We start from the raw sequence: 56,379 nt of genomic DNA on the forward strand, positions 1-56,379 counted from the left end.
CCGTGTGCGCAGGATTGCGCACACGGCAAGACCGGGGTTGGGCGTCCTGCCCAACCCGCCCGAGGCATGCCTCGGGCCCATGCGGCTCACGCCCCCGCAACCGGACCCACCCCGCCTTCTACAGAATTCTGCGATCTGCAGTAGATCCACGCCATGCGTGGATGCATTTCGATTTCAATTCGACCTATTCGATGTCAATGGACGTTCATCCACGCACGGCGTGGATCTACCCAATCGCGAAAATCTGTCAGAGGTGGGGCGGTGTGGGCTTGCAGGACCGTTGGCGCCATGGATGGCGCCATCGAGCCCCGATGGGTGAGGGCGCTTTGCTTGCGAAGCACTGCTTCGCAAGCGCCCGAACGCACAGCCGCCAGCGGCTGGGCCGGTCTGGGGGTTTACGGCGTGTCCTGCAAGCCCACACCGCCCTACCACCCACGGAATGCTCGCTGTTGCTGTTGCTTCGGCCTCTGCGGGTGCAGGGCCGCAGGCCCTGCCGAACCCCCCTCACTCCGCGACGTGCTCGACCTGCCGCGGTTCGGGCTTGGTGTCAGGCAGCTGCCAGAAGATCATCGTCGAGGTCAGGGTGATCGCGCCCACGCACAGGAATGTGGCATGCAGCGCGGCGGTCGCGCTGTTGCTGTCCAGGTGATTGCCGAACGCGGCCAGCAGGCTGCCGGCCGCCGCGGCGCCGAAACCGGCGGCCAGCATCATCACCATCGACAGCAGGCTGTTGCCGGAACTGGCGAATTCGCGGTCAAGGTCGCGCAGCGTCACGGTGTTCATCACGGTGAACTGCAGTGAATTGACCGCGCCGAAGAATGCAAGCTGCACCAGGCGCCAGGCCAGGTGCTGGCCGGGTGTCATCAGGATGAAGCTGGCCATTGCCAGCCCCACCAGCACGGTGTTGGTCATCAGCACGCGGCGGTAGCCGTAACGTTCGACCAGCTTCACTGCCAGTTTCTTTGAGACCATGCCGGCGGCCGCCACCGGTACCATCATCAGGCCGGCGTTCATCGGGCCCAGACCGAGGCCGACCTGCAGCAGCAGCGGGATCAGCATCGGCATGGCGCTGCTGCCGATGCGCGAGAACAGGTTGCCAAGGATTCCGATGCGGTAGCTGGGTACGCGGAACAGGGCCAGCGAGAACAAGGGCGCGGTGGAATTGGCTGCATGCAGCCAGTAGCCCACCAGCGCAGCCAGGCCCGCGACCGTCATCAGCATCACCAGCGCGTGCGGGGTGCCGAGTCCGGAGATGCCGTCCAATGCCAGCGACAGCACCACCATCGCAAAGGCCAGCATGATGTAGCCGCGCAGGTCGAAACGGGTGCGATGGCTGGCGTAGTGGTCGGGCATGATCTTCATCGCGGCGATGAAACCGATCACGCCGATCGGCAGGTTGATCAGGAACACCCAGTGCCATGAGGCGATCTCGACCAGCCAGCCGCCCAGCGTCGGGCCGATCAGCGGGCCGACCAGCGCGGGGATGGCGATGAAGCTCATCGCGCGCAGGAAATCCTCGCGCGGCACCGAGCGCATCACCGCCAGCCGGCCGACCGGCAGCAGCATCGCACCGCCGATGCCCTGCAGCACGCGCGCGCCAACCAGCTGGTGCAGGTGCTGGGCCAACGCGCAGGCCAGCGAGCCGAGGGTGAACAGGATGATCGCCACCAGGAAGGTGCGCCGGGTGCCATAGCGGTCGGCGATCCAGCCCGAGGCGGGAATGAAGGTGGCGACCGCCAGCGCATAGCTGAACACCACCGACTGCATCTGCAGCGGGCTCTCGCCCAGGCTGGCTGCCATCGCCGGCAACGCCGTGTTGACGATGGTCGAGTCCAGCATCTGCATGAAAATCGCCAGGGACACCAGCCACAGCAGGGGACGCTGGCGGTTGTAGGTCGATGGCGATGTGGGCATGGGGTGTGGCCGGTGCGGCGTGGGGGCCGCCATGATCGCGCACTGCGGGTCACGGCGCGATCAACATCGCGCCGTGATGGCATGCGGAATGCTCAGCGTTGGCTGTGCGCGTGCACCGCGTCGACCAGGACCTGCACGTGCGCCGGGTCCATGTCCGGCGACATGCCGTGGCCGAGGTTGAACACATGGCCTTCGCGCGAGCCGCCGTTGCCGGCGGCATAGGTGTCGAGCACGCGCGCTGCGGCCGTGGCGATCGCATCCGGCGAGGCGTACAGCGTGGTCGGGTCGAGGTTGCCCTGCAGGGCGACGCGACCACCGGTGCGGCGCATTGCTTCGTCCAGGTCCAGCGTCCAGTCCAGGCCAAGTGCATCGGCGCCGGTCTGCGACAGTGCTTCCAGGTGCAGGCCGGTACCCTTGCCGAACAGGATCAGCGGCGTGCGCTCGCTGCCTTCGCCGCGATCCAGGCCCTGTGCAATCCGCTGCAGGTAACGCAGCGAGAACTCGCGGTACATCGCCGGGGACAGCACGCCACCCCAGGTGTCGAACACCTGCAGCGCCTGCGCACCGGCCGCGCGTTGCGCACCGAGGTAGGCGATCACCGCTTCGGTGGTGACCTCCAGCAGGCGGTGCAGCGCCTGCGGATGGTTCAGCGCCATCGCCTTGATGCGTGCGAAATCCTTGCTGCCGCCGCCTTCCACCATGTAGCAGGCCAGCGTCCAGGGGCTGCCGGAGAAGCCGATCAGCGGCACCTGGCCGTCCAGCTCGCGGCGGATCAGGCGTACCGCATCCATCACGTAGCCCAGGTCCTGCTCCATGTCCGGCACCGCCAGCTTGGCGATGGCCGCTTCATCACGTACCGGGTGGCGGAACTTCGGGCCTTCGCCCTCGACGAAGTACAGCTCCAGGCCCATTGCATCGGGAATGGTGAGGATGTCCGAGAACAGGATGGCTGCGTCCAGCGGGAACCGGCGCAGCGGCTGCAGGGTGACTTCGCAGGCGATCTCCGGGGTCTTGGCCATGGCCAGGAAGCTACCGGCTTTGGCCCGGGTCGCGCGGTATTCCGGCAGGTAGCGGCCGGCCTGGCGCATCAGCCAGACGGGGGTGCAGTCCACCGGTTCGCGGCGCAGGGCGCGCAGCAGGCGATCGTTGCGGAGAGGGCTGGTCACGATGGGCATTCCTTGGACGGGAGGAGCAGCGGCGTCAGTCGCCGTGCGAAAGGATCTGGAAGCCGCGATGCAGTTCGGCATCGCGGGCCTTCTCGAAGGCGTGGCGGGCGTCGTCGGCCTGCAGGAACAGCTCGCGCCGCAGCTGCGAGCGGCTGCCGACGCGGCCGCTCTCGCGCAGCAGCTCCCAACCGCCGAACAGGTCCGGCTGCAGGCTCAGGCGCAGGAAACGCGGTGCCTGCGCACCGGCGTCGGGATGTTGCAGGTAGACGTGCATGGCGCCGATTGTAGCGGGGCAGGGGTGACCCCTGCCGCAACGTGGTAGTGCCGGCCGCTGGCCGGCAACTTCATGCGTGGACAAGTCGGCCAGCGGCCGGCTCTACCTGGCTGACAGCACCTTCAGCACCGCCGCTTCATCCACGTCCGGCACCACTTCGGCGCGGCCCATGCCGCGCCACAGCACCAGGCGCAGGCGGCCGGCCACATTCTTCTTGTCCAGGCGCATGCGGCCGAGCAGGGCCTGCGGGTCCAGCCCGGCCGGGATCGCCACCGGCAGGCCGAGGCGTTCCAACAGTGCCTGCAGGCGAGCGCGGTCGGCGTCGTCGGCCAGGCCCAGGTCGGTGGACAGCTTTGCCGCCAGCACCATGCCCACCGCCACGGCTTCGCCATGGTTCAGCGCATCGCGGCCAGGAGCCGAGTAGCCCTGCTCGGTCTCGATGGCATGGCCGAAGGTGTGGCCGAGATTGAGCAGGGCACGCTCGCCCTTCTCGAACGGATCGCGCTCGACGATGGCGGCCTTGTGCCGGCAGCTGCGCGCGATGGCTTCGGCCAGCGTGGCATCCTCGCCGGCCAGCAGCGCATCGGCATGCTGCTGCAGCCATTCGAAGAACACCGCATCGCCCAGCGCGCCGTACTTCACCACTTCGGCCAGGCCCGCGCGCAGTTCGCGCGGCGGCAGGGTAGCCAGCACGCGGGTATCAGCGATCACCGCACGCGGTGGATGGAACGCGCCGACCAGGTTCTTGCCGGCAGGGATGTCGACCGCGGTCTTGCCGCCCACCGACGAATCGACCATCGCCAACAGGGTGGTCGGCAGCTGCACGCAGTCCACGCCGCGCATCCAGCAGGCGGCGGCAAAGCCGGCAAGGTCACCGACCACGCCGCCGCCGAGGGCGAACACGCAGGCATCGCGGGTGGCGCCGAGCGTGGCCAGCGCTTCGATTGCGCGGCCGAATTCGGCCAGGGTCTTGGACGCTTCGCCCGCGGCCAGCACGTGCTCGCCGACGATCAGGTCGGGGCGTGCGGCGAGCAGCGTCTGCTTCACCGGCGCCAGATAGCGCGGGGCGACTTCGCTGTCGCTGAGCAGCAGCACATGGCGGCCGCGCACGTGTGAAACCAGTGCAGCGCCATCGGCCAGGGCACCGGCGCCGATGGTGATGGAGTAGGGGCGATCGCCGCCAACGGCGACCTGCAGCAGGGCGGGGGAAGTCATGCGGTCATGTCCTGGCGCTGCCATTGCATGGCCAGCTTGACCACCAGTTGGGCAGTCGCGTCGGCAGCGGTATACGGGTCGGTATCGAGGGTGAGGTCGGCCAGTTCTCGGTACAGCGGGTCGCGCTGTGCGGCCAGATCATGCAATACCTGCTCGCGGTCCGGGCGCTGCAGCAGCGGCCTGCCCTTGTCGCGGGCCAGGCGCTCCAGCTGCGCGGCCACGCCGACCCGCAGGTAGACCACGAAGCCGCGCCGGGCAATCAATGCGCGGTTGCCGGGGTCCAGCACCGCGCCGCCGCCGGTGGAGACCAATTGGCCGCGGCCTTCCAGCACGCGGGCCAGGGCCTGCCGCTCATGGCTGCGGAAGCCGGCTTCGCCGGTGTGCTCGAAAATGGTCGGGATGCTGGCGCCGGCGGCATCGACGATGGCCTGGTCGACGTCCACGAAGTCCAGCGTGAAGCGCTCGGCCAGGCGGCGGCCGATGCAGGTTTTGCCGGCGCCCATCGGGCCGATCAGGATCAGGTTCGGAGCAGGATTCATGCCCTGTGATGCTAACACCTCCGTGCCCTGGCCTTTACGTTCTTCACGTCAGGGTAGGTGTTCCTGCGGGGTCTCCCGCGCCAGCCGGAGTACAGGCCATGACGGTCGCCAAGGTCATCGAAATCACCGCCTCCTCGCCGAAAAGCGTGGAGGACGCCGTGCGCAGCGGGCTGAAGAAGGTCTCCGAGACGGTCAAGGGTATCCAGGGCGCCTGGGTGAACGAGACCAAGGTGGTCACCAATGGCAGCGGCGAGATCACCGAGTGGCGGGTCAACCTGCGGGTGACCTTCCTGGTGGAATAGGCGCGCTCAGCGCACGTCCTGCACCTGGCGCTGGCCGTCCAGTACCACCACGTGGTCGGCGAGGGCGGGCAGGGTGTGCAGTGCCTGCCGACTGACCCGCTCGTAGTACTGCACGAAGCGCTCCAGCTGTGGCCGGCTCATGCCGTGCCGGCCCGGCTGCGCGGCCTGCAGGTTCTGCTCCTGCTGCCAGCGCCAGCGCGGTACCACCGAGAAATCCGGCGGCTGAAGGAACCATAGCCGGTCGCAGCGCTGCCACAGCGCCGGGTAGTCGCGGGCCAGCGCCTGGTTGCACCAGCGCCGCCAGCGGCCATCGGCGTCGGCCTCGCGCTCCAGCGCGTTCAACGGGCTGTCCAGCGCGATGTCATCCTGCGCGGGCGTGCCCAGGAACCAGCCTTCGAACACCAGCAGGTCCAGCGGTTGTTGCAGGCGCGGCCATTGTGCTTCGGGAAGGCGTTCGTCGGCCAGCTTGTCGAAACGCGGCATCGCGAAGGGCTGCCGCGCGGCCACCGCATCCAGCACTGCATGGGCCAGCGCCAGGTCGTGGGTGCCGGGTGGGCCGCGGGTGATCAGCAGTGGGTGCACCTGGCGGGCCAGCCGTTGGCGCTGTGCGCGGGTCAGGTAGACGTCGTCGATCGACAGCGTGGCTGCGTTCAGGCCGCGTGCCTGGGCGCGGGCCACGACCTGCGCGGCCAGCGTCGATTTGCCGCTCCCCTGCAGGCCGCTGATCGCCAATACTGGAACCGCTGCGCCACTGCCCAGTGCATTGTCCAGCACCTGTTCGGCCAATGTTTCGGGGAATCCTTTCACCTGGGGCATATACGCAGCAGCAGCCATGCAGCCACAATAGCCCAATCCGTGTGAGAAGAACGCAATCATGAGCGACCTGTACGCCGAAGCCCTGTCCACGTTTGCCAGCCTGTTCGAAGAGGCCAGGCAGAGCCGCGAGGTCGAGCCGAACGCCATGACCGTGGCGACCGCCGATACGCACGGCCGTCCCTCGGCGCGCACCGTGCTGCTGAAGGCGTTCGATGAGCGTGGCTTCGTGTTCTACACCCACCTGGACAGCCACAAGGGCCGGGAGCTGCAGGCCAATCCGCAGGCTGCACTGCTGTTCCTGTGGCGCAGCCTGCGCGAGGCCGGCATCCAGGTGCGCATCGAAGGTCGTGTCGAGCAGGTGGCCGATGCAGAGGCCGATGCCTATTTTGCCAGCCGTCCGCGCATGAGCCAGATCGGTGCCTGGGCCTCGCAGCAGTCGAAGACGCTGGCCACGCGCGAGGAGTTCGACGCGCGCGTGGCCGAGGTCGAAGCCCGCTTCGAGGGCCAGGACGTTCCGCGCCCGGACGGCTGGAGCGGCCTGCGCGTGGTGCCTGACCGCATCGAGTTCTGGTACGGCGCGCAGTTCCGCCTGCACGAGCGCTGGTGCTATGAAGCCGGTGCTGAAGGGCGCTGGAGCAAGCGACTGCTGTATCCGTAAGGCTGACTGATGCAACGCCTGCCGCTGTACCGCGTGGTGGTGTTCGTACCGCCGCCAGCACTGGACGCAGTGAAGCAGGGCATCCTTGCGGTGGATGCCCTGGCAGGCGGGGGCTACGAGCACGGCATGTGGTGGTCGGCGCCGGGGTTCGAGCAGTTCCGCCCGCGCGTGGGTGCGTCGCCCGCGCAGGGTGAGGCGGGGCGCACCGAAGTGGTCGCCAGCGTGCGCCTGGAGTTCTGCCTGCCGCGTGACGCGCAGCGGCTGCAGCGCATGTTCGAACAGGGCATTGCACCGCATCACCCGTGGCAGGTGCCGGTAGTGCAGGTGGAGGAAGTCGAGCTGCTGCTGGCTGATGCACGCTTATTGTAGAGTCGAGCCATGCTCGACTGCGGTTGCTCTACCAAGGGTGGATTGTCGCATTCAGACCCATGCGCTTCATCTGCGGGCAACCAACCAACCGGCACACTCTGACGAATGCCCTTGATTTCCGGAGTCGCCATCCCCTCCTGGCGTTGCCTGTTTGCGGTGCCGCCGCCGCGTCGCGGCGTGGAAGCACTCCTGTTGCTGCTGGCCCGCATCATCGCTGGAGTGATGTTCTGCGTGTCCGGCTGGAACAAGGTGTTCACCGACGCGGGACGCGAGCGCATGGTGCATACGCTGGTCGATGCGGGTATCCCGTTTCCGGTGTTCAGTGCGCCAGTGCTCGGCGGCATTGAATGGATCGCAGGTGGACTGCTTGTACTGGGCGTCCTCAGCCGCCCATCGGCACTGCTGCTGGCGGGGATCTGCGCGGTGGCCGCGCTGACCGACGGCATCGCGCGCATTCCTGCCGGACTGAGCGTGCCCGATTGGCTGAGCTGGTTCTTCTATCTTAGCGAAGTGCCGCTGGGCGTGCTGTTGCTGTGGATCGCAGCGGTGGGCAGTGGCCGCTTCGCCTTCGACGCGCTGGGTTCGGTGCGTGGTCCTCGTCGGTAGATCTACGCCATGCGTGGATGCGGTGCTTGACCGAAGAGCAGTGCGAACCAAGGTTCGCCCCTGCCAGGCATCGGTTCGCGCCCACCAGGCAACGAGTGGTTACAACCCCTCCGCGCGTAGCCAGCGCCACAGCGTGGTGCGTGATACGCCCAGCGCCTGCGCCATGCCCTCGCGGTCATTGCGGTGTTCCTGCAGCAATGCTTCCAGCTGCGCACGCGGTGGACGCTTGCCGTTGCTTTCCACCGGCAGTGCCGTCGCGCCTTCGCTTGTCAGCTCGGGCGCAAGCTGCAGCAGGCGCGCCGCGTCGATCAGCCCTTCACCCGGCTGCCAGTGGATGCGCAGTCGATCGACCAGATTGCGCAGTTCGCGCACGTTGCCGGGCCACTCGGCGGTGGTCAACACTGCAGCCCCAATGCCCTCATGGCACTGCCTGGTCACCGTGCCCCTGACGCGCCGCGGTGTGGAGGGGCAATAGCGCGAACCGCTGCTGCATCCATGCTGTCGTCCGCATATGGACCGGCGTCCAACGTCGATCTGATCACGACAAAGCAGGATTGGATGTGAATGTTCTACTCCATTCCAGCTCTTGGTGCCGCGTGGGCCTTTCTTTGGTTGGCAGAGCCTACTGCGGGCCCCGTGCACGCGATGTTGGTCTCCACGGCATCTGTGGTGATACCAGACGCGTCCTTTAGGTGCGTCCGGACCTTGAAATGCTTGGGCCAATCAGGAGCGCTCGAGTCGCAACCCCATGTAAACGTCATCGGCGAGGGAATGTTCGCGGTGTAGCGCTTCGTGCCGCCCGTGCACGTCCACCCCACAGGGCAGGAAAGCACTTCCAGGGTTAGCTCGACGGGGAAGCGTGGATACCCCTTGAAATGGACATCGACCGGGATGGAGGGCGAAGGCCCAGAAACATCAGGAGCACCTTCGATCTCAAAAGGGATCGTCAATGTCGTTACTCCGAGAATGGAAAGCCGCTCGATCGGCATGAAATAAAGATGGTTGATGCGGTCGCCGGCGCCGCGCGCATGCACAATTCCGTAAGCGCTCCTATGTCCAGCCTCCCCGGAGAACACAGGGCCGCCACTATCACCATCTGCATTCATTTCAAGATCATCGGCATTCATTGCTCTGACATAGCTCGCCGGTTGGCCATTGTAGTCCTCGGTTGCGGCATTGATGTCGGCAACTTCGCCACAGGTGTATCCAGTGGTGGCGCCGCTCTTGCACACTGGCATGCCTACGGCAAGGTCAGCGGACGCTGTTTCACTGATGATCGTTTCCGGGCCGCCCTCGACAACTATTTCATTCCTCTGTTGCTTGGGGGTGCCGATGACTCGTTGCTTGTTCCACTGTACGTCGTAGTTGCCCGCATCGCTTTCATCCTGATAGAGCAATTGCAGGGTGGAGTTCAAGTACGTCAGATTGTTGTCGCAATGCCCGGCCGTTACGATCCCCAGTTCCCGCGTGTCGTGCTCCACGACGTTGAATCCCATGGTGCAGTGATTTCTGGGGCCGCTTACTTTGGTTCCGCCGATAAGTGCCGTTGGTTGGGGGAATCCCGTCGTTTCACGGATCCTGATGAAGTCTGTTGTAGCAAGAAGTTTTGCCAGCACCTCTCTCGCTCTTCTGCCATCCAATACCCGTAGTTCGACTTCCGACCTTCTGATGTCGATTCCGCTTTCGAAACGCACTCCCGATCTCGACAGCTGTTCGCCCGCTTCTTCTTGCGCCGCCAGTAACATCTCAAGGGAGCGTGGCGCGACTCTCGCGGAATACAGTCTGCTCTGCGTGTACTTGGCTAGATTTCGCTCTGGATCCTTGGTGAACAGCACGACGATCTGGAATTCGGGTGAGTGCTCGATGTAGAGGCCTGCGAACGTTTCCGGGTTCTCCGTCGCGATGCGTCGCTGCAGTCGACCGGCGTCTCTCGATGCGGCGAGTCGTTGTGTCGCCTCTTTGGTGGAAGTCCTGTAAGTGTCTGCGTACTTCTCAGCAACTATGTCCCTGTCCTGGGTCGCTGCGTTAAGATTGAATATCGCAGATGCTGCAAGCAGGGTGACGGTTGCAGTCAGGATGTTGCGTGATCCGGATGAGGGTTTCACTGAATATCCTTATCTAGTGTCAGGGGGGGGTATGACGTCCTCTCTTCGGGATTCGCGGAGTGATTTCTTGAACGTCATGGTTCTGATTGATATCGCGTGCTTGCGTAGTATGGTGTGAGCTGTTCGGCAGTTCGGGCTATTTGGGCGGATGCGCTAGCCCTGAGGGGCTGGAACTGTGCAGCGGCGTCGGTCGCATTCGTGTTTCTGGTGTTGGGATTTGTGGATGCGCCGCCGCGGGCGGGCCTTTTGCGTCACTACGTCGCTGGAAAATCACGCCAGTTCGCGGCTTCCATTAATGAGCAGGCTTCTGGAGCAGATCCAACCCTGAGGAGTGCTGGTAGATCTCCGCCGTGCAATGGCGCGGATGCGGGACTGTCGCAGATCCGGTACGACTTGGCTGATCAGTTTCCCTCCTAATCCCGGTAGACCTTCGTGGGTTGCAGGGGGGGGGCAGGGCAGGAGCCCGGGGCCGCCCTTGTAGAGTCGAGCTTGCTCGACTGCTCTTTTCAGTCGAACATGGCTCGACTCTACAAGCCCTCCGAGCGCAGCCAGCGCCATAGCGTGGTGCGTGACACGCCCAGTGCCTGCGCCATCCCCTCGCGGTCATTGCGGTGTTCCTGCAACAGCGTTTCCAACTGCGCACGCGGCGGGCGCTTGCCGTTGCTTTCCACCGGTAGCGCAGCGGCGCTCTCATTCACCAGTTCGGGTGCCAGCTGCAGCAGTCGCATGGCATCAATCAGCCCTTCACCGGGCTGCCAGTGGATGCGCAGCCGATCCACCAGATTACGCAGCTCACGCACGTTGCCTGGCCAACTGGCGGCGGTCAGCACCGCCAGCGCATCCTCATCCAGTGGCGCATCGATTCCACGCAGCTGGCGGAAGAAGTGCTGTGCCAGCAGCGGGATGTCACTGCGCCGCGCACGCAGCGGGGGCAGGGCGATGCGTAGTGCGGCCAGCCGGTAATACAGGTCGCGACGGAAGCCGCCGGTCGCCGCGCGCTGCTCCAGCGACTGCAGGGTGGCGGCCACCACGCGCAGGTCGACTGCGGTCGGTTCGGTAGCGCCGACACGCAGCACCTCGCGTTCTTCCAGCACGCGCAGCAGGCGGGTCTGCAACGGCAGCGGCAGTTCGCCGATTTCATCCAGGAACAACGTACCGCCATCGGCGGCCTCGACCAGGCCGACGCGACCACCGCGCCGTGCACCCGTGAAGGCGCCATCGCTGTAGCCGAACAGTTCCGCTTCCAGCAGTGATTCGCTGATGGCGCCGCAGTTCAGCGCCACGAAGCGTCCGCGACGGCCACTGGCTGCGTGCAGCTGCCGCGCCACCAGCTCCTTGCCGGTGCCGGTTTCGCCGGTCACCAGTACGGTGCTGTCATGCGGTGCATAGAGCGCGATCTGTGCGCGCACCTGGGCCATCGCTTGGCTGTCGCCGAGCAGTTCATGCGCATCGGCACGCGCTGCCGGGCGCCGGCGCGGGGCGGCGTGGTTGCCGCCGGAGCGGGCCAGGGCCTGGGTCAGCTCCAGCGCATGTTCGAACGCCTGCCGCACCGAGTCAGCCGAATAGAGCAGCACGCCGGGCAGGCCGGCCTGCTCGGCATGGTCAATGGCCATGCCGGTGCCGACGATCACCTCGATGCCATTGGCGCGCAGGTCGGCGATACAGTCGCGCGCGTCCTCACGGGTGACGAAGCGGCGATGCTCGATATCCAGGCCGAAACTCTGCTGGAAGTTGCTGAACACGGGTACGTCGCTGGCGTGGGTGACCAGGCCAATGCGGCTGGCGATGCGGCGGGCACGGGCCAGCGCTTCCATCAGGTCGAAGCCGTTGGCCTGGATCGGCACCAGTGGCAATTCCAGCCGGCCGCGCAGCCAGGCCGCGTTGGAGCCGCCGGCGATCACCACGTCGCAGTGCTGGCGGCGCAGCCGTTGGCCGATCACGTCCACCGCTTCCTCGAAGCCGAGGTTGATCTGCTCGATGCGCGCACGGCGGTCGAACTCGGGAATGACGTCGCCGAGCAGGCCGGTCAGGCGCGAAACGCTGACGGTCCAGATCACCGGGCGACCGAGGTCGGCGTCGGCGTGGCGCAGGAGGGAGCGGGGCAGGTACATGGCGGCGGGAGGTCGACGGGATGTTTCATGATACATACGTTTCAATGTTTCATATGTTTCACTATCGCGTGGCGGTCATCCCCGTGAAATCAACGGCTTGCAGCTTGGCATGGTGCTTGCGGCTACCTATCCGTTCTCCAACCTGGATTGCCGCATGACCGCTTCCGCCCCTTTCTCCGCCGGTGCCCGCTTCCGTGAGGCGCTGGCTGCCGAATCGCCGCTGCAGGTGATCGGCGCCATCAACGCCAACCACGCCCTGCTGGCCAAGCGCGCCGGCTTCCGCGCCATCTATCTGTCCGGCGGTGGTGTTGCCGCGGGCTCGCTGGGCCTGCCGGATCTGGGCATCAACACCCTGGAAGACGTGCTGGTGGACGTGCGCCGCATCACCGATGTCTGCGACCTGCCGCTGATGGTTGACATCGACACCGGCTTCGGTCCGAGCGCGTTCAACATCGCGCGCACCGTGAAGTCGCTGATCAAGGCCGGCGCGGCCGCCTGCCACATCGAAGACCAGGTCGGCGCCAAGCGCTGCGGTCACCGTCCGGGCAAGGAAATCGTCTCGCAGGGCGAAATGGTGGACCGTGTGAAGGCGGCTGCCGATGCCAGGACCGATCCGGACTTCTTCCTGATCGCGCGTACCGATGCCATCCAGGTGGACGGCGTGGACAAGGCCATCGAGCGCGCCATTGCCTGTGTCGAGGCCGGTGCCGACGGCATCTTCGCCGAGGCGGCCTACGACCTGGACACCTACCGTCGCTTCGTCGACGCGGTGAAGGTGCCGGTGCTGGCCAACATCACCGAATTCGGTGCCACCCCGCTGTTCAGTCGCGATGAACTGGCTTCGGCCGGTGTTGCGATCCAGCTGTTCCCGCTGTCGGCGTTCCGCGCGGCCAACAAGGCGGCCGAGAACGTCTACCAGGCGGTGCGCCGCGATGGCCACCAGCGCAACGTGGTGGAAACCATGCAGACCCGCGAAGAACTCTACGACCGCATCGGCTACCACGCCTTCGAGCAGCAGCTCGATGCGCTGTTCGCCGCCAAGAAATAAGCAGTACCCTGCACCATCAAGTTTCGGAGGGAAACATGAACGATACGACCGCAACCCCGACCTTCAAGCCGAAGAAGTCCGTCGCCCTGTCCGGCACCGCCGCCGGCAACACCGCGCTGTGCAGCGTGGGCCGCAGTGGCAACGACCTGCATTACCGTGGCTACGACATCCTGGACCTGGCCAACACCAGCGAGTTCGAGGAAATCGCCTACCTGCTGGTGCACGGCAAGCTGCCGACCCGCGCCGAGCTGGTTTCGTACAAGGCCAAGCTGAAGTCGCTGCGTGGCATCCCGGCCGCGGTGAAGGCCGCGCTGGAAGAGCTGCCGCCGTCGGCGCACCCGATGGACGTGATGCGCACCGGTGTGTCCGTGCTCGGCTGCGTGGCGCCAGAGAAAGACGACCACAACCATCCGGGCGCGCGCGACATTGCCGACAAGCTGATGGCCTGCCTCGGTTCGATGCTGCTGTACTGGTACCACTGGAGCCACAACGGCCGTGCCATCGACGTGGAAACCGACGATGACTCGATCGGTGGCCACTTCCTGCACCTGCTGCACGGCGAGAAGCCGCAGGACTCGTGGGTGAAGGCGATGCACACCTCGCTGATCCTGTACGCCGAGCACGAGTTCAACGCCTCGACCTTCACCTGTCGTGTCATCGCCGGTACCGGCAGCGACATGTACAGCGCGATCTGCGGTGGCATCGGTGCACTGCGTGGCCCGAAGCACGGCGGCGCCAATGAAGTGGCGTTCGAAGTGCAGAAGCGCTACGACAATCCGGATGAGGCCGAGGAAGACATCAAGGCCCGCGTCGAGCGCAAGGAAGTGGTGATCGGCTTCGGCCATCCGGTCTACACCGTGTCCGATCCGCGCAACAAGGTGATCAAGGATGTGGCCCGCGAGCTGTCCGAAGAACAGTCGAGCATGAAGATGTACGACATCGCCGAGCGCCTGGAATCGGTGATGTGGGACATCAAGAAGATGTTCCCGAACCTGGACTGGTTCAGCGCCGTCAGCTACCACATGATGGGCGTGCCGACCGCGATGTTCACTCCGCTGTTCGTGATCGCCCGCACCGCCGGCTGGAGCGCGCACATCATCGAGCAGCGCATCGACGGCAAGATCATCCGCCCGAGCGCCAACTACATCGGTCCGGAAGACCGCGACTTCGTCGCCATCGACAAGCGCGTCTGATCCACCTGCTGTCCCCATCCGGCCGGCCGCGTGCCGGCCGGATGCTTTCGCCGCCGCACCGCCGGCACCCGGCCCGCCCCAAGCATTCCGCCAGCCCATGAATACCGATTACCGCAAGAACCTCCCCGGCAGCGCGCTGGACTATTTCGACGCGCGCGCCGCCGTCGATGCAATCCAGCCCGGCGCCTACGCCACTCTGCCGTACACCTCGCGCGTGCTGGCCGAGAACCTGGTGCGCCGCTGCGATCCGGCCACGCTTGGCGACTCGCTGAAGCAGCTGATCGAGCGCCGCCGCGACCTCGATTTCCCATGGTTCCCCGCGCGTGTGGTCTGCCACGACATCCTCGGCCAGACCGCACTGGTTGACCTGGCCGGCCTGCGCGATGCGATCGCCGACAAGGGCGGTGACCCGGCCAAGGTCAATCCGGTGGTGCCGGTGCAGCTGATCGTCGACCACTCGCTGGCGGTGGAGTGCGGTGGTTTCGACCCGCAGGCGTTCGAGAAAAACCGTGCGATCGAGGATCGCCGCAACGAAGATCGTTTCCACTTCATTGACTGGACCAAGCAGGCGTTCCAGAACTTGGACGTGATTCCGCCGGGCAACGGCATCATGCACCAGATCAACCTGGAGAAGATGTCGCCGGTGGTCTACGTGCAGGACGGCGTGGCGTTCCCCGACACCTGCGTGGGCACCGACAGCCACACCCCGCACGTGGATGCGCTGGGCGTGATCGCGATCGGTGTGGGCGGCCTGGAAGCCGAGAACGTGATGCTCGGTCGTGCCTCGTGGATGCGGCTGCCGGACATCATCGGCGTCGAGCTGTCCGGCAGGCCGCAGCCGGGCATCACCGCCACCGACGTGGTGCTGGCGCTGACCGAATTCCTGCGCAAGGAGCGCGTGGTCGGCGCGTACCTTGAATTCTTCGGCGAGGGGGCGGCGGCACTGACCATCGGTGACCGCGCCACCATCTCCAACATGTGCCCCGAATACGGCGCGACCGCCGCGATGTTCTACATCGACGGGCAGACCATCGATTACCTGCGCCTGACCGGCCGCGAGGAATCGCAGGTGGCGCTGGTGGAGAACTACGCCCGCACCACTGGCCTGTGGGCTGACGACCTGGCCACCGCGCAGTACGAGCGCGTGCTGCGCTTCGACCTGTCCAGCGTGGTGCGCAACATGGCCGGCCCGTCCAACCCGCACAAGCGCGTGGCGACCGCCGAGCTGGCCGAGCGCGGCATCGCCGACGAGGCCAAGCTGGCAGCGGGCAAGGCCGAGCAGGCGCAGGGCCTGATGCCGGATGGCGCGGTGATCATCGCCGCCATCACCAGCTGCACCAACACCTCCAACCCGCGCAACGTGATCGCTGCCGGCCTGCTGGCACGCAAGGCCAACGAGCGCGGCCTGCTGCGCAAGCCGTGGGTGAAGTCATCGTTGGCGCCCGGCTCGAAGGCGGTGCAGCTGTACCTGGAAGAGGCCGGCCTGCTGCCGGACCTGGAAAAGCTGGGCTTCGGCATCGTCGCCTTCGCCTGCACCACCTGCAACGGCATGAGCGGCGCGCTCGATCCGGCCATCCAGCAGGAGATCATCGACCGTGACCTGTACGCCACGGCTGTGCTGTCGGGCAACCGCAACTTCGATGGCCGCATCCACCCGTATGCGAAGCAGGCCTTCCTGGCGTCGCCGCCGCTGGTGATCGCCTATGCCATCGCCGGCACCGTGCGCTTTGACATCGAGAAGGACGTGCTGGGCGTGGACGCCGACGGCAACGAGGTGCGCCTGAAGGACATCTGGCCGAGCGACGCCGAGATCGATGCCGTGGTCAAGGCCTCGGTGAAGCCGGAGCAGTTCCGCCGCGTCTACAACCCGATGTTCAATGTGCGCGTGGAGCACGGCGCGACGGTCAACCCGCTGTACGACTGGCGCCCGCAGAGCACCTATATCCGTCGCCCGCCGTACTGGGAGGGCGCACTGGCCGGTGAGCGCACGCTGTCGGGCATGCGCCCGCTGGCGGTGCTGCCGGACAACATCACCACCGACCACCTGTCGCCGTCCAACGCGATCCTGGCCTCCAGTGCCGCCGGTGAGTACCTGGCGAAGATGGGCCTGCCCGAAGAGGACTTCAATTCCTACGCGACCCACCGCGGCGACCACCTGACCGCGCAGCGCGCCACTTTCGCCAACCCGAAGCTGTTCAACGAGATGGTGCGCAACGACGACGGCAGCGTGAAGCAGGGTTCGCTGGCGCGCGTGGAGCCGGAAGGCAAGGTGATGCGCATGTGGGAAGCCATCGAGACCTACATGGAGCGCAAGCAGCCGCTGATCATCATTGCCGGTGCCGACTACGGCCAGGGCAGCTCGCGTGACTGGGCCGCCAAGGGCGTGCGCCTGGCTGGCGTGGAGGCGATCGTGGCCGAGGGCTTCGAGCGGATTCACCGTACCAACCTGATCGGCATGGGCGTGCTGCCGCTGGAGTTCAAGCCGGGCACCACCCGCCTGACCCTGGGCATCGATGGCACCGAGACCTTCGACGTGGTCGGCGAGCGCACCCCGCGCGCCGAGCTGACGCTGGTCATCCACCGCCGCGACGGCCAGGACGTGATCGTGCCGGTCACCTGCCGCCTGGACAGCGACGAGGAAGTGGCGATCTACGAGGCCGGTGGCGTGTTGCAGCGCTTCGCGCAGGACTTCCTGGAAGGCGCCAAGGTGGCGTGATACCGGCCTGAATGCCTGCCCCCGGAGGCCGGGGGCGGGCTTGTCCGACACCTGGGCAGGGCGCACACTGACTTGGCAAAAACTGCCAATGGAGAGTCTCATGGCCACCATGAACATTTCGCTGACTGATCCGCTCAAGCAGTTCGTGGACGAAGAAGTGCGCGAAGGCGGCTACTCCAGCACGTCGGACTATGTGCGCGACCTGATCCGCCAGCGCCAGCGCAGCAAGGCCGAAGCACTGCTCAAGCAGTTGATTGCCGAGGGGCTGTCTTCTGGTCCTTCGGCGCCTCTGGCGCCGGATCACTTCGACAAGCTCCGTGAGCGTGCTCGGAACCGCAAGTGAAACCTTCGCACTGGTCTCCTGCAGCGGTTCTAGATCTCGACCAGGCAGCAGCCTGGTATGCAGATCAGGGCGGAGAAGTGCTGGAAGTCGGCTTCATCGATGCGGTGGAGTCCGTCGTCAAGCTGATCGAGGCTCACCCGGGTGCTGGTTCCACATTGCATGCGGATCTGTTGCCCTCGCTGCCAGCGCCGTTGCGTTTTCATCCGGTTCGTCGCTTCGACGGCTACCTGGTCTACTACGTGGAGCTACCTGCGCACGTTTCCATCGTGCGCATCTGGAATGCTTCGCGGGGTATGGAAGCACTGCTCGAAGACGAGGAGCTCAACCCCGATATTGGTTCGTCGCACCCAGGATACTGATCCATGACTTTCCTCCCGCAACTCCGTATTCCCGCCACCTACATGCGCGGTGGCACCAGCAAGGGCGTGTTCTTCCGCCTGCAGGACCTGCCCGACGCCGCGCAGGTGCCCGGCGCCGCACGCGATGCGCTGCTGATGCGCGTGATCGGCTCGCCCGATCCGTATGGCAAGCAGACCGACGGCATGGGCGGCGCCACCTCCAGCACCAGTAAATGCGTGATCATTTCCACCGCGTCGGTGCCGGACCACGATGTGGACTACCTGTACGGCCAGGTCTCGATCGACACCGCCTTCGTCGACTGGAGCGGCAACTGCGGCAACCTCAGCACTGCGGTGGGTCCGTTCGCGATCGCCAACGGCCTGATCGATCCGTCCCGCGTGCCACGCGACGGCCTGTGCACCGTGCGCATCTGGCAGGCCAACATCGGCAAGACCATCATCGCCCACGTGCCGATGCGCGATGGCGAAGTGCAGGAGACCGGTGATTTCGAGCTGGATGGCGTGACCTTCCCGGCCGCCGAGATCCAGCTGGAGTTCATCGATCCGTCCGATGACGGCGATGCGGGCGCGATGTTCCCGACCGGCAACCTGGTCGACACCCTGGACGTGCCGGGCGTGGGCAGTTTCGAGGTGACCATGATCACCGCCGGCATTCCGACCATCTTCCTCAATGCGGCCGACCTGGGCTACACCGGCACCGAACTGCAGCCTGCGATCAACGAGGACAAGGGGGCGCTGGAGCGCTTCGAGAAGATCCGCGCCTACGGCGCCTTGCGCATGGGGCTGATCAAGAACCTGGAAGATGCGGCGACCCGCCAGCACACGCCGAAGGTGGCCTTCGTGGCACCGGCGCAGGACTACGTGTCGTCCAGTGGCAAGGTCATTCCGGCCTCGGCGATCGACCTGCATGCGCGTGCGTTGTCGATGGGAAAGCTGCACCACGCGATGATGGGTACCGCTGCCGTGGCGATCGGCACCGCGGCAGCGATTCCGGGCACGCTGGTCAATCGCGCTGCTGGAGGCGGCGAACGCGAAGCGGTGACCTTCGGCCATCCCTCCGGCACGTTGCGCGTGGGTGCGCAGGCCGGTCTCGTTGACGGCCAATGGACGGTGACCAAGGCCATCATGAGCCGCAGCGCCCGCGTGCTGATGGAAGGCAAGGTGCGGGTACCGGTCGAGTGATGCGTTGGTGAACGCCAACCAAGGTTGGCGACTACCGGGCCGCAGAGACAGATTGCTTTGGTAGATGCCAACCTTGGTTGGCATGGTGCACGGGCGACCGTGCACCGCAACGAGGAGATCGATAATGTCCGACAGCCACACCCCATCCAACGAGCGTGCAGCGTGGGATGCGTTGCTGGTGGGCATCGTCGACTACGTGCGCGACGCGCGCATCGACTCACCCCTGGCGTTCCAGACCGCGCACCACTGCCTGCTCGACACGCTGGGCTGCGGCCTGGAAGCGCTGTCGTTCCCGGCCTGCAGCAAACTGCTTGGTCCACTGGTGCCGGGCATCAGCGTGGTCAACGGCGCGCGCGTTCCGGGTACGCATTACGTGCTGGACCCGGTGCAGGCCGCCTTCAACATCGGCGCGATGGTGCGCTGGCTGGATTTCAACGATACCTGGCTGGCGGCCGAATGGGGGCACCCTTCGGACAACCTGGGTGGCATCCTTGCCGTCTGCGATTGGCTGGGGCGCAACGCGCAGGCTCTGCGGCGCCCACCGCCGACCGTGCGCGACGTGCTGCTGGCAATGATCAAGGCGCACGAGATCCAGGGCGTGCTGGCGCTGGAGAATTCCTTCAACCGGGTCGGGCTGGACCACGTGGTGCTGGTCAAAGTGGCCACCACCGCTGTGGTTGCGCAGCTGCTCGGCCTGGATCGCGAGCGCATGCTCAATGCGTTGTCGCTGGCCTGGGTCGATGGTCAGTCCCTGCGCACCTACCGGCACGCACCCAACACCGGCTCGCGCAAGAGCTGGGCAGCTGGCGATGCGACCAGCCGTGGCGTGCGCCTGGCGCTGATGGCGGCCAGTGGCGAGATGGGCTACCCCAGCGTGCTCAGCGCGCCGACCTGGGGCTTTGAAGCGGTGTCGATGCATGGCAAGGCACTGACGCTGGGGCGACCGCTGGGCAGCTACGTGATGGAGAACGTGCTGTTCAAGATCAGCTACCCGGCCGAGTTCCATGGCCAGACCGCAGTGGAGGCGGCCATCATGCTGCACCAGCAGTTGCGTGCGATGGGGCGACGGGTCGAGGACATCGCGCATATCGCGATCCGGACCCAGGAAGCCTGCATCCGCATCATCGACAAGCAGGGCCCGCTGCATAACCCGGCCGACCGCGACCATTGTGTGCAGTACATGGTCGCCATCGCGCTGCTGCACGGGCGGCTGGTGGCCGAGGATTACGAGGACGACGTTGCCGCTGATCCACGCATCGATGCCCTGCGGGCGAAGATGGCCTGCCATGAGGATCCGCAACTCAGCGCCGACTACCTGGACCCGGACAAGCGCAGCATTGCCAACGGCCTGGGCGTGCGCTTCAACGACGGTACTGAGCTGCCCGAGGTACTGGTGGAATACCCGCTCGGCCATGCCCGACGCCGGGAGGAAGGCATTCCGCTGCTGATGGACAAGTTCCGCCGGCACCTGGCCCACCGCTTCCCGACAGTCCAGCAGCAGCGCATCCTGGCGGCATCACTGGATCCGGTGGCGCTGGCGGCAATGCCGGTGACCGACTATGTGGACCTGTACCAGCCGGGGTGAGGCCGCTCTGGTAGATGCCAACCTTGGTTGGCATGTGGGGGGGCGCCAGCCAAGGTTGGCGGCTAGCGGGTCCCGGGCGGAACCGGGTTTCCGACCGCCGGGGCGCCAACGCCTTGACGCGGCCTGCCTATAATGGCCACCTCGATCAAGGAGTGACGACATGAGCGGTCCGGCACGGCGGAAGCGGTGGGGATGGGCGGCGGCGGTACTGGCAGGAGGCCTGTTGCTGGGCCTGGCCGGCTGCCGCAACGACAGCGGGCAGTTGCCCAAGGCCAGTGGCGAGGCGATCGCCACCAAGGCCGAGCAGGTGAAGGAATTCACCCTGCTGCGTGCCTACCCGGACCAGAAGAATGACGGCCTGTCGCTGGCGCTGGAGTTCTCGCGCCCGCTGGTCGGCACCCAGGATTTCGACACGCTGGTGCGCTTCGAGGAGAAGGTCGGCACCGAGGACAGCAGCTGGACGCTGTCCGATGACGGCCTGACCCTGCGCTACCCGTTCGTCGAGGCCGGCAAGGAGTTCAGCCTGGTGGTCTCGCCGGACCTGCTGGCCGCCGATGGCAGCCGCCTGGGCAAGGAACTGAAGCAGAAGGTGTTCAGCGGCGAGCTGAAGCCGGTGGTTGGCTTCGCCTCGCAGGGCAGCGTGCTGCCTGCCAAGGACAGCCGTGGCCTGCCGGTGGTCTCGGTGAACGTGCCGGAAGTCGACGTCGAATTCCTGCGCGTGCGCGAGAAGGATCTTCCGACCTTCTTCAGCCAGTACCAGCGCGGCGGCCGCCGTGGCAGCTGGGAGCTGAGCAGCGACTACGAGCGCAGCCCGATCAACAAGCTGGCCGAGCCGGTCTACGTCAACCGCTTCATCCTTGGCGGCAAGCAGAACGAGCGGGTGCTGACCTACCTGCCCACCCAGGACATCAAGGAACTGCAGGAGCCGGGCCTGTACTTCGCCCTGCTCAAGCGTACCGGTGACTACGAAGGCGAGTTCGACACCGCGTTCTTCTCGGTCAGCGACATCGGCCTGCACACCCGGGCCTACAAGGACAAGCTGTTCGTGCATACCGCCGGTCTCAAGGACGGCGCGCCGCTGAAGGGCATCGACCTGCGCGTGCTCGACGCCAAGGGCGAGGTGGTGCTGAAGGGCAGCACCGACGGCAACGGCAATGCGCTGCTGAACTACACCCTGGATGCCACCCACGTGCTGGTCGCCAGCAGTGGCAAGGACACCAGCTTCCTGCCGTTCAACCAGCCGGCGCTGGACCTGAGCGAGTTCGCCGTGGCCGGCCGCGACAACGCGTGGTTCGATGTCTATGCCTGGTCGGGGCGCGACCTGTACCGCCCGGGCGAGACCGTGCGCCTGTCCGCGTTGCTGCGCGACAACGACGGCAAGCCGGTCAAGGCGCAACCGGTGTTCCTGCGGCTGAAGCAGCCCGACGGCAAGACCTTCCGCGAGACCCGCCTGCAGCCGGGCGACCAGGGCTACATCAATTTCGAGCAGGTGATCCCCGCCGAGGCGCCGACCGGCCGCTGGCAGGTCGAGTTCCGCACCGACCCGGCCAGCAAGGAAGCGATCCAGGGCATGACCCTGCGCATCGAGGAGTTCCTGCCCGAACGCATGAAGCTGGACCTGGACAGCGCGCAGAAGACGCTGAAGCCGGGTGAGGACCTGCGCCTGCAGGCCAATGGCGCCTACCTGTATGGCGCACCGGCCGATGGCAACCGCTTCACCGCACGCATGGCGGTGGCCGCCGAACAGAAGCCGGTGGACGGCCTGCCGGGCTATTTCTTCGGTGACCCGACCCTGCAGCTGCCGCGCGAGGCCAAGGACGTGATCGATACCACGCTGCCGGCCAATGGCCAGCTGCGTGAGGATGTGGCGTTGCCGGAAGAGGCGGCCAAGGCCAAGGCGCCGATCGCCGTGGTGCTGTCCGGCAGCCTGTATGAAACCGGCGGCCGCACAGTCACCCGCACCCTGAAGCGGGTGATGTGGCCGGCCAATGCGCTGGTCGGCGTGCGGCCGCTGTTCAATCCCGAAGACGGCGCCGATTCCAATGGCAATGCGCGCTTCGAGCTGATGCGCGTGGATGCTGCCGGTACGCCGCAGCCGGCCAAGGGCCTGAAGATCACCCTGGTGCGCGAGCTGCGCGACTACCACTGGACCTTCAACGACAACCGCTGGGATTACGATTTCACCCGCCGTTTCGAGAACAAGGAAACCCGAACCGTCGATGCCGGCAACAGCGCGGTCGCCTTTGATTTCCCGGTGGAGTGGGGCGAGTACCGGGTGGACGTGTTCGATCCGTCCACCGGCCTGACCAGCCGTTACCCGTTCCGTGCCGGCTGGAGCTGGGGCGATGACAACCGTGGCCTGGATGCACGCCCGGACAAGGTCAAGCTGGGCCTGGACAAGACCGGTTACAAGGCCGGTGACACCCTGGAGGTGACGGTGACCCCGCCGCACGCCGGCAAGGGCATCCTGATGGTCGAGACCGACCGCATGCTGTATGTGCAGGACATCGAGGTCAAGCCGGGTTCGACCTTCAAGATCCCGGTCACCGCCGACTGGGAGCGCCACGACGTCTACATCACTGCGCTGGTGTTCCGTGGCGGCAGTGCGCCGAGCAAGATCACTCCGGCCCGTGCCGTGGGCGTGGTGCATGTGCCAATGGACCGCAAGGGCCGCACAGTGGCCGTCGGCCTGGTCGCGCCCAAGCAGATGCGGCCGGAGCAGGATCTGCCGGTAACCGTCAGTGCGCCGCAGCTGGCCGGCAAGACCGCGCACGTCACCGTTTCGGCGGTGGACGTGGGCATCCTCAACATCACCCGTTTCCCGGTGCCCGATGCCGGTGCACACTTCTTTGCCCAGCGTCGCCTCGGTATCGATGCCTACGACATCTACAGCCGGGTGATCGAGAGCTTCGATGGTGGCAGCGGCAAGCTGAAGTTCGGCGGCGACATGGCGCTGCAGGCATTGCCGCAGGCCAAGCGCCCGACCGCGCGCGTGCAGACCGTGGACCTGTTCTCCGGCCCGGTACAGCTCGATGCCAAGGGCAATGCCCGTATCCGGCTGAAAGTGCCGGACTTCAACGGCACCCTGCGCGTGTCGGCGCTGGTCTACAGCGATGACCAGTACGGCAAGCGTGACGTGGAAACCATTGTGCGCGCCCCGATCCTGGCCGAAGCCAGCATGCCGCGCGTGCTGGCCCCGGGCGACCGCAGCACCGTGACCCTGGACGTGCAGAACTTCACCGGCAAGCCGGGGCAGTTCAACGTGAAGGTGGAGAGCGAAGGCCCGCTGAACCTGGGCGAGGGCAGCCGCAGCGTGCAGTTGAATGCCGATGCCAAGACCACGCTGAGCTTCCCGTTGTCGGCTCGCGAGGGCCACAGCGTGGCCAAGGTGCGGGTGCGGGTGGACGGCAACGGCTTCAAGGCTGATCGCCGCTACGACCTGCCGGTGCGTGCGGCGTGGCCGCAGGTGCTGCGTTCGCAGGTGCGCACGCTCGATCCGCTGGCCGCAGTCAGCCTCGACAACAGCCTGACCGAGGGCCTGATGTCCGAGTCGGTGAATGCCCGCCTGCTGGTCAGCCCGCTGCCGCCGATCCCGTTCGCCAGTGCACTGCAGGGCGCGCTGAACTATCCATATGGCTGCGCCGAGCAGACCACCAGCAAGGGTTACGCCGCGCTGATCCTGGACCAGGCCACCTCGTCGATGCTCGGCGCCGATGGCCTGGATGCCAAGACCCGTCGCGAGCGCATGGAAGGTGCGTTCGGTCGCCTGGCGTCGATGCAGGTGGCCAATGGCAACTTCTCGATGTGGGGTGACGATGGCTACGTGAACCCATGGCTGACCCCGTACATCACCGAGTTCCTGCTTGATGCCAAGGACGCCGGCTTCGCCGTGCCCGACAACGTGCTGCAGAAGGCGCTCAACCGGCTCAGCGAGGATCTGCTGTCCGGCGGCAATCAGTTCTATGGCCAGGAGGATCGCGAGAAGCTGAAGTTCGCCAACCAGGCGTATTCGGGCTACGTGCTGGCTCGGGTCAATCGTGCACCGCTGGGTACCCTGCGCACGCTGTACGACAACGAACGCAGCAAGGCGGTCGGTGGCCTGTCGCTGGTCCACCTGGGCGTGGCGCTGTCGCTGCAGGGTGATGCCAAGCGTGGCCAGGCCGCGATGGCGGCGGCCTTCGCCAAGTCCAGCAGCGAGCGCCCGTCGTACTTCGGCGACTACGGCAGCGCGATCCGCGATGACGCGCTGATGATCGCGCTGACCCACGAGAACAAGTTGGCCAAGCCGGCCTGGGACGCGCGCGCGGTCGACCTCGGTCGTGGCCTGGATGCGCGCCGCAATGCCGGCTGGATGTGGCTGAGCACGCAGGAGCAGGTGGCGATTGCCCGCCTCGGCAAGGCGCTCGCCGCCAACCAGAAGGCGCTGGTAGCCGGTGAGCTGGTGATCGGTGGCACCACCGAAGCGATCGGCGAGCGCAAGCTGTTCGGACGCAACTTCAGCGCCAGCGAGCTGGCCAGTGGCGTGCGCTTCACCCCGCAGGGGCAACCGCCGATGTTCGCCAGCATCGACGTGGCCGGTATCCCGCGCAGTGCACCGGCACCGGACAACAGCGTAGTGGGTATTGAACGCAGTTACTTCGGTACCGATGGCAAGCCGTGGTCGCCGCGCCCGCTGAAGGAAGGCGAAGCGCTGATCGTGCGCGTCACCGTCACCGCCGACACCACGATGCCCGATGCACTGCTGACCGACCTGCTGCCGGCGGGCCTGGAGATCGAGAACTTCAACCTGGGCGATGCCAAGCAGTGGGCCGACGTGGTGGTCGATGGCATCACCATCAGCGACCGGGGTGAGGCCGCCGATACCAAGCACGAGGAGTTCCGCGACGACCGCTACGTGGCTGCGCTGAAGCTCTCGCGTGGCAGCAAGGCCAACGTGTTCTACCTGGTCCGTGCGGTGACGCCGGGTACCTACTCGGTGCCGCCGCCGCTGGTGGAGGACATGTACCGGCCGCAGCTGCGCGGTGTCGGCCGCAGCAACCCGACCACGATCACGGTGGTACAGCCGTGACCGCGCGGACGGGCCGCGACGGCGCGGCCCGTCCTGCTGGCAACCCGCAATGAAGAACACGATGACGACCCGGCTGGCGACCCTGCGCCGCCGGTGGCGGCCGCTGTGGCCGTGGCTGCGCTGGGGCATGGCCGCTGCGCTGGCGCTGCTGCTGGTGCTGGATTTCGCCTTCCCGCCGCCGCTGCCGAAGCAGCGTGATACCAGCACACTGGTGGTGGCTGCCGACGGCACGCCATTGCGGGCGTTTGCCGATGCCGAGGGCGTGTGGCGGTATCCGGCCTCGGTCGACAGCGTCTCGCCGCTGTACCTGCAGGCGTTGCTGACCTACGAAGACCGCTGGTTCTGGCGCCATCCGGGCATCAACCCGCTGGCGATCCTGCGGGCCAGCGGCCAGCTGCTGCGCGGCGGCCGCATCGTGTCCGGCGGTTCGACCCTGACCATGCAGGTCGCGCGCATTCTCGATCCGCACTCACGCACCCCGTGGGGCAAGCTGAAGCAGATGCTGCGTGCGGTGCAGCTTGAGGTGCACCTGAGCAAGCAGCAGATCCTGGCCCTGTACCTGGAGCGTGCACCCTACGGCGGCACCATCGAAGGCGTGGAAGCGGCCAGCTGGGCCTATCTGGGCAAGCCGGCGGCGCAGCTGTCGCATGCTGAGGCTGCGCTGCTGGCGGTGCTGCCACAGGCGCCCAGCCGGCTGCGCCCGGACCGCCATCCGGAAGCAGCGCAGAAGGCGCGCGACAAGGTGCTGTCACGCATGGCCGAGCTGGGCGCGTGGACACCGGAAGAAGTGGAGGATGCGCGCGTCGAGAACGTGGTGGCGCGTTCGCTGCGCCCTCCCTTGCACGCCGCGCTGCTGGCGCAGCGCCTGCACTCGGCGCATCTGGGCCAGGCACGCATCCAGAGCAGCATCGACATCGGCCTGCAGCGCACGCTGGAAGAGCGCGTGGCCAGCTATTTCTCGACGCTGCCCGAGCGTACCTCGGCGGCCCTGCTGGTGGTCGACAACCGGACCCTGCAGGCACGCGCCTATGTCGGCACATTGTCCTTCGGTGACCGCCAGCGGCTGGGTCACGTGGACATGGTGCAGGCCTGGCGTTCGCCAGGCTCCACGCTCAAGCCGTTCCTGTACGCGATGGCGCTGGACGATGGCCTGATCCATTCGGAAAGCCTGCTGGTCGATGCACCGCAGAGTTTCGGCAGCTACCGCCCCGGCAACTTCGACATGGCCTTCAATGGGCCCATCGGTGCCTCTGCCGCATTGCGGCTGTCGCTCAACGTACCGTCGGTGGACCTGCTGCAGCGGGTCGGCGCGGCGCGCTTCGCTGCCCGCCTGTCGCACGCCGGGATCCAGCTGCGCTTCCCGCCGGGCAGTACGCCCAACCTGTCGCTGATCCTGGGCGGCACCGGCGCGCGCCTGGAAGACCTGGTCGGCGCGTTCGCCGCGCTCAACCGGAGCGGTATCGCCGGCCGCGTGCGTTATACCGACGACGAGCCCATGATCGAGCGGCGCCTGGCCTCGCCGGGCGCCAGCTGGATCGTGCGCGAGATGCTCGAATCAAACCCGCGCCCGGGATACAGCGCCGGGACGTTCGATGTCGGTGGCCGCCCGCGCGTGGCGTGGAAGACCGGCACCAGTTACGGGTACCGCGATGCGTGGGCGATCGGCAGTACCCGCCACTACACGGTGGGCGTGTGGGTGGGCCGGCCGGACGGTACTCCGTTGCCGGGCCAGTACGGCGCGGTCACCGCGCTGCCGCTGATGTTCGAAGTGGTGGACAGCCTGCCGCGCCAGCGTGGTGATTCGGCGGCCGCGCCGATGCCGGCCAGTGTCAGCCAGGAAGACATCTGCTGGCCCACTGGCGAACGTGCCGAGGGGCTGCCGGCGGCACTGTGCCAGCGCAGGATGCCAGCCTACCTGCTCGATGGTGCCGCACCGCCGACCTTCCCGGAGCGCGAGGCGCGGCGCTGGCAGCCGGGGCGGCAGCGTTACCTGGCCGATGCGCGGACCGGTCTGCGTGTCTCCGCTGATTGCCGTTTGCCGCATGAGGAAGTCGCGCGTGAGATCGCGCGCTGGCCGGCGCTGTTGTCGCCGTGGCTGCCCAAGGCCACGCGCGACGCCTCGCAGCTGCCGGCGCTGTCGCCGGACTGCCGTGATGATGGCCGGGAGGCCAGCGTCGCGCTGCACATCGATGGCCTCAATGATGGCGCCGCACTGGCGCGTGCGCCCAACGCCGAACATGGCGTACGCCTGCAGCTGCGCGCGCTGGGCAGCGAGCAGGCGGTGGACTGGTTGCTGGATGGACGCTGGATCGCGCAGACCCGCGGCGCACAGTTGATGCAGCGCGAGTTCGCCGATCCCGGGTCGCATACCCTGACCGCCTTGGCCGCGGACGGCGCGTGGACGCAGGTACGGTTCACTGTCCTCCGGTAGGTGCCGGGCCATGCGCGGCGGGATGGCATTGCTCCGCTTTGGTGGGTGCCAACCTTGGTTGGCACGCGAACGGCAAAGCGCCCACCAAGGTGGGCATCTACCAGAGCATCCGCAGCGCAATCATTCCCCGATCCACCCATCCAGCAGATCGGCGAACTCGTCGGCGTGTTCCTCTTCCTGCGCCAGGATCTCTTCGAGGATGCGCTTGGTGGTGGTATCGCGGTCGCCGATGAAGTTGATCATCTCGCGGTAGCTGTCGATGGCGATGCGTTCGGCCACCAGGTTCTCGCGGACCATGTCGCGCAGGTCGCTGCCTTCCTTGTATTCGGCATGCGAGCGCGCGGTCAGCGTATCCGGGTTGAAGTCGGGCTCGCCGCCGAGCTGCACGATGCGCTCGGCCAGCTTGCCGGCATGCGCCTGTTCCTGCTGTGCATGTTCAAGGAATTCGGCTTTCACCGCGTCGGCCAGCATGCCCTTGGCCATGAAGTAGTGCCGGTAGTAGCGCAACACGCACACGTACTCGGTGGCCAGTGCGTCGTTGAGCAGCTTGATCACCACCTTGCGGTCGGCGCTGTAGCTGTCGGTGATCGCACCATCCTCGATGTTGCGCCGGGCGCGCTCGCGCAGGGCCGTGCGCTCGCTGATGCCGGGAATCTGCGCGGCGGGCTTGGGGGCTTTGGCTGGCTTGCTGGACATGGCTGGCCGTTTCCTCTTGCGGTGGGAGATCAGGTGGGCAGGTGCTCCAGCACGTAGTCGGCCGAAGACACTTCGAATTGACCAGGCTGTTCAACCCAGGCGGCGCGGACCACGCCGTCGACCACGTACAGGGCGAAACGGCGCGAGCGGATGCCCATGCCCGAGGCACTGGCGTCGAGCTCCAGGCCGAGCGCGCGGGTCAGTTCGGCATTGCCGTCGGACAGCATCAGCAGGCCGTCGGGCACGTGCTGATCTGCGGCCCAGGCCTTCATTACGAACGGGTCGTTGACGGCCATGCAGTAGACATCGATGCCGCGCTGGCGGAAGGCCTCGAATTTCTCGACGTAGCCGGGCAGGTGGCGGGCCGAGCACGTCGGCGTGAACGCGCCGGGCACGGCGAACAGCACCACCTTGCGCGCGTCGAACAGCGAATGCGTATCGAGCGTTTCAATGCCCTCGCGGATGCGCTTGAGGGTCACTTCCGGAATGCGGTCGCCGACATGGATGGTCATGGGGGAACTCCTTGCTGGGGCAGCGTAGTGGGCCGGATGGGACAGGGGCGTCAAGACATTGGAAAACCGGCGTGCAGGCCCCATCTTCAGGCTTTGCGGAGCGGGCTTCCAGCCATAGCCTGGGGCAGGGCGATGGCAACCGCATTGCGCAGGATCAGTCGGCCTCACTGGCGCCGCACGAGGGGCGGCGGAGCATCGCCGGCGCGTAGAATGAACCCGGGGCGGCGCCACCGGCGCGGCCGAAGCAGATCGAGGTAGCTGGATGGAATTCAAGGATTACTACGCCACCCTGGGGGTGGAACCGAGCGCGGGCGAGGCGGAGATCAAGACCGCCTACCGGCGGCTGGCACGCAAGTACCACCCGGACGTCAGCAAGGAAGCCGGGGCGGAGGACAAGTTCAAGGCGGTCAACGAGGCCTACGAGGCGCTGCGCGATCCGGAAAAACGCGCGGCCTACGACCAGCTGCGCGCGCAGGGCTATCGCCCGGGCGAGGAATTCAACGTGCCGCCGAACTACGGCGGCGCCGGTGGTTTCAACTTCGAGGAAGTGTTCGGGGGTGGTGGCGCCAACGGCGGCTTCAGCGACTTCTTCGAAAGCCTGTTCGCGCGCCAGCGCGGCGGTGCCGGTCCTGGCCCGGGGTTCAGCAGCCAGGGCCATGCCCCCAACCGCGACACCCGTGCCAAGCTGTCGGTCCCGCTGGAAGCGGCCTACAGCGGCGACAGCCTGCGCATCACCGTCAACGGCAAGCAGCTGGACGTGCGCGTGCCCAAGGGCATCCGTCCGGGGCAGGTGATCCGCCTGGCGGGGCAGGGCAACCATGGTGGCAACCTGCTGCTGGAAGTGGAGTACGCCGCACACCCGCAGTTCGAGGTCGATGGCCGCAACATCCTCTACACCTTGCCGGTCACGCCGTGGCAGGCCGCGCTGGGCACCAGCATCAGCGTGCCGACCCTGGGCGGCGCGGTGGAACTGAAGATCCCGGCCGACTCCGATGCCGGGCGCAAGCTGCGCCTGCGTGGGCGGGGCCTGCCGGGCAATCCGGAGGGCGACCAGATCGTCGAGATCGAGATCGTGGCCCCGGCCGCGACCGACGAGGCGCAGAAGAAGGCCTACCGGAACCTGGCCAAGGCGTTTGGCGAGACGATCTGAGACGCCTTCCGGTAGTGCCGGCCGCTGGCCGGCAGAGGTTTGATTGCCGGCCAGCGGCCGGCACTACCGCGCGCGTCTCAACCCTGGCCGGCGAACACGCGCTCCAGCACTTCGGACAGCTCGTCTTCCGAGAACGGCTTGGTGATGTAGGCCTTGGCGCCCTGGCGCATGCCCCACATGCGGTCGGTGTCCTGGTCCTTGGTGGTCACCAGGATCACCGGAATATGCCGGGTTGCCTCGTCGCGGGCGAGGGTGCGGGTGGCCTGGAAGCCGTTGAGATTGGGCATCACCACGTCCATCAGGACCAGGTCGGGCAGCTCGGCCTTGGCGGTTTCGACCCCGGCCGCGCCATCGGTGGCGGTCAGGATCTGGTGCCCGAGCTTCTCGACGATGCGCTGTATCCCCAACAGCTGCGACGGTGAGTCGTCGACGATCAGAATGCGTGCCATGTTGTTCCCCATGTAATGCCCGCAGTGTAGTGCGGGCTCATTACCGGCGGGAGGGGCGCATCTGCCGTCCGTCGCCTGCCTGCGACGTTCAGTCGATCCGCACCACGGTGCGGCCCAGCGCTCCGCCCGCCAGCATCCGCTCGAACACGGCCGGCAGGCCATCGAGGCCGACCTCCGCGGTACAGATGCGGTCCAGGTGCTGCGGTTTCCATTCGTTGCCCAGCCGCGCCCAGACGTCCTCGCGCAGCCCGCGTGGCGCATTGGCCGACGACACGCCCAGCAGCGACACACCACGCAGGATGAACGGCATCACCGTCATGTCCAGGGTCGGGCTGGCCGCCAGGCCGGCACTGACCACGCTGCCGTAGGGCGCGGTCTGCGCCAGCAGGCTGGCGAGCATGGCGCCGCCGGCATTGTCCAGGCCCCCACCGAAACGCGCCGATTGCAGTGGGCCGGTGTCGGCCAGGGCCTCACGCGGCAGCACCTCGGTGGCGCCGATGGCGTGCAGGAAACCGGTCTGGTCGGGTTTGCCGCTGATCGCATGCACCGTGTAGCCGGCGCGGCTGAAGATCGACAGTGCCAGCGCACCGACACCGCCGCTGGCGCCGGTGACCGCCAGCGGTCCAAGCTCCGCGCTCTGCCGGTTGTCCTGCATGCGCAGCAGCGCCAACGCCGCGGTGAAGCCGGCGGTGCCCAGCACCATCGCCTCGCGTGGGCTCAGCCCGGCCGGCTGGGCGATCACCGCACGCGATTCCAGCCGCACATACTGGCTGTAGCCGCCGTCGCGGGTCTCGCTGAGGCCGCAGCCGGTGGCCAGCACCGCGTCGCCTTCACGCCATTCCGGATCGGTGCTGGCGACCACGGTGCCGGCTACGTCGATGCCCCCCACCAGCGGGAAGCGGCGCAGGATCTTTCCCTTGCCGGTGCCGGCCAGGGCGTCCTTGTAGTTGACCGAGGACCAGCTGGCGCGGATCAGAACCTGGCCGGGGCTGAGGTCTTCGACCTTGAGCTGGGCCAGGCCGCTGCGGTAACCGGCGTCGTCGTTTTCGATGCGGAAGGCGGTGAATGGGGTGGTGGGGGCCATCGGCATTGCCTGACTTCGAGGAAAACGCCACCTTACCCCGTTGCCCCCCTTTCGATCCTGCCAATCCGCCCCATCTTGTATGATCAGTAATGGTTTCACGGCTGGCGCCGCGGGAAGGGCCCGCGCCGCAGCCCACATCTTGATGGAGCGTGCATGGCCTGGAATACACCCGGCGGCAACAAGGGCGGACAAGGCCCCGAGGACAATCGACGCGGGCCGTTCGGGTCGCGCGGCGGTGGCAATGGTGGTGGCTGGGGCGGATTGCCCGGGCCGCTGAAGGACCTGTTCGACGGCGGCATCGTGCGTTGGGTGGTGGCGGCCGTTGTGCTGCTGGTGCTGTTCTCCAGCTTCCAGCTGATCGGTGAACAGCAGCGTGGCGTGGTCCTGCGCTTCGGCCAGTTCTCGCGCATCCTGCAGCCCGGTCCGAACTTCAAGCTGCCGTGGCCGATCGAATCGGTCACCAAGGTCAACGCCACCGAGATCAAGACGTTCTCGATCCAGGTGCCGGTGCTGACCCGCGACGAGAACATCGTCAACGTCTCGCTGAACGTCCAGTACCGCATCGACGACCCGCAGCAGTACCTGTTCGGCACCGTCGATGCCAACCAGGTGTTGGAGCAGTCGGCGCAGAGCGCGGTGCGCGAGGAAGTCGGCCGTGCCGACCTCAACGCTGTACTGAACAATCGTGGCCCGCTGGCCGTAGCTGCCGAGGAGCGCCTGCAGGCACTGCTGAAGGCGTTCAAGACCGGCCTGACCGTGACCGGCCTGACCCTGCAGGACGCCCGTCCGCCGGAAGAAGTGAAGCCGGCCTTCGACGAAGTCAACGGTGCCCAGCAGGTCAAGGAACGCCTGATCAACGAAGCCCAGGCCTACGCTGCCAAGGTCGTGCCGGAAGCCCGAGGCCAGGCCTCGCGCGCCCGTACCACCGCCGAAGGCTACAAGCAGGCTGCGGTGTCCAAGGCCGAGGGTGACGCGCAGCGCTTCAGCCTGTTGCAGGCCCAGTACAAGGACGCCCCGGAAGTGACCCGCAAGCGCCTGTGGCTGGAAACCGTGCAGCAGGTGCTGAGCGAGAACCGTAAGGTGATCGGCGGCGATGGCCGCCAGCTGATCTACGTGCCGATGACCGGAGATACCCGTCCCACCACCTCGGCCCCGGCCGCAGTGGCGAACCCGGACGTGGTGATGCCATCGCTGCCGGGTGCAGCGGTGGAAGCTTCCCGTGATCCGGGCCGGCCGGTGGGCCGCCCGACCGGGCGACCGAGCGGCCGTGAGGAGGGCAGCCGATGAAGAGTCCTATCTGGATCGCCGTGATCGTGGCGGTGGTGCTGGGCCTGCTCGGCTCGGTGTACGTGGTCCGTGAGGACCAGACCGCCATGGTGCTGAACCTGGGCAAGGTGGTGCGTTCGGACATCAAGCCGGGCCTGCACTTCAAGGTGCCGGTGGTGGAAACGGTGAAGGTCTTCGACCGCCGCTTCCAGGTGCTCGACACTGCGCCTGCGCGCTACTTCACCGCCGAGCAGAAGGACGTCAGCGTCGACTTCTTCGCCATCGGCTACATCTCCAACGTAGGTGACTACTTCCGTGCCACCGGCGGCGACCCGCGTGTGGCCAACGCCCGCCTGGCGCCGATCATCACCGACTCGCTGCGCAACCAGATCAATTCGCGCACCCTGCAGCAGCTGGTGTCCGGCGACCGCAGCGAGCTGATCGCCGAGCAGCTGAAGGGGATCAACGAGGCGGTGGCCGGCCTCGGCATGCAGATGATCGACCTGCGCATCAAGCAGGTGGACCTGCCGACCGACAGCCAGGTGATCAACGACGTGTACGAGCGCATGCGCGCCCAGCGCAAGCAGGAAGCGGCCAAGCTGCGTGCGGAGGGCGAGGAGCAGTCGCTGACCATCCGTGCCCAGGCCGACCGCGACAGCACCGTGCTGATCGCCGAGGCCGAGCGTGATGCACAGCGCCTGCGCGGTGAAGGCGATGCCGAGGCGGCCCGCATCTATGGCAAGGCCGGCTCGGCCGATCCGTCGTTCTATGCGTTCTATCGCAGCCTGGAGGCCTACCGTGGCTCCATGACCGACGGCAACGGCGTGATTGTGCTCGACAAGAACGACCCGTTCCTGCAGTACCTGAAGAACGACCGCTGAGGTCGCAGGGCACTACCCCACGGGGCCCGGCCAGACGCCGGGCCCCGTGCTTTTTCCGGAGTTCCCCATGAAAGATCTGTTCGCCGCCGTCTGTCTGGTCGCGGTGCTGGAAGGCCTGTTCCTGTTCGTGGCGCCGTTCGCCTGGAAGCGCATGGCCGAACGCCTGCTGGACCTGCCCAGCCCGGCCCTGCGCAGCTTCGGGGGGCTGGTGCTGCTGGCCGGCCTGAGCCTGCTGTGGTGGGTGAGGCATTAGCAGGGGTCAGATCCCTTTCCGCAGGAAAGGGATCTGACCCCATTTCGGTCCCCTGACCGGCCGGTGAAGCCGCCGGTCGGAAAGGTGGCACCGGACCCCGGAAACCCGGATAATGCACAAAAGCCGGACGGGCCTCCCCGTTCGGCTTTTTCCGTGTCTGGGCCTTCCATCGCCGGCTGCTCCCCGTTTGGAGCCGCCCTCCAGGTGCTGGCCAGCCCCGCCACGGTTTACCCGTCCGCGGCCCCGATGGCCGCAACAAACCGAGGAGCCCGTCATGGGTCAGTCTGTCGTAGTGTTGGGTGCCCAGTGGGGCGATGAAGGCAAGGGCAAGATCGTCGATCTGCTCACTGAGGAAATCGGCGCCGTCGTGCGCTTCCAGGGCGGCCACAACGCCGGCCACACCCTGGTCATCAACGGCAAGAAGACCGTCCTGCACCTGATCCCGTCGGGCATCCTGCGTGACGACGCGCTGTGCCTGATCGGCAACGGCGTGGTGATCTCGCCGGCCGCGCTGCAGAAGGAAATCGCGGAGCTGGAAGCCTCCGGCGTGGAAGTGCGTTCGCGCTTGAAGATTTCCCCGGCCGCGCCGCTGATCATGCCGTACCACATCGCCCTGGACCAGGCGCGCGAGCGCGCTGCCGGTGGCAAGGCGATCGGTACCACCGGCCGTGGCATCGGCCCGGCCTACGAAGACAAGGTGGCGCGTCGCGGCATCCGCATCGCCGACCTGCATTACCCGAAGCAGCTAGAAGAACTGCTGCGCACCGCGCTGGATTACCACAACTTCGTGCTGACCAAGTATCTGAACACCGATGCAGTCGACTTCCAGAAGACCTTCGACGAGGCGCTGGCCTTCGGCGAATACGTGCAGCCGATGAAGTCCGACGTGGCGGGCATCCTGCACGACCTGCGCAAGCAGGGTAAGCGCGTGCTGTTTGAAGGCGCGCAGGGTGCGCTGCTGGACATCGACCACGGTACCTACCCGTATGTCACCAGCTCCAACACCACCGTCGGTGGTGCGCTGGCCGGTTCCGGCGTCGGCGCCGATTCGATCGACTACGTGCTGGGCATCGCCAAGGCCTACGCCACCCGCGTCGGCGGCGGCCCGTTCCCGACCGAACTGGACGACGAAGTCGGCCAGGGCATCCGTGACCGCGGCGCCGAATACGGCGCATCGACCGGCCGCCCGCGTCGTTGCGGCTGGATGGACATCGTCGCGCTGAAGCGCGCCGTGGCCATCAACGGCATCAGCGGCCTGTGCATCACCAAGCTGGACGTGCTCGATGGCATGGAAAAGCTGAAGGTCTGCATCGCCTACGAATACAACGGCAAGCGCACCGAATATGCTCCGCTGGATGCGCAGGGCTGGGAAGAGTGCACCCCGGTGTACCTGGAGTTCCCGGGCTGGAGCGAGAACACCCACGGCATCACCCAGTGGGACGAGCTGCCGCCGGCGGCACGCGCCTACCTGCGTTCGCTGGAAGAACTGGCCGGCTGCCCGATCAGCATCGTTTCGACCGGCCCGGACCGCGACCACACCATGGTCCTGCAGGATCCGTTTGCCTGAGTGAGAGACCGGTAGCGCTGGGCCCTGCCTGGCGTCGCAGAAGGAAGAAGCCCCGCGAATGCGGGGCTTTTTCGTTACTGTGTCGCCAGTCCAGTGCCGGCAAGGAAGCGAAGCGATGACCAGGATGCCAGCGTGAAAGGCGAGACCGTGGTGCGGATCACCCTGTGGGTGTTGTGGAGCCTGTGGGGCGTCGCCTGCGTGGTGCTGGCGCTGGGCGCCATCGCCAATCATCTGGCCTCGCGCACCCAGACCCTGCCGCTGCTGCTGAGCCCGGGCGCGACGGCTGAGGTCACGGTCTACCGCCTCATCGATGACCCACTGCGGCTGCGACTGCGGTATGCCGCGGACGGTACTGAGGCTGACCCTGAAGTGCTGCTGCGCATCGATACTCCCACCGATCATGGAGACTTCCGCGCAGAAGAGCGTTCGGGAGTGGCCGGGCAGGGCATCAACCGCAGACTGGCATCGGTTGAATCCAGCGGCCTCATGGCGTCCTACTTTGGTTATGGCCGCGGCGATGCATTGCCATGTGGCCGTTCATGGCTGCGGGTAACCGTGCTGGAGGTGGACCCTGCGCTCGAGGGGCGCGCGGCAGACATCGAGCTGCAGCCACCCTTGAATCTACTGAAGCTGACCGACCTGGACTACGTCTGGCTGTGGCCGTTCTTCTTCTGGAAGGTGGCGGCGCTGTTCCTGCTGATTCCGGGGGCAGCCTTGGCGGTGTTCACGTTCACCTTGCGGCGCTGGCAGCGCCGCACTCCCGCGAGGTAGTGCCAGACCCAGTGTGGTGGCACTCATGGATCACCGGAAACTTGCCCGAGAGGGGTAGGATCATGCCCATACCGGGTAACAACCCGCCGGTCCTTCTGCGCTGACGTCAAAGGGCGGTTCAATTCAGCCGCATCGACCTGCCGTTGGTCTTCATGCGCGGGTGGAGCGTCGCTGCAGTGCGCGCGGCACTGTTGGTTGCGGAGAATCCAGTCTCTACGCGACCACGGCGCTTCATCGGTCTGAACAGGATCTTGTCGCTTTTCACCTTAAATCAACACGGGACGACAGGCGGGAGTCTGCCGGGGATCGCCGCGTGCCAATGGCTGCCGCCACGCATGGCGTCTTGCATGCAGCTTGCGCTGGCGGAGACTCGTCGCCAGCAACATGATGGATGACTACCGTGCGGGTCCTGCACGGTATCTGCCTGCCAATTAGGAGCAATCACATGGGCGCATGGGGACACGGTTCATTTGATAATGACGATGCCTGCGATCTGGCCTGCGATCTGACGGAATGCACGGATCTCTCGATAGTGGAGGAAGCGCTGCGCGCGGCTATCAACCCCGATGATTACCTAGAGGCACCTGAAGCGGGCAGGGCGGTCGCGGCTGCAGAGGTGGTGCTGGCACTGTTGGGCCAGCCGACGGCTGCCATTGCCGAGGAAGAAGCGTTACTCGCTTGGGTCAAGGCATGCAATCAGGTGCCATCGTCAGCGATGTTGTTGCTTGCACAACTCGCTGTCCAGCGTGTACAGGCCGAGGACTGTGAACTGCGGGAATTGAAAGAGGAATCCGACTCGTTGGACGAATGGATGGCCGAAGTGAACAGGCTGCAGGAAGGCCTGCGCGCCGCATGCAGCGTGATCGGCTGACGCGTCAGCGTCCGGCTGCTCGCAGCAATGGGTAGGGGTTGATCGATTCCCCCTTCCACCACTGCCTCTCCGGCCCCAGCACGTGTACCTCAAAATGCAGATGCGGCGCGTCGGCATTGGCGTTGCCGGTGCTGCCTACATAGCCGATCACCTCGCCGCGCTTGATCACCTGCTTCTCGGCCAGGCCATCGGCGTAGCGCTGCAGGTGCGCGTAGTAGTAGCACCAATGCCCGCTGGGCTCGAACTGGTAGATCGTCAGGCCACCGCGCTCGCTGTCGAACAGTTTCTCCACCGTGCCATCGGCCACCGCCAGCACCGGCGTACCTGCATCGGCCAAGATGTCGATGGCATCGTGTACGCGCCCCTCGCTGCGTGCATCGGTGAAGGTATCGCGCAGCTGCGAGGGCAGGATGCCCTGCACCGGCAGCAGCAAGCCGGACGGTGCATCGGCAGCCTGGGCGGCCGGCGGCACGGTGGAGGCGGGTGGGGCTGTTGCGCCTGGCGCTACCGGTTCCGTCACCGGCGCGGCGGCTACCGTCGATGGCGCTTCCGGCAGCGCGTCTGTCACCGGCTCATCCATATCGCGGTGCAGCCACCAACCTGCACCCAATCCCAGCAGAACACCAAGCACAATCAGTTGCGGAAGACGCATCGACTCACTCCTGCATCACGACAGGCACCGAGGTGTCTACTGCGTCGGCCACGCGCAGTGCATCCCAGTTGGTCATGCGTACGCAGCCATGCGACTCGGTCTTGCCCACGTGGCCGGGTTCAGGCGTGCCATGCAGGCCGTAATGCGGCTTGGACAGATCGATCCAGACCCGGCCGACCGGATTGTTCGGGCCGGGCGGCAGCGTGGCCTTCTTTTCACCTTTTCGGGCATCCCAGAACAGCTTCGGGTTGTAGTGGAACGGCGGGTCGCGGTACACACCCAGGATCTTCCATTCGCCGATCGGCAACGGGTCGTGCTGGCTGCCGGACGACACCGGCACCTGCGCGATCACCTTGCCCTGTGCGTCCAGTAGCTGCAGCGTGGAGTCGGATTTGTCGACCACGATCCTGGCGGCCTTCGGCAATGCGGCCGGGGCGATGTTGGGGACCTGGATGCGGCTGCCAGCCCTGGTCAGATCCACGCCGGGATTGAGCATCTTCATCAGCTCTGGGGACGCGTGGAAGCGCTCGCCCAGGGCTTCTTCCACACTACCGTAGCCCAGCGATTTCAGCTTGGCCTGGGCGGCAGGTCCTTTCGGTAGCGTCTGGAACGGGCCGACGACATCCTCAGCAGTCAGCGTGTAGCTGGCCAGCGGCGTGATCGTATCGGCCTGCAGAGCCTTCCAGGTGGCGTCGTCCAGCTCACCCGTTACGGTAAGCCCGTGCGCCGCCTGGAAGCCTGACACCGCCCGCCGCTGGTTGCTGCCTACCTCACCATCAATCTGGCCTGGAGAGAAGTTCGCGCGATCCAGCAGCACCTGGGCATGCAGTGCGGAGCGCACCGCGGTGTCCGGGCCAGCCTTCTCGGCAATGGGGGCGGGCAGGTTGGGCGGCGGCGCCTGCGCGAAGGCCGGGGACGCCAGCAGCGAGATTGCGAGCAGGGTGGATCGGGACACAGATGAGCGCATTGGGATCTCCAGCAGGTACGCCGCCACCTTGCCCGCAGACGGTGCGGAGCCGCCGTGAAAGGGATCTGATACCCGCATGAGCAGGCATGTCATTGCGGCCGGCTGGCACCGGCAGGTGCCGCTGGGACGGGGACTCACCAAGGTGAACGGTGGCCGACGCCGTCGATGGGCGGCGATCAAGATTGCCTGCCGTGCCGCCGATAAGGCCACATCCCCCCGTTTTGGATACCCCCATGAACTACTTGAGGAACGTCAGGGTTGCCTGGCGTCTTGGGCTGGGCTTTGGCCTGTTGCTGCTGCTGGTTGCCGCCGTAGTGGCCACCGGCGCCACCGCCAGCGTCGTGCAGAAGCGCGCGATGCAGCAGGTGGTCGACGTCAGCGTGGCCAAGGTGCGCCTGTTGTCGCAGATGCTCGACGCCAACAACCAGATGATGGTGGTGCGCCGCGAGATGCTGATCCGTCAGGGCGAAGACCGCGGCAGCGATGAGAAGCGCATTGCCGATCTGGTCAAGCGCTATGAGGCCAGCTGGACCGCCTACCAGGCACTGCCAGGCGATGCGGAGGGCAAGGCCATCGCGGAAACCATCGCGGCCAAGCGTGCCATCGCGCGCCCGCTCAACAAGCAGACCAGCGAACTGATGGAGCAGGGCGACTACCCGGGCGCCGTGGCGCTGACCCTGGGTCCGGTGCAGGAAGCCGCCAACGGCTGGAACAAGGCGCTGTCCGATGGCGTGGACTTCGAGGAGAAGGAAAGCCGTGAGGCTGCCGCCGAGGCGATCCGACTGGGCGAGCGCAGCCTGCTGCAGCTGCTGGTGCTGGGCGGCGTCGCGCTGCTGGTGGGCATCGGTGCCTCGGTGATGATCGGCCGCAGCCTGACCGGTCCGCTGGCGCGCGCGGTGAACCTGGCCGAGCGCCTGTCCAAGGGACAGCTGGACCAGGAGTTCCGCCTCGGTGGCCGCGACGAGCTGACCCAGCTGGGCGAGGCGATGGCCAGCGTGCGCCAGAGTGTGCAGGCGGCGATCGGCGCGCAGTTGCAGATGGCCGAGCAGCACGAGGCCGGTGCAATCCGCTATCGCATGGACGCCAGTGCGTTCCCCGGTGATTTCGGCCGCATGGTGCAGGCCACCAACAGCCTGGTGGAGTCGCACGTGCAGGTGGAACTGCTGATGGCCGAGGTGATGCAGCGTTACGCCATGGGTGACCTCAGCCGCGACCTGCCGGACTACCCGGGCGAGAAGGGCACGCTGACCCGCACCCTGGCAGCGGTGAAGCAGAGCCTGATGGCGATCAACGCGCAGATCGATCAACTGGCCCGTGCCGCACGCGCCGGCGATTTCAGCATGCGTGGCGATGCCGCTGCGTTCCAGTACCAGTTCAAGACGATGGTCGAGCACCTCAACGGCATGATGGCCAGTTCGCAGGCCAGCATCGCCGATGTTTCCGACGTGCTGCGCGCGATCTCGCATGGCGACCTGACCGCACGCATGGAGGGCGAGTACGACGGCGTGTTTGCGCGCATGCGCGACGATGCCAACACCACCACCGCGCAGCTGACCGGCATTGTCCGCGGCATCCAGGTGGCTGCCGACAGCATCAACAACGCGGCCCAGGAACTGGCCGCCGGCAACAACGACCTGTCGCGCCGCACCGAGCAGCAGGCCGCGAATCTGGAAGAAGCGGCCGCGTCGATGGAGGAGCTGACCTCCACCGTACGCCAGAACGCCGAACTGGCGCGTCAGGCCGACAGCGAAGCGCATGCCGCCGGTGCCGCCGTGCGCGAGACCGAGCAGGCGATGGCACAGATGGCATCGGTGATGGGCGAAATCGATCAATCCTCGGCGCGCATCTCGGAAATCTCCACGGTGATCGACGGCATCGCGTTCCAGACCAACATCCTGGCGCTGAATGCCGCAGTGGAAGCTGCGCGTGCAGGCGAGCAGGGCCGTGGCTTTGCCGTGGTCGCCAGCGAAGTGCGCACGCTCGCACAGCGTGCCGGTGTCGCCGCCAAGGAGATCAAGGAACTGATCGAGGACGCCGCTGCCAAGGTGAAGAGTGGCCTGGCGGTGACCGTTGAATCGGAAGCCGCGATCGCACGCGTGGCGCAGGCCAGTTCGCGCACCACCCAGCTGATGAGCGACATCGCAGCGGCCAGCAAGGAGCAGGCCGCCGGCATCGAGCAGGTCAACCAGGTGGTCGTGCAGATGGACCAAGTGACCCAGCAGAACGCCGCGCTTGTGGAGGAGGCCACTGCCGCGAGCCGCGCGCTGGAAGAACAGGCGCATGCACTGACCACGTCAGTGGCGGTATTCCAGCTGGAGCAGGGGCCGCGCATGCCGGTCATGCCGGCGCGGGCGGCGTAAGCGACCTGTAACTGGATACTGGATGGCGCCCTGCCTGCGATGTCCCGCATGCAGGGCGTCGATGCACCCACCGGAACGATGCCGCGGGCTAGCGCCCGCGGGCTGAGCGTTCGATCAGCCAGCCGGCTGCGTACAGCAACAGCAGTGTTGGCGGAACCAGCACTGCATATGCGGTCGACCAGGGCTTGCCACGCAGCAGGCCGCCTGCGCCGATGGCATCGAGTGCGGCAGACTGCAGGGTGATGGGGAGCGCCATCAGGATATAGGTACCCTTCGGGTCCCCCTCCGACTGCGCGCCGTGAACCAGCCATGCGGTCAACAGCAGGTAGACCACGCAAAGCGCAAGACCGGTCCAGCTCAGGAGTCGCCGCATCTTCATCCGCATGCCCCGGTTCAACGGACGTCGAAGCGGGCCTGCAGCGGCAGGCTCACTTTCCGCAGCAGATCCCGGACCACCACCTGCGCAGTCCACGTGCCTTTGGGATCACCGGCCTCGGCGACGAACTTCAGGTGCAGGTTGGTCATGTACAGCAGGTTTGGCGGGCCGGTCAGGGCGGCGGTGAAACAGGGAACATCGCGTTCGTCGATACTGGTACTGCCGTCCGGGCGCAGCATGCGCAGATCGCAGTGCACCTTGGGTACGCGGTTCTCGTCCAGTTGCGGGTTGGAGAGGAATGTCAGCAGGAACAACTCACCGCCCAGGTGGACTTCGTTGGCCTCGTTGAAGCCGGGAGTGGTCTCCGGCGGGGTCTCCCACTTGGCCCGCCAGTCGGCATCGGAAGTGACCAGCAGCGATGCCGCGAAGCCGCCGCTGGATTTCATGGCATCGGTCTCCGTCAACGCCTTGCCATCCCCATTTATCCAACCATCGCTGGCGGAGCTGTTCAGTGGCAGCATCATGGCCATCATGGCCAGCGCGCAGGTCCATCGCATCAACGGCTCTCCCGGGTAGCCGCGTCCCGCGGCAGAGCGGGTAGTATTGCCCAACATTGGCCGGCAAAGCAGCAGGACAGCCTGGGCAGGGGTTCCGTTGCCTGCCGATGTGGGTGATGCTTGCCGGCAAAGGAGGTGGCATGGGAATCGGGAGCGAGGAAACGCCGATCTTTTTCCCTGCATCGGCCGCGCCGCAGCACGTGCTGATGCTGCCCGGTCTGGATGGCTCCAGCAGGCTGTCGCCCCCGTTCCTGTCGGCACTCCAGGCTTACGGTCTGACAACGCAGGCGATCACGCTGCCCGCGCAGGGACCGCAGGATCACGCCACGCTTACCCAACGGCTGTGGTCGCAGCTGCCCAGTCGTCCCTTCATCCTGCTCGCCGAGTCTTTCTCGGGCCCGTTGGCTGTTGAACTGGCCACGCGGCATCCCACCGGGCTGCGCGGACTGGTGCTTGCAGCGACCTTTGCGCGTCGGCCGGTGCCACTGCCGGCAGCCAGCGCAGCCCTGCTGTCGCCGGCCTGGCCGCTGCCTCCCGTGGCATTGCTGGCGCGCCTGTTGCTGGGGCCGTGGTACACCCGCGGGCACACGTCGATGCTGCGCGAAGCGTTGGCCAGGACTCCGACGAGCACGTTGCGGCAACGCGCCGCAGCGACCCTGCGGGTCGACGTGCGTGCATTGCTGCCAGCAATCCAGGTGCCGACGCTGTGCCTGCACGCGTGCCACGACCGCCTGCTGTGGCCGCCCAGCGTGGCCGAGCTGCAGGCCCTGTTGCCCGATGCCCGCCATGTATCGTTGGAGGGGCCACATCTGCTGCTGCAGGCGCGTGCCGACGCAGCTGCAGCCGAAGTGGCCGCGTGGATGAGGACGTTGCCGCGTTGAACGATGCGCTCAGCTGCGGGCGCGGGTACGTGCCGCTTTTCTGGCCGCCACCTTGCGCACGGTCTTCTTCGCCGCACGGGTCTTGGCCGCCTTCTTCGCTGCAGCACTGCGCGAGGCGGCTGTACCGGCCTTCTTGACCGCTGTTTTCTTTGCGGCCTTCTTGGTGGCGGTCTTACGAGCCGGTGCCTTCTTTGCCGCCGCCTTCTTCGCAGGCGCCTTCTTCGCGGCCTTCGCCTTGGTCGTGGCCTTCTTTGCGGCTGACTTCCTGGCAGGCGCCTTGCTGGCCGCCTTCTTGCTCGCCGCCTTCTTCGTACCCTTGCGTGCGCTGCCGCTACGTTTGCCGCCACCGTCCTGCTTGTTCACGGTGGCCCAGGCGATGCGCTCGGCAGTCCCTTCACTTGCGCCGCGCTCGCGCTCGCTGTCCTCGATGTGCTCGGCCTGGCGCTTCTGTTTCTCGGTATATGCGGATTTGTCACCACGGGGCATGACGGATCTCCTGTCGTAGTAGTCAGGCCAGCAGGCGCAGCTTCGGTTCACGCGCCCATTGGCGGGTGGCGGCCGCCGCCAGGAATGCCTTGGCGTCTTCCGCTTCGACGATGCCGGCATCGTTGCCGACCCGCGCCGCCTTCAGCAGCGTTTGGCCGCCCGCGTCGCTGGCGATGGCCTTCAGGTGCGCCCACGCCTGGCTGACGAATTCGACGGCTGCACTCTCTTTCGACAAGGCCTTCGCGGCTTCCGGGCTGAGCACCACGGCCACCGCATCGAACACAGCCGATGGCGTGCCCGCCAGTTGCCCATCCGCCGCCTGCATCGCCCCATCGCTCAGCGTGGCGCCGCCTACTTTGGGCGCGACCAGCTTCACGTCTGCACCCGCCTTCCGCGCCGCTTTGCTCAGGCTGGCCATCACGCGCGCGTCGGAGCCTTCATCAAACAGGATGCCGATGCTGCGCCCTTGCAGGGTGGGCTTGTTGCGCCCGATCACGCGCACCTCGGGAGCGGCAGGCATGTCCTGCGCCGGCGTGGCGGTCGGCGCTGGGGCGGGCAGTGCAGGCAGCGCGAGCCCATCGGCTACGCGCTGCGCCAGTGATTCGTCGATGTTGCGCAGGTGGCTGACGGTACGCACCCGCACCTTGAGTGTTTCCACCTTGGACAATTCGAACACGAGTGCCGATGCCAGATGCGCCTGTTCCGGCTTCTCAAGGCTACGGAAGAACATGCGTGCCTGGCTGTAGTGGTCGGCGAAGCTCTCCGCGCGGGTGCGGCCCTTGCGGCCATCGTCGGCGCTGGCGTGGCTGCGGAAACCTGCGGGCGTCTCGCGCGGCGAGTCCTCCTGCAGCGAGCTGGGATCATAGGCGACGCGGCCCTTGGGCACCTGCATCTGCATGTGGCCGTCGCGCTGGTGATTGGCGAACGGGCACTTCGGGGCATTCACCGGGATCTGGTGGAAGTTCGGGCCGCCAAGCCGCAGCAGCTGGGTGTCCAGGTAGGAGAACAGGCGGCCCTGCAGCAGCGGATCGTTGCTGAAATCGATGCCCGGCGGCACGTTGGCCGGGCAGAACGCCACCTGTTCGGTCTCGGCGAAGAAGTTGTCGGGCCAGCGGTCCAGCACCATGCGCCCGATCACCTGCAACGGCACAAGCGATTCGGGAATGATCTTGGTCGGGTCCAGGTGGTCGAACGGAAATGCCTCGGCCTCCTCTTCCGTGAACAGCTGCACCGCCAGTTCCCACTCGGGGAAATCACCGCGCTGGATGGCCTCGAACAGGTCGCGGCGATGGAAGTCATTGTCAGCCGATTGCAGTTTCAACGCTTCGTCCCAGACCGTTGACTGGATGCCCAGCTTGGGTCGCCAGTGGAATTTGACGAACGTCGACTCGCCCGCCTCGTTCAGCAGGCGGAAGCTGTGCACACCGAAGCCCTCGATCATCCGCAGTGAACGCGGGATGGCGCGGTCGCTCATCGCCCACATGATCATGTGCATCGACTCGGGCATCAGCGAAATGAAGTCCCAGAAGGTGTCATGGGCCGAGGCGGCCTGCGGGAACGCACGGTCTGGTTCCATCTTCACCGCATGCACCAGGTCCGGGAATTTCATGGCGTCCTGGATGAAGAACACCGGGATGTTGTTGCCGACCAGATCCCAGTTGCCTTCCTTGGTATAGAACTTGACCGCGAAGCCGCGCACGTCGCGCGGAGTGTCCACCGACCCTGCGCCACCGGCCACGGTCGAGAAGCGGGTAAACACGGGCGTCTTCACGCCTACCTCGGTCAGGATGCGCGCCCGGGTGTGGGCGGCCAGAGACCGGGTCAACTCGAAGTAGCCATGTGCCGCGCTGCCACGTGCGTGCACGATGCGCTCGGGAATGCGTTCGTGATCGAAGTGGGTGATCTTCTCGCGAAGGATGAAGTCTTCCAGCAGCGTGGGTCCTCGAGGTCCCTGCCGCAGGGAGTTCTGGTTGTCTGCCACCGGGATGCCCTGATCGGTGGTCATCGCCGGGTGGCTGCCGCCGGCGCGCGGGTGCAGTTCATCGCCGTTGCCGCGGGGGTGGTTTTCGGTTGCGCGCTTGCCGGTCGGCTTGCTGGCGGCCATGGGGGGAGGCTCCGGATCATCAAGGGAACCACGACACTGGAACCGAACCCGTTAAACCCAGGTTCGGCAAAGGTGAACGTACGGGCAAAAGCAGGCTCGGGTATGCTTGCCCCATGCGAGTCGAGCCCGCCGACATCGAAGCCCTGTTCGACGCCATCCCGGACGTGCTGTTCTTCATCAAGGACCGCCAGGGGCGGTACACCCACGTCAACCAGACCATGCTGCGACGGCTGGGCCTGCGCGCGCGCAAGGACGTGATCGGGCGCACAGCGGCCGAGATCTACCCGACCGGCCTCAGCGCGGACTATGTCGACCAGGACGCCCGCGTGCTGTCCGGCGAGGTGATCGAGAACCTGATGGAGCTGCACCTGTTCGCCAACCGCGAACCGGGCTGGTGCCTGACCTGCAAGCGCCCGTTGCTGGTCGATGGCGCCATCGAGGGCCTGATCGGCATTTCCCGCGACCTGGGCCAGAAGGACAGCCTGGGCGCCCAGTACGAGCAGCTGCGGCTGGCCCTGGCCCACCTCAACGCGCACTACGCCGAGAACGTGCGCATGCAGACCCTGCTGGACATCACCGGCTTTTCGCTGTCCAAGCTGGAGCGCAGTTTCCGCAAGGTGTTCCAGATGACCCCGCAGCAGGTGCTGACCCGGCTGCGGATCCAGATGGCCATGCACCTGCTGCATGGCGACGACAGCATTGCCTGCATCGGGCAGGCCTGCGGTTTCAGCGACCAGAGCGCCTTCACCCGTAAGTTCAAGGCTGAAACCGGTTTCTCGCCGCGCGCCTATCGCGCCCGGATCGGCGGCAACGTCGGCGAGCCCGCACTGGCCTGAGCCCCCTGCTGCGCTGTGCCTATCCCCGCGGGCCTGGGACAGGGTAAGGTGTCGCCCCTGTAGCCCGCCGCCAGCCCCGCCGATGCCCAATTCGATTCCGACCGCTTCGCCGTCCCGCCTCGGACATTCGCTCAAGCCCCGCCAGCTGATCATGATGGGCCTGGGCAGTGCCATCGGCGCCGGCCTGTTCCTCGGTTCGGGCGTGGGTGTGCAGGCGGCCGGTCCGGCGGTTCTGGTCTCGTATCTGGTCGCTGGCGCGCTGGTGATCATCGTGATGAATGCACTGGGCGAGATGGCGGCGGCCAAACCGACCAGCGGTGCGTTCTCGGTGTACGCCGCCGATGCCATGGGCGCCACTGCTGGCGCTACGGTTGGCTGGTTGTGGTGGGTGCAGCTGGTGATCGTGATCGCCGCCGAGGCGGTGGGTGCGGCCGGGTTGCTTGCCACGGTCTGGCCGGTGGTGCCGGTACCGATGGCTGCGTTGGCCTTCATGCTGTTCTTCACTGCGATCAACCTGCTCGGGGTGAAGAACTTCGGCGAGTTCGAATTCTGGTTCGCCATCCTGAAAGTGGCGGCGATCCTGGCCTTCATTGCCATCGGCGTGGCACTGCTGATGGGCTGGCTGCCGCAGGTCACCTCACCTGGCCTGAGCAACTTCACCGGACACGGCGGTTTCGCACCGAAGGGCCTGGCCGGGATCGGTGCGGCGCTGCTGGTTGTCGTTTTTGCCTTCGGCGGCACCGAAATCGTCGCCGTTGCGGCGGCCGAAACCGAAGATCCCGAACGCAGCATCGCCCGTGCCATCCGTACGGTGGCCTGGCGCATCCTGGTGTTCTACATCGGCTCGCTGAGCGTGATCATCGCCGTGGTGCCCTGGACCAGCGAAGCACTGAAGTCGCCCTTCGCCGCCGTGCTGGACATTGCGCGCATTCCGGGCGCAGGCACCGCCATCACCCTGATCGCGGTGATCGCGCTGCTGTCGGCACTCAATGCCAACCTCTACGGCGCCTCGCGCATGATGTATTCGCTGGCGCAGCGCCGCGAAGCGCCGGCTGTGCTGGGCTGGACCGATCCGCGGCAGGTGCCGGTCATCGCCGTGCTGGCCAGCGTGCTGTTCGGCTTTGCGGCCACGGTGATGGAGCTGCTGTTCCCGGACCGGGTGCTGCCGGTGCTGCTGAACATCGTCGGTTCCACCTGCCTGCTGGTGTGGACGCTGTCGCTGGTTTCGCAGCTGGTGCTGCGCCGCCGCGCCGATCGCCTGGGTACCCGGCTGCCATTCCGCATGGCCGGTTTCCCGTGGCTGACCTGCTGCGCGCTGGCGATCCTGGCGCTGATCTTCGGCCTGCTGCTGAGCGAGGCGCACACCCGCCTGCAGTTCTTGTCGATGGTGGCGCTGACCGCCACCATCGCCGCCGGCAGCGCCATCGCCCGGCGCATGCGCGAGGCGTGACTGAAGCTGTAGAGCCGACCCTACGGTCGGCTGCGGTTGCTGTAGTTTCTGTAGAGCCGACCCTGTGGTCGGCTGCGGTTGCCGTAGTTTCTGTAGAGCCGACCCTGTGGTCGGCTGCTGTTCGCGTGGCCGCCAGCCGAGCGCGGGCTCGGCTCTACAGCCGGCATACATCCGCCGTGCCATCCTGATCGTGTGGGCCGCCAGCGGCCCGTCGACCAGGAGTACCGCATGCTGCGCAGCCGTCCCTTCCTGATGTTCACCGGCCAGGCCGAGGCCGCGCTGGCCCTGTACGCCGAAGCCTTTGCCGATTTCCGCCTGCTGGCCCTGCAACGCCACCCCGAGGGGGCCGGCGCCGGCGTACCCGGACAGGTCCGCCAGGCCATCTTCCTGCTCGGTGGCACCCACTACCTGTGCTTCGACAGCCTGGATGTGCACGACTTCACCTTCAGCCCGTCGATCTCGCTGTTCGTCGAGTGTTCCGGTGCCGAGCAGTTCGAGCGAGCGGCACGCGTGCTGGGCGAGGGCGGCCATTGGTTGATGCCGGTGGGTGATTACGACTTCAGCAACCGCTATGGCTGGGTGCAGGACCGCTTCGGCGTATCGTGGCAGTTGAGCCTGGGACAGATGCCGGACCCGTGATCGGGTAATTGTGGGTGTGGACCTTGGTTCACACGCCCTCATGAAAACGGCCCGCTTGCGCGGGCCGTTTTCTTTATCGATGCAGTGAGGAATCAAGCCTCGACTTCATCATCCTTGTAGGCATCGACCGGGATGCAGGCGCACATCACGTTCTTGTCGCCGTACACGTTGTCGACGCGTGCCACCGGCGGCCAGTACTTGCTCTGCTTCAGGCTGGCCAGCGGGAAGGCAGCCAGTTCGCGCGGGTAGGCGTGGGTCCACTCGCTGGCGGTCACTGCGGTGGCAGTGTGCGGCGCGTTCTTCAGCGGGTTGTCCTCGCGGTCCAGGCGGCCGTCTTCGATCGCGCTGATTTCCTCTCGGATCTGGATCATCGCGTTGATGAAGCGATCCAGCTCGTGCAGCGACTCGCTCTCGGTCGGCTCGACCATCAGCGTGCCCGCGACCGGGAAGCTCAGGGTCGGGGCGTGGAAGCCGAAGTCGATCAGGCGCTTGGCGACGTCCTCGGCGCCGATGCCGCTGGTCTTCTCCAGCGGGCGCACGTCCAGGATGCATTCGTGCGCCACCAGGCCGTTGCGGCCGGTGTACAGGGTCTTGAAGTGCGGGGCCAGGCGCTTGGCGATGTAGTTGGCGTTGAGCTGCGCGACCTGGGTGGCCTTGCGCAGGCCTTCGCGGCCCATCATCGCGATGTACATCCAGCTGATCGGCAGGATCGAAGCACTGCCGAAGCTGGCCGCGCTGACCATGCCGACCGGGCCGTTGTCACCCAGCTTGCCCGGCAGGAACGGGGCCAGGTGCTCCTTGACCGCGCATGGGCCCACGCCCGGGCCACCACCGCCGTGCGGGATGCAGAAGGTCTTGTGCAGGTTCAGGTGCGAAACGTCCGAACCCCACTTGCCCGGCTTGGCCACGCCGACCAGGGCGTTCATGTTGGCGCCGTCGGTGTACACCTGGCCGCCGTGCTTGTGGATGATCTCGCAGATCTCGACCACCTCTTCCTCGAACACGCCGTGCGTGGACGGGTAGGTCATCATGATCGCGGCCAGGCGGTCGCTGTACTTCTCGGCGTTGAGGCGGATGTCCTCGACGTCGACGTTGCCGTTGGCATCGGTCTTGGTCACCACGACCTTCATGCCGCACATCTGCGCCGAGGCCGGGTTGGTGCCGTGCGCCGAGTCCGGGATCAGGCAGATGTCGCGGTGGCCTTCGCCGCGCGAGCGGTGGTAGGCACGGATCGCCAGCAGGCCGGCGTACTCGCCCTGCGCGCCGGAGTTCGGCTGCAGGCTGACCGCGTCGTAGCCGGTGCATTCGACCAGCATCGCTTCCAGCGTGTCGATCAGTTCCTTGTAGCCCAGCGCCTGGTCGGCCGGCACCAGCGGGTGGATCTGCGAGAACTCCGGCCAGGTCACCGGGATCATCTCGGCGGTGGCGTTGAGCTTCATGGTGCACGAGCCCAGCGGGATCATCGTGCGGTCCATCGCCAGGTCCTTGTCGGCCAGCGAACGCAGGTAGCGCAGCAGTTCGTGCTCGCTGTGGTGGGTGTTGAACACCGGATGGGTCAGGAACGCGGACTGGCGCAGCAGGCCGGCCGGCAGCGCGTCGGCGGTGCTTGCGTCCAGCGCATCGATGTCGGCCTGCGCGCCGAACACGGCGGCCAGCGCGACCACGTCGGCGCGGGTGGCGGTCTCGTCCAGGCTGATGCCGACCGAGTCGCTGTCGATCGCCCGCAGGTTGTAACCGGCGGCTCGTGCCTTGGCGTGGATCTCATCGGCATGCACGCCGGTGATGTGCAGGGTGTCGAAGAAGTCGCCACCGACCTGCACGCCGGCGTTGCGCAGTGCCGCAGCCAGGATCGAGGCCAGGCGGTGGGTGCGCCGGGCGATGCGGGTCAGGCCTTCCGGACCATGGTAGACCGCATACATCGAGGCCATCACCGCCAGCAGCACCTGTGCGGTACAGATGTTCGACGTCGCCTTCTCGCGGCGGATGTGCTGCTCGCGGGTCTGCAGGGTCAGGCGATAGGCCGGGTTGCCCTGGGCATCGATGGAGACACCGATCAGGCGGCCCGGCATCGAGCGCTTGTAGGCGTCACGGCAGGCCATGAACGCGGCGTGCGGGCCACCGAAACCGAATGGCACGCCGAAACGCTGGCTGTTGCCGACCACGATGTCCGCGCCCCATTCGCCCGGGGCGGCCAGCAGGGTCAGTGCCAGCAGGTCGGTGGCCACGGCCACCAGGCCGCCGCGCGCGTGCACGGCATCGACCAGCGCCCTGTAGTCGCCGACCTGGCCGAAGGTGTCCGGGTACTGCAGCAGCAGGCCAAAGGCTTCCGCTTCCAGTGCTTCGGCCGGGGTGCCGACGCGCAGCACGATGCCCATCGGTTCAGCGCGGGTGCGCAGCAGTTCCAGGGTCTGCGGGTGCACGGCGTCGTGCACGAAGAAGGTGTCCGACTTCGACTTGGCCGAACGCTTGGCCAGGGTCATCGCTTCAGCGGCGGCAGTGGCTTCGTCCAGCAGCGAGGCGTTGGCGATCTCCATGCCGGTGAGGTCGGCGCACAGGGTCTGGAAGTTGATCAGCGCTTCCATGCGGCCCTGCGAGATCTCGGCCTGGTACGGGGTGTAGGCGGTGTACCAGGCCGGGTTTTCCAGGATGTTGCGCAGGATCACGTTCGGGGTGTGGGTACCGTAGTAGCCCTGGCCGATGAAGCTGCGCAGCACGGTGTTCTTGTCGGCGATCGCACGGATCTTCGCCAGTGCCTGCACTTCGGTCATCGACTCCGGCAGCGCCAGCGGCGCCGGCGACTTGATCTTGGCCGGCACGATGGCATCGGTCATCGCATCCAGCGACGCGTGGCCGACGACGTCGAGCATCTGCGCGATCTCGGCATCGTTGGGGCCGATGTGGCGCTCGACGAACGCATTGTGGTGCTCGAGCTCACGCAGGGAAGGGGTGTTCTGGGACATGGCGAAGGATCCGTCAGGAAAGGGCACACGCACGGGCACAAGCCGCCGGTCGGCGGTCTGCGGGGCGCCCCTCTGTCCTTTTGCCTGAGAGTTTGGAAGCGCGGAAAACCGCGGCTTCGTGCCCCTTCGGCGCCGGATCGAACCGGTCTCTCCAGAGTTCTGTTACGGGTGGTATCGGGCCTGAGCGATTACGGGCGTTGCGCCTTCGGCAGCGGTGTTCCGCTTCTCCCACCGTGTTGCCCGCCGATTATAGCCCGTTGTGGGCCCGCTGGCCGCGCCCCGGCGCGGGCCCGCGGCTGAATGGCCGATGGCCCGGCCGTGCGTTTTGTGCACCGCTGCATGGCATCGGGCGCAATCCCCACCTATGATGGGCGGATACCCGAATTCATCTGGCGCCGTCCCCGTTGCAGCGGGACCGGCGCCCGCCGTGCGTGCCGCGCATGGCCCTGCCGGACGCTTCCTTCATGACCGCCGCCGTTGCTCCCTCCACCCGCCGCATGGCCCTGCTGCTTGCCGGCCTGGCCATGTTCGGCCCGTTCTCGATCGATACCATCTTCCCCGCGTTCCCGCAGCTGGCGCAGCGCCTGTCGGTGGACGAGGTGGCGGTGCAGCAGACCATCAGCGTGTACCTGCTGTTCTATGGCCTGATGAGCCTGGCGCATGGCCCGCTGTCCGATGCGTGGGGGCGCAAGCGGGTGATCCTCGGTGGCCTGGTGGTGTTCGTCGGCGCCTCGGTCGGCTGTGCGCTGTCCACCGATCTGGCCACGCTGCTGGCGTTCCGCGCGCTGCAGGGCCTGTCGGCGGGTGTCGGCATGATCGTCGGCCGCGCGGTGATCCGCGATCTCTACCATGGCCACGACGCGCAGCGCCTGATGAGCCAGGTGTCGATGCTGTTCGGCATCGCCCCGGCCATCGCGCCGATCATCGGTGGCTGGATCCTGCTCAGTGGCGCGGGATGGCCGCTGATCTTCTGGTTCCTGGTGGTGTTCGGGCTGGTCCTGCTGGCGGCCACTGCACGCTACCTGCCGGAGACCCATCCGGTCGAAGCGCGCGTGCCGTTGTCACCGCGCGCGTTGATGCGTGATTACGTGCGCATCGGTTTCAATCCACGCTTCCTGCGCCTGGCCCTGGCCGGCAGCATCGGCTTTGGTGGAATCTTCCTGTACATCTCCTCGGCGCCGGTGTTCGTGATGCAGCACCTGCACCTGGGCGAGGGCGGTTTCGCCTGGTTGTTCATCCCGACCATCGGCGGCATGACCACCGGCTCATTCCTGTCCGGGCGCATGGCCGGGCACACCACGCCCACCCGCCAGGTCTCCATTGGTTTCGGCCTGTGCGCATTGTCAGTGCTGTTGAACGTTGGCTACGTGGTGCTGTCGCCACAGTTCGTGCTGCCATGGGCGGTACTGCCGATCTTCCTGGGTGGCATGGGCATGGCGCTGATCTTCCCGATCCTGGCGCTGGCGGTACTGGACATGTACCCGCATCAGCGCGGCCTGGCCTCGTCGCTGCAGGCCTTTGTGCAGCTGATGATCAGCACCGTGGTGGCCGGCGTGGTGTCACCACTGCTGAGCGGTAGCCCGCTGCACCTGGCACTGGGCCAGGCGGCGTTCTTCGGCGCCGGTTTCGTGTTCTGGTACTGGGAACACCGGCGCGAGCGTGCGGCGCAGGCAGCCTGCACGGGTCACTGAGCAGCGCGCAGGGGTAGGGCGGGCCACGATGCCCGAAACACTTGCGGCAGGGAACGGCCGGACTAGGCTGGGCACTCCAGCCAGCCGGTGCGTGGATGCACGACAGCCAGCCGATCCGATGTCGTTGCATGAGGTTTCCCCCAAATGGCTGCGCAGCAGACCTACCGCCTGTTCGAGGTGGCGCTGAAGGAGCGCCGCGTTCTTTCCCCTTCCCTGGATCGCATGGTGTTCACCGGCGCCGACGTGGCGCGGATGAAGACCGAAGGCCCGGACCAGCGCATCAAGGTGTTCTTCCCCTTGCCTGGCCAGGACCTGCCGCAGGTGCCCTGCGGCGAGGACTGGTATCCGCGCTACCGGGCGCTGCCGGACGATCAGCGCCCGCCGATGCGCACCTACACCATCCGCCAGCTGCGTGCAGAGCTGGGCGAGGTCGATGTTGATTTCGTCATCCATGGCGAGACCGGCCCCGCCTCGCGCTGGGCCGTCCACGCTCGCCCTGGCGACCGCGTAGTGCTGCTGGCCCCCGATGCCGACTGTGCCGACAGCAGCGAAGGCTGGGAATGGAAACCGCCGATGGGAGTCGGCCAGGTGCTGCTGGTGGCGGATGAAACCGCGCTGCCGGCGGTGGCCGGCATCCTCGAGGAACTGGCGGCCATGGTCGATCCGCCGCGCACGCTGGCGCTGCTGGAGGTGGCGCAGGCCGGTGATGCCGTGCACCTGAAGGCGCCCTCCAGCGCCGAGCTGGTCTGGCTGCCGCGCGGGCGGGCCGCCTACGGACAGCCGTTGCTACAGGCGGTCCAGGCGCGGTTGGCAGCGGCCCCGGGCGCGGCTGCCGGCGATGCGCTGGAGGAGATCGACGTCGATACGCAGATCCTCTGGGAGCAGGCCGATACCCGCGTGGCCGGGCCGCTGTATGCCTGGGTGGCAGGCGAGGCGGCGGCGGTAATGGCGATCCGTCGCCACCTGGTCCGCGACTGCGGGCTGGACCGCCGCGCGATCACCTTCATGGGCTACTGGCGGCACGGCAAGGTGCTGGACTGACCGTGCTGGATCGAGCACGCGTGAAGCAGCGCTGCGGGCGGGGTGCGTTATCCTTGCGCCCCCCTCGCAGCGGTATTGCACCATGTCCACCAGCTCCAAGACCCGCCGCGACCAGCGCCGTCGCCAGGAAAAGCAGGCCGCCAACAAGGCCGCTGCCCAGGCCTCGCCGGTGGAGCCGCATGCCGAACTGCGCGACGCGCAGCGCACCCTGCTGGCCGGTGTCGTGCGCCGCGACGGCGAATGGGTGCTGGGCATGGACGGCCGTATCGCCGGCCACAGTGACTCCGCCGCACAGGTACTGGCGCTGATCATGCAGGCCGGTGAACTGCACGAGCGCAACGGCACGCCGGTGCGCCTGATGTACTCCGATGCGCTGCGCGACGCCGCGCACGCCGAAGCGAAAGAGAAGGGCCAGACCTTCGAGGAATTCAAGGCGGAACTGGCCGCGGCGATGGCGGCGAAGAAGGACAGCTGATCGCGCCGAATCTGTAGAGCCGAGCCGTGCTCGGCTTGCCGTGCGCAGCACGGTGGAAACGCAGCCGAGCATGGCTCGGCTCTACAACACGGAGAAGGGGCGGATCCTTGCGGACCCGCCCCTTTTCTCATTTCGCCGCCGGGGCGGCGTTGGCCTGCCAGCCACACATCTGGCCTTCGTTCTGCTGCTTCAGCCACTCGTTGACCGGAGTGAAGTACTCGGTCATCGGCGACGAGACGCCATGAGGCGATTTTCACTTGTGTCCTGAGTCGAAAGCGTCAGCGCAACGACCGCTTACCTTGGCAAGGTACGGAACGACTACTCCGTTCTCAGAAACTCTATTTCATGACGGCGGGCTGGATCGCTGGAAACTCGAAGCATCTGGACGTGGGACAGGTCACAGATGCAGATTTTCCGGAATTTCCTTACAGAAGTGTCATGCGAGATAGAAGTGATGTCCGTGGAGAAAAGGTGGATAAAAGGTTGCGCGCAATCCAACTTCATGCGCGCCAACCTTCACAATGGACGAGAGGTGCTGTGCTTTGAAATCCATCGAAGAGCTCTACTTCGAGTTTGACCTCAACGGCTACGTCATCCTCCGTGGCGTCCTTGACCCCGAGCATATTTGCAGACTTCAGCAGTACTGGTCGCAACACCTGGAGAACGGGCCACTTCATGACGTCAATCTGGACTGGGGTGACGAGTGGCGGCAGCTGGTTGACCCAGAGCCGGTCTTCCGCTTCCTGACAGCTGTGTTCAGGGGGCGGTTCCGTATGGACCACATGTTCTGTGCCAGCGAGAGATTTGTGAGCAGCGCAGGTAACCTACACCATCACGCAGACATGTTCGACGAAGGCATCTACTACTGGGTGCGGAATGGTCGTGTCCACGCAGGTCTCATAGGTGTTCAGTACGCGCTGACTGACAACGGGATCTCTCACAATCACTTCTGCTGCATTCCCGGCTCTCACCGCGCAAATTTTCCGGTGCCGGACGCGTGCCGGCAGCTCGAGGGCAATGAGCTGTTGCGGCACATCCCACTTGATGCGGGTGACGCGTTGGTATTCTCAGAGGCGCTGGTTCATGGCACGTACGCTGTGGCAGGATCAAGCCAGCGGCGTGCCGTTTTCGCGCGCTATATGAACAATCACTCGTATTTCCGCCGGCCGCCTGAGCACACGGCGTTGACGATACTGCCTGCCACCCCGAACCACTCGGAAGCTCCTTCCATCCCATTCGATGCATCTCTTCTCACGGAGCGGCAGCGTCGGTTGGTCGCTGAGCCTGCCTATGCGCGCGGACACGAGCCGCTGGGAGTAGCGCCATGAGCCCGGTGAGTGTCAAGGCTGTCATCGCAGACTCAAGCGGGCGGGTGTTGTTTCTACGGAATCCGCGAGGCGAACT

50 protein-coding genes, 1 pseudogene and 1 riboswitch (1 of these 52 only partly in view) are annotated in these 56,379 nt (G+C 66.4%); of the genes and pseudogenes, 30 read left to right on the top strand and 21 right to left on the bottom strand.

Going from position 1 to position 56,379, the window contains the following annotated elements; all coding sequences use genetic code 11:
* Positions 1 to 504: 504 nt before the first annotated feature.
* The 5 genes from mdtD to ACM0PY_RS16960 form a co-directional block, all read right to left on the bottom strand.
* A complete protein-coding gene (mdtD, locus tag ACM0PY_RS16940) occupies positions 505 to 1,914 on the bottom strand; it encodes a multidrug transporter subunit MdtD (RefSeq protein ID WP_134970372.1) in 1,410 nt (469 codons plus the stop codon).
* A gap of 92 nt (positions 1,915 to 2,006) precedes the next feature.
* Positions 2,007 to 3,089 carry a uroporphyrinogen decarboxylase gene (gene hemE / locus ACM0PY_RS16945; protein WP_032954409.1) on the bottom strand — a complete coding sequence of 361 codons (1,083 nt, stop codon included), beginning with the start codon at positions 3,087 to 3,089 and terminating at the stop codon, positions 2,007 to 2,009.
* A 25-nt stretch (positions 3,090 to 3,114) separates the two neighbouring features.
* Positions 3,115 to 3,354, bottom strand: coding sequence for a WGR domain-containing protein (locus tag ACM0PY_RS16950; protein WP_053498927.1), 240 nt, complete (start codon positions 3,352 to 3,354; stop codon positions 3,115 to 3,117).
* A 102-nt stretch (positions 3,355 to 3,456) separates the two neighbouring features.
* On the bottom strand, positions 3,457 to 4,569 hold the full coding sequence (gene aroB, locus ACM0PY_RS16955) for a 3-dehydroquinate synthase (protein ID WP_134970370.1): 1,113 nt from the start codon (positions 4,567 to 4,569) through the stop codon (positions 3,457 to 3,459).
* The gene (locus tag ACM0PY_RS16960; protein WP_180884200.1) at positions 4,566 to 5,108 is read right to left on the bottom strand and encodes a shikimate kinase; all 543 of its coding nucleotides are present in this window, start codon (positions 5,106 to 5,108) and stop codon (positions 4,566 to 4,568) included. The genes aroB and ACM0PY_RS16960 overlap by 4 nt, the downstream gene beginning before the upstream one ends.
* Positions 5,109 to 5,206: 98 nt before the next feature.
* Between ACM0PY_RS16960 and ACM0PY_RS16965 the strand changes: the two genes are divergently transcribed.
* Positions 5,207 to 5,410, top strand: a complete 204-nt coding sequence (locus tag ACM0PY_RS16965; protein ID WP_005410663.1) for a dodecin family protein — start codon at positions 5,207 to 5,209, stop codon at positions 5,408 to 5,410.
* 6 nt (positions 5,411 to 5,416) lie between these two features.
* Here the strand turns inward: ACM0PY_RS16965 and ACM0PY_RS16970 are convergent, their stop codons facing one another.
* On the bottom strand, positions 5,417 to 6,244 hold the full coding sequence (locus ACM0PY_RS16970) for a kinase (RefSeq protein ID WP_180884202.1): 828 nt from the start codon (positions 6,242 to 6,244) through the stop codon (positions 5,417 to 5,419).
* Between the two features lie 40 nt (positions 6,245 to 6,284).
* On the opposite strand from ACM0PY_RS16970, the gene pdxH reads away from it, so the two are divergent.
* The 3 genes from pdxH to ACM0PY_RS16985 all read left to right on the top strand — a co-directional run bounded on the left by pdxH (position 6,285) and on the right by ACM0PY_RS16985 (position 7,859).
* Positions 6,285 to 6,884 carry a pyridoxamine 5'-phosphate oxidase gene (gene pdxH / locus ACM0PY_RS16975; RefSeq protein ID WP_065178210.1) on the top strand — a complete coding sequence of 200 codons (600 nt, stop codon included), beginning with the start codon at positions 6,285 to 6,287 and terminating at the stop codon, positions 6,882 to 6,884.
* A 9-nt stretch (positions 6,885 to 6,893) separates the two neighbouring features.
* Positions 6,894 to 7,253 (top strand): YqfO family protein, encoded by a 360-nt coding sequence (locus ACM0PY_RS16980; RefSeq protein ID WP_134970366.1) that lies wholly within the window; start codon positions 6,894 to 6,896, stop codon positions 7,251 to 7,253.
* A gap of 129 nt (positions 7,254 to 7,382) precedes the next feature.
* The gene (locus ACM0PY_RS16985; protein ID WP_180884224.1) at positions 7,383 to 7,859 is read left to right on the top strand and encodes a DoxX family membrane protein; all 477 of its coding nucleotides are present in this window, start codon (positions 7,383 to 7,385) and stop codon (positions 7,857 to 7,859) included.
* 99 nt (positions 7,860 to 7,958) lie between these two features.
* Here ACM0PY_RS16985 and ACM0PY_RS16990 read toward each other — a convergent pair.
* From ACM0PY_RS16990 to prpR, 3 genes and pseudogenes are all read right to left on the bottom strand, one after another.
* A pseudogene (locus ACM0PY_RS16990) lies at positions 7,959 to 8,264 on the bottom strand (AAA-type ATPase lid domain-containing protein); the annotation flags it as partial.
* Between the two features lie 164 nt (positions 8,265 to 8,428).
* On the bottom strand, positions 8,429 to 9,964 hold the full coding sequence (locus tag ACM0PY_RS16995) for a S1 family peptidase (protein WP_134970364.1): 1,536 nt from the start codon (positions 9,962 to 9,964) through the stop codon (positions 8,429 to 8,431).
* A gap of 527 nt (positions 9,965 to 10,491) precedes the next feature.
* The gene (prpR, locus tag ACM0PY_RS17000) at positions 10,492 to 12,075 is read right to left on the bottom strand and encodes a propionate catabolism operon regulatory protein PrpR (RefSeq protein WP_180884204.1); all 1,584 of its coding nucleotides are present in this window, start codon (positions 12,073 to 12,075) and stop codon (positions 10,492 to 10,494) included.
* 154 nt (positions 12,076 to 12,229) lie between these two features.
* On the opposite strand from prpR, the gene prpB reads away from it, so the two are divergent.
* The 9 genes from prpB to pbpC all read left to right on the top strand — a co-directional run bounded on the left by prpB (position 12,230) and on the right by pbpC (position 28,000).
* Positions 12,230 to 13,123, top strand: a complete 894-nt coding sequence (gene prpB / locus ACM0PY_RS17005) for a methylisocitrate lyase (protein ID WP_088496824.1) — start codon at positions 12,230 to 12,232, stop codon at positions 13,121 to 13,123.
* A 35-nt stretch (positions 13,124 to 13,158) separates the two neighbouring features.
* Positions 13,159 to 14,316 carry a bifunctional 2-methylcitrate synthase/citrate synthase gene (prpC, locus tag ACM0PY_RS17010; RefSeq protein ID WP_005418357.1) on the top strand — a complete coding sequence of 386 codons (1,158 nt, stop codon included), beginning with the start codon at positions 13,159 to 13,161 and terminating at the stop codon, positions 14,314 to 14,316.
* A gap of 97 nt (positions 14,317 to 14,413) precedes the next feature.
* Entirely contained in the window at positions 14,414 to 17,032 is a 2,619-nt protein-coding gene (gene acnD, locus ACM0PY_RS17015) for a Fe/S-dependent 2-methylisocitrate dehydratase AcnD (RefSeq protein WP_414609424.1), read from the top strand.
* A 100-nt stretch (positions 17,033 to 17,132) separates the two neighbouring features.
* Complete coding sequence (locus tag ACM0PY_RS17020; RefSeq protein ID WP_065178214.1) at positions 17,133 to 17,375, top strand: type II toxin-antitoxin system ParD family antitoxin; 243 nt, start codon at positions 17,133 to 17,135, stop codon at positions 17,373 to 17,375.
* Positions 17,372 to 17,734, top strand: coding sequence for a type II toxin-antitoxin system RelE/ParE family toxin (locus ACM0PY_RS17025; RefSeq protein WP_134956020.1), 363 nt, complete (start codon positions 17,372 to 17,374; stop codon positions 17,732 to 17,734). Before ACM0PY_RS17020 ends, ACM0PY_RS17025 begins: the two co-directional genes overlap by 4 nt.
* A 3-nt stretch (positions 17,735 to 17,737) precedes the next feature.
* Complete coding sequence (gene prpF / locus ACM0PY_RS17030; RefSeq protein WP_005418353.1) at positions 17,738 to 18,916, top strand: 2-methylaconitate cis-trans isomerase PrpF; 1,179 nt, start codon at positions 17,738 to 17,740, stop codon at positions 18,914 to 18,916.
* Positions 18,917 to 19,040: 124 nt separating this feature from the next.
* Complete coding sequence (locus ACM0PY_RS17035) at positions 19,041 to 20,501, top strand: bifunctional 2-methylcitrate dehydratase/aconitate hydratase (RefSeq protein WP_134970356.1); 1,461 nt, start codon at positions 19,041 to 19,043, stop codon at positions 20,499 to 20,501.
* A gap of 160 nt (positions 20,502 to 20,661) precedes the next feature.
* Complete coding sequence (locus tag ACM0PY_RS17040; protein WP_180884206.1) at positions 20,662 to 25,569, top strand: alpha-2-macroglobulin family protein; 4,908 nt, start codon at positions 20,662 to 20,664, stop codon at positions 25,567 to 25,569.
* A 49-nt stretch (positions 25,570 to 25,618) separates the two neighbouring features.
* The gene (gene pbpC, locus ACM0PY_RS17045) at positions 25,619 to 28,000 is read left to right on the top strand and encodes a penicillin-binding protein 1C (protein WP_180884208.1); all 2,382 of its coding nucleotides are present in this window, start codon (positions 25,619 to 25,621) and stop codon (positions 27,998 to 28,000) included.
* Positions 28,001 to 28,120: 120 nt separating this feature from the next.
* Here pbpC and ACM0PY_RS17050 read toward each other — a convergent pair whose 3' ends face one another.
* On the bottom strand, positions 28,121 to 28,696 hold the full coding sequence (locus ACM0PY_RS17050; RefSeq protein WP_061478851.1) for a ferritin-like domain-containing protein: 576 nt from the start codon (positions 28,694 to 28,696) through the stop codon (positions 28,121 to 28,123).
* A gap of 29 nt (positions 28,697 to 28,725) precedes the next feature.
* The gene (locus ACM0PY_RS17055) at positions 28,726 to 29,208 is read right to left on the bottom strand and encodes a peroxiredoxin (protein WP_049413449.1); all 483 of its coding nucleotides are present in this window, start codon (positions 29,206 to 29,208) and stop codon (positions 28,726 to 28,728) included.
* Between the two features lie 262 nt (positions 29,209 to 29,470).
* Between ACM0PY_RS17055 and ACM0PY_RS17060 the strand changes: the two genes are divergently transcribed.
* Entirely contained in the window at positions 29,471 to 30,358 is an 888-nt protein-coding gene (locus tag ACM0PY_RS17060; protein WP_061478849.1) for a DnaJ C-terminal domain-containing protein, read from the top strand.
* Between the two features lie 77 nt (positions 30,359 to 30,435).
* On the opposite strand, the gene pilH is transcribed toward ACM0PY_RS17060, so the two are convergent.
* Both pilH and ACM0PY_RS17070 read right to left on the bottom strand, forming a co-directional pair.
* Positions 30,436 to 30,807: a twitching motility response regulator PilH gene (gene pilH / locus ACM0PY_RS17065; RefSeq protein ID WP_005410644.1), complete on the bottom strand. Its 372-nt coding sequence runs from the start codon at positions 30,805 to 30,807 to the stop codon at positions 30,436 to 30,438.
* 88 nt (positions 30,808 to 30,895) lie between these two features.
* Complete coding sequence (locus tag ACM0PY_RS17070) at positions 30,896 to 31,891, bottom strand: YhdH/YhfP family quinone oxidoreductase (protein WP_134970348.1); 996 nt, start codon at positions 31,889 to 31,891, stop codon at positions 30,896 to 30,898.
* Between the two features lie 153 nt (positions 31,892 to 32,044).
* Here ACM0PY_RS17070 and hflK point away from each other — a divergent pair, with 153 nt between their 5' ends.
* The 6 genes from hflK (at position 32,045) to ACM0PY_RS17100 (ending at position 37,500) form a co-directional block, all read left to right on the top strand.
* Positions 32,045 to 33,178, top strand: a complete 1,134-nt coding sequence (hflK, locus tag ACM0PY_RS17075; RefSeq protein WP_072168589.1) for an FtsH protease activity modulator HflK — start codon at positions 32,045 to 32,047, stop codon at positions 33,176 to 33,178.
* On the top strand, positions 33,175 to 34,038 hold the full coding sequence (hflC, locus tag ACM0PY_RS17080) for a protease modulator HflC (protein WP_019660037.1): 864 nt from the start codon (positions 33,175 to 33,177) through the stop codon (positions 34,036 to 34,038). The genes hflK and hflC overlap by 4 nt, the downstream gene beginning before the upstream one ends.
* Positions 34,039 to 34,105: 67 nt before the next feature.
* The gene (locus tag ACM0PY_RS17085; RefSeq protein ID WP_005414170.1) at positions 34,106 to 34,291 is read left to right on the top strand and encodes a DUF2065 domain-containing protein; all 186 of its coding nucleotides are present in this window, start codon (positions 34,106 to 34,108) and stop codon (positions 34,289 to 34,291) included.
* A 274-nt stretch (positions 34,292 to 34,565) separates the two neighbouring features.
* Entirely contained in the window at positions 34,566 to 35,858 is a 1,293-nt protein-coding gene (locus tag ACM0PY_RS17090) for an adenylosuccinate synthase (protein WP_005418326.1), read from the top strand.
* A 132-nt stretch (positions 35,859 to 35,990) separates the two neighbouring features.
* Entirely contained in the window at positions 35,991 to 36,629 is a 639-nt protein-coding gene (locus ACM0PY_RS17095; protein WP_235646714.1) for a hypothetical protein, read from the top strand.
* Positions 36,630 to 37,074: 445 nt separating this feature from the next.
* Positions 37,075 to 37,500: a DUF4259 domain-containing protein gene (locus ACM0PY_RS17100; RefSeq protein ID WP_180886269.1), complete on the top strand. Its 426-nt coding sequence runs from the start codon at positions 37,075 to 37,077 to the stop codon at positions 37,498 to 37,500.
* Between the two features lie 4 nt (positions 37,501 to 37,504).
* On the opposite strand, the gene ACM0PY_RS17105 is transcribed toward ACM0PY_RS17100, so the two are convergent.
* The gene (locus tag ACM0PY_RS17105; RefSeq protein WP_180886271.1) at positions 37,505 to 38,152 is read right to left on the bottom strand and encodes a M23 family metallopeptidase; all 648 of its coding nucleotides are present in this window, start codon (positions 38,150 to 38,152) and stop codon (positions 37,505 to 37,507) included.
* A 4-nt stretch (positions 38,153 to 38,156) separates the two neighbouring features.
* Positions 38,157 to 39,119 carry a L,D-transpeptidase family protein gene (locus tag ACM0PY_RS17110; RefSeq protein ID WP_134970345.1) on the bottom strand — a complete coding sequence of 321 codons (963 nt, stop codon included), beginning with the start codon at positions 39,117 to 39,119 and terminating at the stop codon, positions 38,157 to 38,159.
* Between the two features lie 233 nt (positions 39,120 to 39,352).
* Here ACM0PY_RS17110 and ACM0PY_RS17115 point away from each other — a divergent pair, with 233 nt between their 5' ends.
* Entirely contained in the window at positions 39,353 to 41,479 is a 2,127-nt protein-coding gene (locus ACM0PY_RS17115; protein ID WP_134970343.1) for a methyl-accepting chemotaxis protein, read from the top strand.
* Between the two features lie 88 nt (positions 41,480 to 41,567).
* On the opposite strand, the gene ACM0PY_RS17120 is transcribed toward ACM0PY_RS17115, so the two are convergent.
* Together ACM0PY_RS17120 and ACM0PY_RS17125 are read right to left on the bottom strand one after the other, a co-directional pair.
* Complete coding sequence (locus ACM0PY_RS17120) at positions 41,568 to 41,858, bottom strand: hypothetical protein (protein WP_032954416.1); 291 nt, start codon at positions 41,856 to 41,858, stop codon at positions 41,568 to 41,570.
* 14 nt (positions 41,859 to 41,872) lie between these two features.
* Positions 41,873 to 42,385, bottom strand: coding sequence for a hypothetical protein (locus ACM0PY_RS17125; RefSeq protein WP_231111973.1), 513 nt, complete (start codon positions 42,383 to 42,385; stop codon positions 41,873 to 41,875).
* A 167-nt stretch (positions 42,386 to 42,552) separates the two neighbouring features.
* Here ACM0PY_RS17125 and ACM0PY_RS17130 point away from each other — a divergent pair, with 167 nt between their 5' ends.
* Positions 42,553 to 43,293 carry an alpha/beta fold hydrolase gene (locus tag ACM0PY_RS17130; protein ID WP_180886275.1) on the top strand — a complete coding sequence of 247 codons (741 nt, stop codon included), beginning with the start codon at positions 42,553 to 42,555 and terminating at the stop codon, positions 43,291 to 43,293.
* 9 nt (positions 43,294 to 43,302) lie between these two features.
* On the opposite strand, the gene ACM0PY_RS17135 is transcribed toward ACM0PY_RS17130, so the two are convergent.
* Complete coding sequence (locus ACM0PY_RS17135) at positions 43,303 to 43,779, bottom strand: hypothetical protein (RefSeq protein WP_180886277.1); 477 nt, start codon at positions 43,777 to 43,779, stop codon at positions 43,303 to 43,305.
* Between the two features lie 22 nt (positions 43,780 to 43,801).
* Positions 43,802 to 45,883 (bottom strand): catalase, encoded by a 2,082-nt coding sequence (locus ACM0PY_RS17140; RefSeq protein ID WP_134970337.1) that lies wholly within the window; start codon positions 45,881 to 45,883, stop codon positions 43,802 to 43,804.
* Positions 45,884 to 45,996: 113 nt separating this feature from the next.
* Here ACM0PY_RS17140 and ACM0PY_RS17145 point away from each other — a divergent pair, with 113 nt between their 5' ends.
* The 3 genes from ACM0PY_RS17145 (at position 45,997) to ACM0PY_RS17155 (ending at position 48,808) form a co-directional block, all read left to right on the top strand.
* On the top strand, positions 45,997 to 46,719 hold the full coding sequence (locus ACM0PY_RS17145) for a helix-turn-helix transcriptional regulator (protein ID WP_005418296.1): 723 nt from the start codon (positions 45,997 to 45,999) through the stop codon (positions 46,717 to 46,719).
* An 82-nt stretch (positions 46,720 to 46,801) separates the two neighbouring features.
* Positions 46,802 to 48,169, top strand: coding sequence for an amino acid permease (locus tag ACM0PY_RS17150; protein ID WP_061478840.1), 1,368 nt, complete (start codon positions 46,802 to 46,804; stop codon positions 48,167 to 48,169).
* Between the two features lie 228 nt (positions 48,170 to 48,397).
* Complete coding sequence (locus ACM0PY_RS17155) at positions 48,398 to 48,808, top strand: VOC family protein (protein WP_005418291.1); 411 nt, start codon at positions 48,398 to 48,400, stop codon at positions 48,806 to 48,808.
* Positions 48,809 to 48,900: 92 nt separating this feature from the next.
* Here the strand turns inward: ACM0PY_RS17155 and gcvP are convergent, their stop codons facing one another.
* On the bottom strand, positions 48,901 to 51,768 hold the full coding sequence (gene gcvP, locus ACM0PY_RS17160; protein WP_134970335.1) for an aminomethyl-transferring glycine dehydrogenase: 2,868 nt from the start codon (positions 51,766 to 51,768) through the stop codon (positions 48,901 to 48,903).
* Between the two features lie 62 nt (positions 51,769 to 51,830).
* Positions 51,831 to 51,933: riboswitch (glycine riboswitch) on the bottom strand.
* Positions 51,934 to 52,232: 299 nt separating this feature from the next.
* Here gcvP and ACM0PY_RS17165 point away from each other — a divergent pair.
* From ACM0PY_RS17165 to ACM0PY_RS17175, 3 genes are all read left to right on the top strand, one after another.
* Positions 52,233 to 53,459 (top strand): multidrug effflux MFS transporter, encoded by a 1,227-nt coding sequence (locus ACM0PY_RS17165; RefSeq protein ID WP_134970333.1) that lies wholly within the window; start codon positions 52,233 to 52,235, stop codon positions 53,457 to 53,459.
* Between the two features lie 144 nt (positions 53,460 to 53,603).
* Positions 53,604 to 54,500: a siderophore-interacting protein gene (locus ACM0PY_RS17170; protein WP_180886279.1), complete on the top strand. Its 897-nt coding sequence runs from the start codon at positions 53,604 to 53,606 to the stop codon at positions 54,498 to 54,500.
* Between the two features lie 82 nt (positions 54,501 to 54,582).
* On the top strand, positions 54,583 to 54,975 hold the full coding sequence (locus ACM0PY_RS17175) for a hypothetical protein (protein ID WP_005418286.1): 393 nt from the start codon (positions 54,583 to 54,585) through the stop codon (positions 54,973 to 54,975).
* Between the two features lie 127 nt (positions 54,976 to 55,102).
* Here ACM0PY_RS17175 and ACM0PY_RS17180 read toward each other — a convergent pair whose 3' ends face one another.
* Positions 55,103 to 55,201 carry a M2 family metallopeptidase gene (locus ACM0PY_RS17180; RefSeq protein ID WP_111177746.1) on the bottom strand — a complete coding sequence of 33 codons (99 nt, stop codon included), beginning with the start codon at positions 55,199 to 55,201 and terminating at the stop codon, positions 55,103 to 55,105.
* Between the two features lie 316 nt (positions 55,202 to 55,517).
* On the opposite strand from ACM0PY_RS17180, the gene ACM0PY_RS17185 reads away from it, so the two are divergent.
* Positions 55,518 to 56,303: a phytanoyl-CoA dioxygenase family protein gene (locus tag ACM0PY_RS17185; protein ID WP_219633231.1), complete on the top strand. Its 786-nt coding sequence runs from the start codon at positions 55,518 to 55,520 to the stop codon at positions 56,301 to 56,303.
* Positions 56,300 to 56,379: the start of an NUDIX domain-containing protein gene (locus tag ACM0PY_RS17190; RefSeq protein ID WP_134972689.1), read on the top strand. It continues 1,150 nt past the right edge of the window; 80 of the gene's 1,230 nt are visible here — the first part of the coding sequence; the start codon lies at positions 56,300 to 56,302; the stop codon falls past the right edge of the window. The genes ACM0PY_RS17185 and ACM0PY_RS17190 overlap by 4 nt, the downstream gene beginning before the upstream one ends.

This window comes from Stenotrophomonas sp. BR163 (assembly GCF_047520985.2).
Lineage (GTDB): Bacteria > Pseudomonadota > Gammaproteobacteria > Xanthomonadales > Xanthomonadaceae > Stenotrophomonas > Stenotrophomonas sepilia.

Coding starts and splice junctions, on each gene's coding strand:
- ACM0PY_RS17180 (WP_111177746.1), bottom strand. CDS start 55,201: ATGACCGAGTACTTCACTCCGGTCAACGAGTGGCTGAAGCAGCAGAAC.
- ACM0PY_RS17050 (WP_061478851.1), bottom strand. CDS start 28,696: ATGTCCAGCAAGCCAGCCAAAGCCCCCAAGCCCGCCGCGCAGATTCCC.
- prpC (WP_005418357.1), top strand. CDS start 13,159: ATGAACGATACGACCGCAACCCCGACCTTCAAGCCGAAGAAGTCCGTC.
- ACM0PY_RS16980 (WP_134970366.1), top strand. CDS start 6,894: ATGCAACGCCTGCCGCTGTACCGCGTGGTGGTGTTCGTACCGCCGCCA.
- mdtD (WP_134970372.1), bottom strand. CDS start 1,914: ATGCCCACATCGCCATCGACCTACAACCGCCAGCGTCCCCTGCTGTGG.
- ACM0PY_RS17175 (WP_005418286.1), top strand. CDS start 54,583: ATGTCCACCAGCTCCAAGACCCGCCGCGACCAGCGCCGTCGCCAGGAA.
- ACM0PY_RS17055 (WP_049413449.1), bottom strand. CDS start 29,208: ATGACCATCCATGTCGGCGACCGCATTCCGGAAGTGACCCTCAAGCGC.
- ACM0PY_RS17130 (WP_180886275.1), top strand. CDS start 42,553: ATGGGAATCGGGAGCGAGGAAACGCCGATCTTTTTCCCTGCATCGGCC.
- ACM0PY_RS17110 (WP_134970345.1), bottom strand. CDS start 39,119: ATGCGCTCATCTGTGTCCCGATCCACCCTGCTCGCAATCTCGCTGCTG.
- ACM0PY_RS17155 (WP_005418291.1), top strand. CDS start 48,398: ATGCTGCGCAGCCGTCCCTTCCTGATGTTCACCGGCCAGGCCGAGGCC.
- prpB (WP_088496824.1), top strand. CDS start 12,230: ATGACCGCTTCCGCCCCTTTCTCCGCCGGTGCCCGCTTCCGTGAGGCG.
- acnD (WP_414609424.1), top strand. CDS start 14,414: ATGAATACCGATTACCGCAAGAACCTCCCCGGCAGCGCGCTGGACTAT.
- ACM0PY_RS16950 (WP_053498927.1), bottom strand. CDS start 3,354: ATGCACGTCTACCTGCAACATCCCGACGCCGGTGCGCAGGCACCGCGT.
- ACM0PY_RS17145 (WP_005418296.1), top strand. CDS start 45,997: ATGCGAGTCGAGCCCGCCGACATCGAAGCCCTGTTCGACGCCATCCCG.
- ACM0PY_RS16970 (WP_180884202.1), bottom strand. CDS start 6,244: ATGGCTGCTGCTGCGTATATGCCCCAGGTGAAAGGATTCCCCGAAACA.
- pdxH (WP_065178210.1), top strand. CDS start 6,285: ATGAGCGACCTGTACGCCGAAGCCCTGTCCACGTTTGCCAGCCTGTTC.
- ACM0PY_RS17115 (WP_134970343.1), top strand. CDS start 39,353: ATGAACTACTTGAGGAACGTCAGGGTTGCCTGGCGTCTTGGGCTGGGC.
- ACM0PY_RS17070 (WP_134970348.1), bottom strand. CDS start 31,891: ATGGCCCCCACCACCCCATTCACCGCCTTCCGCATCGAAAACGACGAC.
- gcvP (WP_134970335.1), bottom strand. CDS start 51,768: ATGTCCCAGAACACCCCTTCCCTGCGTGAGCTCGAGCACCACAATGCG.
- pilH (WP_005410644.1), bottom strand. CDS start 30,807: ATGGCACGCATTCTGATCGTCGACGACTCACCGTCGCAGCTGTTGGGG.
- prpF (WP_005418353.1), top strand. CDS start 17,738: ATGACTTTCCTCCCGCAACTCCGTATTCCCGCCACCTACATGCGCGGT.
- ACM0PY_RS17165 (WP_134970333.1), top strand. CDS start 52,233: ATGACCGCCGCCGTTGCTCCCTCCACCCGCCGCATGGCCCTGCTGCTT.
- hflC (WP_019660037.1), top strand. CDS start 33,175: ATGAAGAGTCCTATCTGGATCGCCGTGATCGTGGCGGTGGTGCTGGGC.
- ACM0PY_RS17040 (WP_180884206.1), top strand. CDS start 20,662: ATGAGCGGTCCGGCACGGCGGAAGCGGTGGGGATGGGCGGCGGCGGTA.
- ACM0PY_RS16965 (WP_005410663.1), top strand. CDS start 5,207: ATGACGGTCGCCAAGGTCATCGAAATCACCGCCTCCTCGCCGAAAAGC.
- ACM0PY_RS17120 (WP_032954416.1), bottom strand. CDS start 41,858: ATGAAGATGCGGCGACTCCTGAGCTGGACCGGTCTTGCGCTTTGCGTG.
- ACM0PY_RS17105 (WP_180886271.1), bottom strand. CDS start 38,152: ATGCGTCTTCCGCAACTGATTGTGCTTGGTGTTCTGCTGGGATTGGGT.
- ACM0PY_RS17085 (WP_005414170.1), top strand. CDS start 34,106: ATGAAAGATCTGTTCGCCGCCGTCTGTCTGGTCGCGGTGCTGGAAGGC.
- ACM0PY_RS17035 (WP_134970356.1), top strand. CDS start 19,041: ATGTCCGACAGCCACACCCCATCCAACGAGCGTGCAGCGTGGGATGCG.
- ACM0PY_RS17100 (WP_180886269.1), top strand. CDS start 37,075: ATGGGCGCATGGGGACACGGTTCATTTGATAATGACGATGCCTGCGAT.
- ACM0PY_RS17060 (WP_061478849.1), top strand. CDS start 29,471: ATGGAATTCAAGGATTACTACGCCACCCTGGGGGTGGAACCGAGCGCG.
- hemE (WP_032954409.1), bottom strand. CDS start 3,089: ATGCCCATCGTGACCAGCCCTCTCCGCAACGATCGCCTGCTGCGCGCC.
- hflK (WP_072168589.1), top strand. CDS start 32,045: ATGGCCTGGAATACACCCGGCGGCAACAAGGGCGGACAAGGCCCCGAG.
- prpR (WP_180884204.1), bottom strand. CDS start 12,075: ATGTACCTGCCCCGCTCCCTCCTGCGCCACGCCGACGCCGACCTCGGT.
- ACM0PY_RS17170 (WP_180886279.1), top strand. CDS start 53,604: ATGGCTGCGCAGCAGACCTACCGCCTGTTCGAGGTGGCGCTGAAGGAG.
- ACM0PY_RS17125 (WP_231111973.1), bottom strand. CDS start 42,385: ATGGCCATGATGCTGCCACTGAACAGCTCCGCCAGCGATGGTTGGATA.
- ACM0PY_RS17150 (WP_061478840.1), top strand. CDS start 46,802: ATGCCCAATTCGATTCCGACCGCTTCGCCGTCCCGCCTCGGACATTCG.
- ACM0PY_RS17140 (WP_134970337.1), bottom strand. CDS start 45,883: ATGGCCGCCAGCAAGCCGACCGGCAAGCGCGCAACCGAAAACCACCCC.
- ACM0PY_RS16960 (WP_180884200.1), bottom strand. CDS start 5,108: ATGAATCCTGCTCCGAACCTGATCCTGATCGGCCCGATGGGCGCCGGC.
- ACM0PY_RS17020 (WP_065178214.1), top strand. CDS start 17,133: ATGGCCACCATGAACATTTCGCTGACTGATCCGCTCAAGCAGTTCGTG.
- ACM0PY_RS17090 (WP_005418326.1), top strand. CDS start 34,566: ATGGGTCAGTCTGTCGTAGTGTTGGGTGCCCAGTGGGGCGATGAAGGC.
- ACM0PY_RS17135 (WP_180886277.1), bottom strand. CDS start 43,779: ATGCCCCGTGGTGACAAATCCGCATATACCGAGAAACAGAAGCGCCAG.
- pbpC (WP_180884208.1), top strand. CDS start 25,619: ATGAAGAACACGATGACGACCCGGCTGGCGACCCTGCGCCGCCGGTGG.
- aroB (WP_134970370.1), bottom strand. CDS start 4,569: ATGACTTCCCCCGCCCTGCTGCAGGTCGCCGTTGGCGGCGATCGCCCC.